Genomic DNA, 44438 nt, shown 5'->3' with positions numbered 1-44438 from the left:
GGCGATCGCCGCCGCGCCGCCGCTCGTGATCGCCGACGAACCCACCACCGCGCTCGACGTGACCGTGCAGGCGCAGGTGCTGGCCGTGCTCGCGGAACGGCTGCGCGCCGGCATCGGCTTGCTGCTGATCAGCCACGATCTGGCCGTGGTGGAGGGGATTGCCGACCGCGTGCTCGTCATGCATCGCGGCGAGGTGGTCGACAGCGGCCCGACGCGCAGCGTGCTGGCGTGGCCCGCGCATCGCTACACGCGGCAGTTGCTGGCCGCGCAGCCGGACGGCCGTTCGCGCGGGCATCGGCTCGCCACCGCGCGGCTGGCCGACTCGGTCGAATCGGCCGATTCGGTTGAGTCGGGCGACGATCAGGGGGCCGCCGAAGACGCGCGCGGCGCATTGCAGATCGTGCGGGAGCCGTTGCCCGAGCGGCGTTCGCCCGGCCCGGACGGCGACGTGGTGCTGCGCGTGAACGGCATCGGCAAGGCTTATCCGCAACGCGGCGGCGCGCCGTTCGTCGCGCTCGACGATGTGTCGTTCTCGGTGCGGCGCGGCGAGGTGCTCGGCATCGTCGGCGAATCGGGCTCGGGCAAGAGCACCACCGCGAACATCGTGCTCGGTCTGCTCGAACCGAGCGCCGGCGATGTCGAATTCCTCGGCCGGCGCTGGAACGGCGCGGGCGCCCGCGAGCGCGACCGGCGCGACGCGCGGCCCCGGCTGCGCTATATCCCGCAGGATCCGCTCGGCTCGTTCGATCCGCGTCACACCGTGCGCGAGCTGCTCGACGACGGCCTGTACGCCGCGCGGCTGCCGAAGGCCGAGCACGCGGCGCGCGCGGTCGCGCTGCTGGAGCGCGTGGGACTCGACGGCAGCTATCTCGAGCGGCGGCCCGCATCGCTGTCGGGCGGGCAGCGGCAGCGCATCGCGATCGCGCGCGCGGTGGCGGCCGAACCGGCGCTGATCGTGTGCGACGAGCCGGTGTCCGCGCTCGACGTCTACGTGCAGGCGCAAGTGCTCGATCTGCTCGGCGAATTGCAGGCGTCGCTCGGCGTGTCGCTGATCTTCATCTCGCACGATCTCGACGTGATCCGCCATGTCAGCGATCGCGTGCTCGTGATGAAGGATGGGAAGGTGGTCGAGGCGGGCGAGGCCCAGGCCGTGCTCGACGCGCCCCGCGCCGATTACACGCGGCAGTTGCTGGCCGCGTCGCCGGGGCGGCGGCGCAGGCAGGGCGCGGATCGGGAGGCGTTGGCGGCGGCTTGAGTGCGCCGCCTGCTGTTTGATTGCTGTTTGAGTTCGTCGGCCGCCGCCGCGCGCGGCGGCCGCGGATCAGAGCTCGCGCGTGCGCAGGATGGTCACGGCCTGGCCGTGCAGCGTGCCGTCCGCATCGATCAACTGCCACAGCGTGGCTTCCTCGATCATGAAGCGCTGGCCCGATTTCGTGATCCGCACGCCCCGGTAACCGGCTTCGTAGCCGAGCCGTTGCACGCGTTCGAGAAAGCGCTGCCGCTCCTCGCGGTTCGGCGCCTCGGCCGACAGCCGCGACGGCAGCCGGGTGATTTCATCCCAGTCGTAGCCGAAGCGCTGCTGCGCGGCCTTGTTGCCGTAGATGAACACGGGATCGGCGGCGGTGTTGTGCGCGAGCACGGCGAACGGCGCGTGTTCGTAGAGCCATGCGGCGGCCTCGGCAGGCGAGAGGCTGTCGCCGTGCGGCACGAGCGGTTTGCCGAGCAGGCGGGCGTGGCTGTCGGCGAGGAGGCGGTAGAACTCGGGGGCGCTGTGGAGCGGGAGCATGGGCGTGACGGCGGACTCGGGCCTTGGAGCATACCCGAAGCGCATGGGCGGCGCGGCTCGGCGATGTCGCGGCGAGTGCGTGTTCCGGCGAGATCAAGGCGATCTGTAATAAATAAAATGCTTTGGATATATTTCAGTCGGTAATCTGTAATTGATTTAATCGCGTGCCATTTTAGATTCCCAGTTACTTCGAATAGCGATATTCTCTTCGCCGTCTGACCCGAGCGCTTTATCAAAATATCGGGTCATCGAGAGAAAAATCGGGGTGTGGGCTTCATGGGCATGGAAAGACCAGGCGCGAAACCTGACGAACAGGCCGTCACGCAATCTCAACGCAGTGTCGTCGTGCCGAAGTCCATTGCCGCCACCGCGGTTGCCGCCGCGCTGATCGCGGGCGCCGTGTTCTATACGTCGGGCAGCACGCTGCTTGCGGCACATGCGGGCGACAGCGTCAGCACGGCAGACCGTCAGGCCCGCATCGAAGCATTCGAATCGCGCGGGGCGCTGCCGCTGGCTGGCGTGACGCCCGACGACATTCCGGCCGCCATCGATTCGATGCATCTGGCCGCCAACGATCGCGACGCCCTGTTCGCACGCCTTCATGTCGCGCCGCCTGCCGCCGCGCCCCATGCGGCGGCACCCGCGCAGAACGCCGGCCGGCCGAACGCCGCCGCAGTGCCTGCTCCCGCTCCTGTTCCTGCTCCGGTGGCGCGTCCCGCACCGGCCGCCGCGCGGCAGTCGCATCCGCAACTGGTGTGGATCCGCCTTTGGGACACCGATGTCGAGGACGGCGACGCGGTGCGCATCGAAAGCGGGGGCTATGCGCGGACGGTGTCGTTGACCAAGCAGGGCATCACCTTCGCCGTGCCGGTGCCGGCCGACGGCCAGCTCCGCATGACCGGCGTGCGCGACGGCGACGGCGGCGGGATCACGGTGGGCCTCGCATCGGGCGCGACGCAAGCCGTGCTGCCGGTCATGAGCGAAGGCCAGGTATTGAATCTCAACGTCAGGACACCGTAATGCGCTGGCTTAATACCATGGCGGCCCGTTATGCGCCGCTTGCCGTCGTCCTGCTTGTCGCGATTTCGCTGATTCAGTTTCTTTTATTGCACAGCCCGAATGGCGGCGGCCTGAGCCGTTTTGAAAACAAGGCGGCCGATATTCTGCATGCGCAGGCATGGTGGGTATTCGCACTCGCCGTGCTGTTCTGGTTGGTTGTGTTCGCGGGATGGTTTCACGACCGGTCTCGACGCGGGAATTCCCATCGAAAGGTAAACGGGTGGCTCATGGATGCGCTTGATCGGTTGACGAATCGCCGGGTATTGGAAGACAAACTGGCCCAGGAGCCCGAACCGCAAGTGATCGATGCGGAGCGGCTCGCCCTGTCGCTCAAGAGCCGGGTGATCGGACAGGACGCCGTGTGCGACGACATCGCCGCGCAGATTCGCCGCCGTCTTGCACTGCGGCAGCGCAACAAGCCGATCGGCGTGTTCATGCTCGCGGGCCCGCCCGGCACCGGCAAAACCTATCTGGCCAAGTGTCTGGCCGAAGACCTGGGGCGCCGCCTGCTGCATTTCGACATGACGCAGTTCTCGGGCGGCGCGCATGCGGCCACGCAACTGTTCGGGGCGGCCAAGGGGTATGTCGGCTCGAACACGTACGGCAAGCTGACCGCCGCGCTGCGCGACACGCCCGATGCCGTCGTGCTGCTCGACGAGATCGAGAAGGCGCATCCCGAGGTTCACAAGAATTTCCTGACCGCCTGGAACGACGGCTTCGTGACCGAGGCGTCCGACGGCCGGCAGATTTCCACCACGCGCGCGATTTTCGTCCTGACCACCAATGCGGCGACCGACGATCTGCAGGCCTTGAGCACCAGTCTGGCCGACGATCCCGACGGCTTGCGCCGCGCCTCGACGAACGCGCTGCGCGAGGCGGGCTTCGCGCCGGAAGTCCTGAACCGGATCGACCGGATCTTCGTGTTTCGCGCGCTGTCCGGTCTCGATATCGCACGGGTGGCGGCACTCGAAATCGAGGCGATGATCAAGGGATACGGGCTCGACGTCGCGGAGCAGGGCATCGATCCCGAGATCCTGGTGGACATGATGCGACGCCAGCAACGCCTGGGGCTCGGCGCCTCGTCGCGGGATTTGCTGCGGGCCGTCGAGGAATCGCTGGCGGATACGCTGATCGACGCGAAACAGCAGGGCCATACGAAAGTGGCGCTTGAATTGTCGGCGGGAACCGTGGTTGCGAGGCCGGAGCGATGAACACGCCATGGCAGGACGCGCCGGCTGGCGATGCATCGCTTTGGTCTCGCGCGCCTCTGTGGCGGCTGAGCGTGTGCGCGGCGGCGTTGCTGACGCTGGGTGTGGTCGGGTTTCCGCCGCATTGGCGCACGACGCCGGTTACGGCCGCGCCGCCTTTGCCCGAAGCGATCAGCTATCGTGCGCCATCGTCCAATCCCGATCCTCAAGCCGCGCCGGTTGCGCCCGCCGTGGCTCAGGTCGCCGCGCCCGCGGCCAGCGCCGTGAAGCCAGCGGCGTCGCAGGCCACGCTGGCCAGCGTGGCGGGAAAACCGCGTGCGGATGGCCGGAAGACGAAATCGGCCGATCCCGATGCTTCGGGCGCCTCCGCATCGCACGGCGCGATACAGACGGCAGGCGGCGCTGCCAACGCACTGACACCGGCACCGGCGCCGGTTGCCGCACAGATCGCCATGGCGGGCGGGACGCAGGATCCGTCCGGCCTCAATCCCGCGTTCGTCGGGCGAACCTATCGTCAATCGATCCGCATCGACGGATACGACCTGCCGTTGCCGGCGGGCGAATGGGCCGTGCTGGCGCGCGGCGGCGTGCATTCGAAAGGCTATGTCGGTTCCGCGTATTTCATGGGGCGCATCGAGCACAAGCGGCTGGTGGGCGCCATCCGGATTGCCGCGGTGCACGCCGACCCGACGCAGAGTGCGCCAGCCATCCGCTCGCTGAACGGCTGCATGGAGGGCAATCCGAACACGAACTACGTGTTCGTCGATTCGTCCGATGCGCCGGGCCTGGGATGCTGGTTGATCAATAATTACTACACGCCGCCCTGGAACGCATGGGCGGACCGGGCCATGAGGATCGACGGACTCGACCGCCGTGCCGCCGGCGATCTCGCGGCAAAGGGCGTGGATTACCCGCAGGATCTGATGTTCGTGCGCTTCAGCCGGCTGGAAAGCTGGGGCTTGCTGGAAGTGTCGTACATGTTTTCGCCGGAACTGGACGGCATCAAATCGGGTTCGGTGTTGTCGGCAGGGGAATCGGACTGGCACGCGACGCACATCGGACGTTTTCCCGAGAAGCTCGCCTATGTCGACAAGCTTCGCGCGTGGGGGCAGGGCTTCTGGCCCAAATTCAAGCAAGCGTTCGATTCCGGCAAACCGGCCACGCCGGCTGCGTCGGCCGCATCGGCTGCAGCGTCTTGAGGCGGCGGGCGCGAAATGCGCCCGGGCTTGCCGGTGCAATCGGGCGAAATGCGGGGTTGGTCAATTCGATCGATGGATCTCGGAAATCCCAGACATCCCAGACGACGGGCACGGCCACCAGCGGCGGCAGCGTCGATGCGGTGGTGTCGAACGCGCTCGGCACGCAGGTCGGCCAGACCGCCGGGCAGATCGGCGTCAGGCTGGCCGCGCAACTGAGCGCGGCAGCGCGTACGTCACGCTCAGCTATCTGACCAACCTCGGCGGCGAACACCCGCGCACCGTCACGGGCAACGCCGGGGTGCGCTGGGGGTGGTGAACGGTGACAGCCTGAGCCGCCGTCAATGACGCAGCCGCCCGAAGCGGTGATAGCGATCCATCAACGGCGTGGCCGACACGCCATGCACGATCACCGACAGCGCGATCACGCCGAGCACCGCGGGCGCGAGCGGCCGGGCCACGTTCGGCGCGTGTTCGATCGCGAACAGCAAGTAGTAGAACGAGCCGATCCCGCGAATCCCGAACCAGCCGATCAGGCGGCGCTGCGTGGCGCTCGCGGGCGAGCCGGCCAGCGACAGCATCGCGGCCAGCGGCCGGATCGCCAGCATCAGCGCCGCGGCGAGCGCGGCCATCGGCCACGAGAATTGCGTCGCCACCAGCGCGGGGAGCAGGCTGCCGATCATCGTCATGATCACCACTTCCGCAATCCGCTCGAGTTCGATCGTGAAGCCGAGCACCGATTCGGCCATGTAGGCGTGGGCGCGCTGCGGATCGCGTTCGGTCGCGCCGATGTCGTTCGAATCGATCGTGCCGATCACCTCGGTCGGCGCGCTCGGGCCGCTCGCGCGATGCTCTGCGCGCCGCATCGCCACGCCGGCCGCGAACGCGGACAGGAAGCCGAACGTGTCGGCCAGTTGCGCGAGGCCGAACGCGATCACGATCAGGCCGAGCGCGAAGAAGCCTTCCAGCCCGAGCGCCTGCGCGTGCTGCGTGCGCAGCCGCGTGATGCCGTGGGTGGTGATCCAGCCCAGGCCCGCGCCGATCGCGAGCGCGCCGGCGATGCCCCATGTGATGTGCAGCAGGAACGGCAGCGAGGCGGGCGCGGCGCCGTGCGTCACGTCGAGCTGGCCGCACAGCGCGAGGCCGGCCAGCACGAGCGGCAGCGAGATGCCGTCGTTCAGGCCGCCCTCGCCGGACAGCGCGAAGCGCACCAGATCGACGTCGCCGGGGTTGCGCACCTGCACGTCGTGGGCGAGCACCGGATCGGTCGGCGCGAGCATCGCCGCCAGCAGCAGCGCCGGCCCCCAGTCCAGGCCGAGCAGCCCGGCCGCCGCCGCGGCCAGCAGCGGCACCGTGACGATCATCGCGATGAAGCCGAGCCGCACCGGCAGCAGCCAGCGCCGGTCGAGCGCGGCCACGCGCAGGCGCAGCCCGATCGCGAACAGCGACACCAGCAGCGCGACTTCGGCGATCCGCCGCAGCAGCGTCGCGTCGCGTTCGAGATCGAGATGCATCATGCCGAGCCCGGCCGGCCCGAGCGCCGCGCCGACGGCCAGATAGATCATCGCCGTGCTGCACGGCAAACGATGGAGCGCGGAACTCGTCGCGCCCACCACGATCAGCACGCCGCCGACCATCAGATACCACAGGGTTTCGTGAAGCATCGGGATTCCTCCGTCGCGGATGGCGCGGAAGGTTGCGCGCGCCACCATTTCGGAGGGCGAGCAAGGATCGCGCCGCGCGCCGGCCATGACGCGGAACGCGCCTTGCGTGCTCCGGCGGTTCCTCAACCCGCAACCGGTGATTCCAAGGAGCCGACCATGCAACTCGTGAAACCGACCCTCTTGCAACTTCTCCGCGCCGCCGCCGGCGCATCGCTGGCCGCCGTGCTGGCCGCGTCTCCGGGCGCGCATGCGCAGACTGCCGTGCAATCCGCGCCGGCCGGCAGCATGCAGGCCTCCACCAACACGCCGCAGGGCGCGCGGGGCGAGACGCCGCATTACCCGGCCTCGGGCGTGGCCGGCCAGGGCGCGACGCCGATACAGGGCGCCAGCCCCGGCGGCAACGGCATGAAGCCGCACACGCGCAAGCCGAAGGGGGCGCGCGGCGAAAACCCGCATTACCCGGCGCCGGGCATGCCGGGCCAGGGCGGCAGCGCCGCGCAGGGGCAGTGACGAAGCGGGCCGGCCAGGCAGAATCTACAAAGCCTGTGGCAAAAACGGGCTGACGCGCGCGGCCGCCTCGCCCGGTATGGCGGGCGGCACGCGCATTGCGTACCCGTCGGGCAACCCGCGCCCGATGCCGATGGCCGGGCCGGCCCGATCCCGACAGGAGAAACGATGAACACGATGCCCATTGCGGCGAACCGCCGGTTCGCGATGTCCGCCTCTCATATTCCGCCGATGCCCGATCCCGATCCGGCCGATCCGCCGGGCCAGGACGATGTGCCCGGCGTGCCGCCGGAGCCGGTGCGCGATCCGGAGCGCGTGCCGCCGTTGCCGGTCAGTGCGCGAGGGGAGCGGGCGCGGTTCGACGAGCCGAGCCCGAACGACGAGCGCGGTTGAGTGGCCCATGCGGGCCGGTTGTTTCCCTCACGTGCTCGCCCGCGCGCAAATCTCGAACCCCAGATCCACCACCCGCTCGGCATGGCCGCCGCGCTCCAGCTTGTCGAGCAGCGCCTGCGCGGCGGTCGCGCCGATCATCGCCGGATCGATGCGCACCGTCGAGAGGCTCGGCTCGATGTCGGCGGCGGACGTCATGTCGCCGAAGCCCATCACCGCCAGTTGGCCCGGCACCGCGCAGCCGCGATGGATCGCCTCGACGATCGCGCCGTGCGCGGTCGAATCCGATGAGCAGACCACCGCGTCGGGCTGGAAATCCGTCTCCAGCAACTCGCTGAGCCCGGCGCGGCCCGAGCGCAGCGTGGTGGGCGGCAGCACGTGGATGGTGTGGTGGCGCGCGTCGGGATGTGCGCGCAGTTCGGCGATCAGGCCTTTCTCGCGCAATTGCGCGCGTTCCTCGGTGGTGGTCAGCAGCCCGAAACGGCGATAGCCCTTCGACAGCAGGAAGCGCGCGGTGGCGCGGCCGATTTCCTCGTGCGAGAAGCCGATCAGCATGTCGATCGGCGAGCGCGTCAGATCCCAGGTTTCCACCACCGGAATGCCCGAGCCGAGCAGCCAGCTGCGGCTCTGCGCGGTGTGCGTGACGCCGGTCAGGAATACCGCGTCGGGGCGGCGGCGCAGGATGGTCTGGAGCAATTGCTCCTCGCGGTGGATGTCGTAGTTCGTCACGCCGAGGATCACCTCGTAGCCGTGCTCGCGCAGCCGCGCCTCGAAGCTCTCGATCATGCGCGCGAACATCAGCGTGCTGATGCTCGGCACCAGCGCCGCCACCAGGTGGCTGCGCCGCGTGACGAGGCTGCCGGCCGCCAGGTTCGGCAGGTAGCCGAGCCGGTGCACGGCCTCCATCACGCGCTCGCGCGTGTGCTCCGACACGATGTTCGGCTGGTTCAGCGCGCGCGAGACGGTGATCGGCGAGACGCCGCTCAGGCGCGCGACATCGGCCAGCGTCACGCCGCCGGCCGCGGCATCCGCCGGCCCGGCGGCGTCCGCGTTTGTCTCGTGCGGCTTCGATGTCGGCCTTCCCATGTTCCGTGTCCTTGTTGTCGCCATGCCTGTCGGGACGAGCATTGTGCCTTTTCGCCCCGGGTTGCGGCGGCGGGGCGCGCCAGGCACATTGCCGATCCACGAATGATAGGGCTGTCATTGATGGATGTGAAGCGCTGTTTCGAGTTCATCTACATGTTTAAAAGACAAAAATACGCGTTTACGCGGATAGGTAAACGTTTCTTCGACTCAATATGATAGCGCTGTCATTTCGCAATCGCGACCATCCTTTCCTTATCGAGGTCATGCATGTCATATCAGGCCGACCCCATCCGGCACGTCGAACTGTCGCTCGTTCAGGTGCCGTTGCAGCACCCCGTCAGCGACGCCAAGGTCCTGACCGGCCGCCAGCCGCCGCTCTCGCACGTCGCGCTGCTGACGGCCGGCATCGAGACGGCGCAGGGCGAGCGCGGTTTCGGCTTCAGCTACACGCTGCGCGCCGGCAGCGCGGCGATCTTCGCGCACGCGCAGGAGTTGGCGCCGTTCCTGATCGGCGAGGATCCGAACGACATCGGCCGCTTGTGGGAGAAGCTCGCGTGGCAGGGCGCCTCGATCGGGCGCGGCGGCCTGGCCGTGCAGGCGATCGCCGCGTTCGATACCGCGCTGTGGGATCTGAAGGCGAAGCGGGCAGGGCTGCCGATCGGCAGGCTGCTCGGCGCGTATCGCACCGAGATCCCGTGCTACAACACCTCGGGCGGGTATCTGAACGCGACGCTCGACGACGTGCTGCGCAACGTCGATCGCTCGCTCGAGCGCGGCCTCGGCGGCATCAAGCTGAAGGTCGGCCAGCCCGATTTGCGCAAGGACATCGAGCGCGTGCGCGCGGTGCGCCGCCATGTGGGCGACGCGGTGCCGATCATGGCCGATGCGAACCAGCAGTGGGATTACACGACGGCGCTGCGCGCCGGCCTCGCGCTCGACGAATTCGATCTGGTGTGGCTGGAGGAGCCGCTGAGCGCCTACGACTACGTCGGCCACGCGCGGCTCGCGGACAAGCTGCGCACGCCGATCGCCACCGGCGAGATGCTGAGCAGCGTGGCCGAGGTGCAGCAACTGATCGCGCATCGCTCGGCGGCGTTCCTGCAGCCCGACGTGCCGCGCGTGGGCGGCTTCACGCCGTTCCTGAAGATCATGGCGGCGGCCGAGCAGCAGCGCCTGAAGCTCGCGCCGCATTTCGTGATGGAGCAGCACGCGCACGTGGCCGCGGCGTTTTCGGGCGAAACCTGGGTCGAGCATATCGAGTGGCTTGAGCCCGCGTTCAACGAACGCCTCGCGATCCAGGATGGCCGGATGCAGCTGCCCGACCGGCCGGGCTTCGGCTTCAGCCTGTCCGAGCAGGCGCTGCACTGGCGCGCCGCGCACGCGCGGATCTGATCGCTTCGCTGCGCGCCTTGCGATGACGGGCGCGGCGCGAGCGTTGGGTGTTGAACGCCGAGCGTCGAACGTTGCCGGCGGGCGATGCGGTTGCATTCGGGCGAGGACGCGATATGCTGGTCGGCTTCCGAGCGCATCCCCGCGTCGAGCACGCGGCGGGGGCGAGAAAAACCATGCGACGCCGATCGCGCACCACACCGAAAATATGACATCGACTCTGCCGGTCCTGAGCGACCATCCCATCGATCCCGATGTGCGCGAGTGCATCATGGCCGAATTGGCGGCGATCGAAAGCACGCACGACGTCAAGATCCTGTATGCCTGCGAGTCGGGCAGCCGCGGCTGGGGTTTCGCCTCGCCCGATAGCGACTACGACGTGCGGTTTCTCTACGTGCACAAGCTCGAGTGGTATCTGCGCGTGGAGCCGCAACGCGACGTGATCGAAAAGCCGATCGACGACGAGCTCGATGTCAGCGGATGGGAAATCCGCAAGGCGCTGCAATTGCTGCATCGTTCCAATCCGACGCTGCTCGAATGGCTCGATTCCCCGGTGGTGTATCTGCAGGATCCCGCTTATACGAGCGAACTCAAGGCGTTGGCGCGGGCGTTCTTTGCGCCGATGCGCGGGCGGTATCACTACCTGTCGATGGCCAAGAAGAACTTTCGCGGCTACCTGCAGGGCGACGACGTTCGCTACAAGAAATACCTTTACGTGCTGCGCCCGTTGCTGGCCGTGCGCTGGATCGATGCGGGGAAGGGCATGCCGCCGATGCGTTTCGCCGATCTGGTTGCCGGCACCGTGACGGACGCCGCCTTGCTCGGCGAGATCAACGCGTTGCTCGCCATCAAGATGCGCGCCGGCGAGGCCGAGATCGGCCCGCGCCGGCCGGCCATCCACGCATTCATCGAGACGATGCTGCGCGAGGCGGAGATCGAGGCCGACTACAAGCGCGCGGAAGGCGAAATCGCCATGCTCGATGGGTTCCTGAGGCGTGTCACGCAGGGGTAAACGCGCGGCGCACGAAACGCCGGGCCGTCTACCATGTCGAATCCGCCGGCTGGGGCATCCCGTCCCGGCCGCAACCGCTCGAAAGGCTCGCCCATGACCACCGTAACCTTGCTTGCCGACGACGAACTGTCGCCCGCCGCGAAAGCCGTCTTCGACGATATTCGCGCGACGCGCAATTCCGATTTCGTGAACAACTTCTGGCGCGCGCTCGCGCACGATCCCAAGACGCTCAAGCGCACCTGGGAAAGCATCAAGGAAGTGATGGCGCCGGGCGCGCTCGATCCGAAGACGAAGGAAATGCTGTACGTGGCCGTGTCGATCGCGCACGGCTGCGCCTATTGCATCCACTCGCACACGGCCGGCGCGCGGGCCAAGGGCATGACCGACGAGGAATACGCGGAAATGCTGGCGATCGTGGGGATGGCGTCGGAAACCAACCGGCTGGTGACCGCGCTCGGCGTGCCGACCGACGAGGCGTTCATGGTGGGCTCGGGCGGGGCGTAAGCGCGTTTCGACCACTTCGTGAATCGACGATGACATACAACTTGCTTCTGTGGCGCTGGTCCGACGATTACGACACGCCAGCCAAGCGCAAAAAGTCGGGTGTCAAATTCGGCGACATCACGTCGGCGTTCGCGCGCACCGGTACGCACGCCGCGATCGGTCGTGCCGATATCGACGGATTTGGTCATGCAGTGGGCGAGGCGCTGGGGCATGACGCGGAGCATCGTCCGTTCGTGCTGACGTTATACGAACACTGTGCGGTGGCGAATTACACGCATGAGGTCAGGCTGGAACTGGTGCCGAAGATAGCCGCCATTGGACGGCGCTTCGGGTTGAATGCTTCGGAGTTTTGATCGCAATGGCAAACAATTTTGCGCAAAACAAAAAACGAAAAGCCTGTATCTGATTGAATTTAATGCCGCATCAAAATTCATTTTGTGCGGCACTAAATATCGATTTTCTTGAAAAATAATATTTGCTGCGATGTGGTCGAAATTTTAAACAAATGCAATCACAAAGTGACCACTGGCGAAGCCGTGAACGCCTTGTGGTGATGCTTGGAAAGGGGGGATCCCGCTCAACTGACCGGAAACGCCGGCGAATTTTCCGACGATCTCCGAGAAGTTGCCTACGAATATCGTGCATGAGTTGGCTTGCGGGCCGGGGTGGCCTGAAACGGTACAGGTCAACCCCATACTGAAGACGCGCGCTTCACCCTGCGCCGAATAGTTGAATACGCCGGTAACGGTGGATCCGAACGGGCTTGCCGTCACCGCGCCTGCAGCAGAGGTTTCCTCCGGATCAAAGCCATCGGGGAATTGAATTTCGTAAATCATGGGAAAAGGCACGCCGTCGATATGCTGAATAACGTGCCCCGAGGTATATTTTGCCATTTCTGTCACTCGATTCTTATAAACCCTACTCTTTTGGCTTTTCGGGAAACGCCCCGCAAGTAGGTTTGAACTCGCAGGCGACAATCAAAGCTCTTTATATTTTCGGCGTCTACTGCTGAAATTGACAGGTGTTAAATTGTTATTCTCAATAGCCTTTCATAACAAAATTAATGTGGCGCCGAGCGGGGCGCGCTTCTCGATGAATTTGGTTTCTTTAAATTGAATGTTTATGTCGCCGAGGTGACTCGACAGAGATCATCAGGCTCTCCGGTGAGGTTGGTGAGAAACTTGCTGTTTGCATTTCATGCTACCCATCTTCGCTGTTTGCGCGACGGACTGGCGGGATCGGTGAAGGCGAGCGGTGGGGTAGAACGCGCATGCCGCGCGGCGTACACCACATCGGGGCGCGGTCTTGACTAGATTAAGGCCCGAATGGGGCGAGGCTCGCGAAGCGCGAAAGCCATGCCCGAAGCGACGCGCAGGGAAACGCTTGGCGTGTCATGTTGAATGAAAGGCGGATCGGCTAGAATTCGGCGGCCACGGACCACAAGAGTTCGGGGCTAGAACCTGAGATGAGGAAAACAAAATGAGTTTGTCGCCACTCGGCGGCAGCTCGACCAGTTTCGCCAGTTCGCTGGGCTCGCCCGCCGGACTTGGTGGCCTGGCGGGCTCGCTCGCCTCCGGCATTGCCAGCCAGGTCGGCCCGCTGGCGGGCCTGACCGGAAAGATCGACACCCTGCAGCGTGCAACGCAGTTGGCGCAGACGGGCTTCTCCCTGCTCCAGCAGCAGCCGGGCGCCATCGCCAACTCCATCAACCAGGTCGCCGGCAGCTCGGCCACACTCACGCAGCTCAACCGCTACGTCACGATCGACACGCCGCTCGGCGCCGACGTGCTGCTGGTCAACGTGGCGGTCGTCGACGAGCACGTCAACCGCCTGCCGGAAATCCACCTCGATCTGCTTTCCCACCGCAACGATCTGAAGGCGGCCGACCTCATCGGTCAGCAGGTCAAGTTGAAATTCGATCAGCAGTCGAGCGCCGCGCTGTTGGCCGCCGCCACAGCCAGCAGCGGCGACGACGCGCGGCATTTCGACGGCTATGTGGCTTCATTTGACCGGGTTGGCCATCCCGGCGCTGTTACGCGCTACCAGATGTCCGTGGTGCCGTGGTTCTGGTTCCTTACGCGCACCACGGATTGTCGAATTTTTCAGAACCAGACCGCCCAGGACATCCTGGCCGCCGTATTCGCCGAGCACGGCTTCAGCGACTACGCATTCGACATTCAAGGCACCCAGAAGCCGATCGAGTACATCGTGATGTACCAGGAGTCCTATTTCAATTTCTGTGCCCGTTTGATGGAACAGGAAGGCCTCGTATGGACGCACCGGTATGAGGAAGGCAAGCACACGCTCGCGATCGGCGATAGCAACAACGTGTTCAGGGCCATTGATAGGCTCTCGAGCGTGCCGTACTCGGACAGCGCGTCGAGCGAATACAACGGCATCGACCAACTGAACCGCGGCAGCCACTTTGCAGTCGGCAAAGTGACGTTCCGCGACTTCAACTACCACGCACCATCGTCGCCGCTCATGCTGGTGGAGTCGTCCACCACATTGAACTACGCGCGGCTGCACTCGACCGAACGCTTCGAACATCAGTCGCTCTACGACTTGAGCGCAGACGGCGATCGCTACGCACGCTACGCGATCGAGGCGGAGGAAGCGCTGGCGCAACTTTATACCGGGCAGGGCTACGCGTGGCGCATGACCACGGCCGGCCACGTCGCGGTGGCCGGGCATCCCGTGGCGGCCGACAACCAGGATTACGCGATCCTGCAGGTTCGTCACGAGGCCGTGAACGACTACAGCAAACACGCAACCGATCTGCCATATCGCAACAGCTTCACCCTGCTGCCGTTGAAAGTGCCGTACCGGCCGCAGCGCCTCACCACGAAACCGCTCATCCAGGGGACCCAGTCGGCGATCGTGGTGGGGCCGAAGGGCGAGGAAATTTACACGAACGGCAGTTGCGTGAAGCTGCACTTCTTGTGGGACCGCCGCGGCAAGCAGGACGGCACCGATTCGATGTGGGTGCGCGTGTCCCAGCCCTGGGCTGGAGCCGGCTGGGGCGCGGCCGCGATTCCGCGGATCGGCCAGGAAATGCTGGTGGCGTTCAATCAAGGCGATCCGGACAACCCGGTGATCGTGGGGCGCGTGTACAACGGCGAGCAAGGCAATCCCTACGATGGCGCAGCGGGCCAGACGATGGGCATCAAGAGCCAGACCCACAAGGGGCAGGGCGCGAACGAGATCCGCATGACCGACACGAACGGGGCGCAGGAGTTGTTCGTCCATGCGCAGAAGGACATGAACACGGTGATCCTCGACAGCGAGACGCATCAGGTCGTGGGCGGCTCGCGGACGATCAGCGTCGATGCGGGCGATGAGACGAAGCAGATCGCCAAAGGCAACCTGACCGAAACCATCGCGCTGCAGCGGAGCACCACCGCCACGACCGTCGAAGTGATCACGCCGGCCAAAGATGGCGGCGGCGGCACACAGATCTACGACGCTGAGCGGGGCATCTTGCTGAAGGTGCAGGACAGCTCGATCTCGCTTGCTCCCGAAGGCATCCGTCTTGAGCACAAGGGGTCGGTGATCCTGATGACCGACGACGGCGTGATGGTCAACGGCCAGCGCATCGACCTCAACAAATGACCCGGGTACCACCGACCATGCAATACGCCATCCACGAAGGCACATTCGAGCTGCCCGACGCCGCGCTCGATCGAACCGTCAACATTGTCGCGATGAACGTCGGCCCCGGCGGCCTCAACCTCGTCGTGGCGCGTGGCCGGTTTCGCGACGGTGAGGATCTCGAAGCGTTCGTCGCGCGGGAGTGGGACGTTGCATCGCGCGACGCGAAGCTGCTGAACGAGCAGTCGCGCCGCGCCGTCATAGTGGGCGGCCGCACCGGCCTGGAGATCACCGCCACGCTTGAGCAGGACGACCGGATCTGGCATCAGCTTCAGACCATCTTCCCCTCGGATGACGCCGGCCGCGTACTGGTGATGACGCTAACCAGCGCCGCGCCGCTCAACGCGGAGCAGCAGGCGATCGCCGAACGGATCTTCGCGAGCTTCCGGCCGGCCTCGGGCCGGCCCGGCCCGCTGAGCGGCGGAGACGCCCAGTGAGCGCCGAGCCGACCGCAGCCGCGCGCAAGGAGGATCCGATCTCGCACACCTCGTTGATGGGTGAGCTGGTCGGGACGCTGGGATCGGTGGTGGGCGGTGCGTTGATCGGTGGTCTAGTGGCCGATCTTATGGAAGGGGCGGTGTTTGCCGGTCTGGCCGCGCTCGAAATTGGCACGGCCGGGCTCGCGACGCCGCTCGTGGTCGCGATTGGTGTGGGTGTTGCCGTTGGCTCCGGCGCGCTGATGGAAGCGAGCGGGATGAACGACGCGATCGACGAAGGTGCCAAGTCGCTCGCCAACGCCATCGCGCCTCCGCAGATCAAAGGAAAGGTCGCTAGCGGCTCAGGCAACGTCTACGTGAACGACAGGCCAGCTGCGCGTGCCGCGCAGCCCAGCGACCTGGACACCGTTCAGTGCCAGGATCACTCTGGGCCGCAGATGGTGGCGGAGGGTTCGGGCAACGTCTATATCAACAACCAGCCGGCCGCGCGCGTGGGCGACAAGTCGACCTGCGACGGGACTATCGCCGAAGGCTCGGACAACGTGTTCATCGGCGGCGGAACTCAGCGCGTGCGGGAGGTGAAGTCCGCGAGCCGCCTGGGCTGGCTCGGTGCTGCGCTGGGCATCGCGCTGGCGCTGTGCGGCCGGGGCAAGGGGAGCTGGAGTGAACTGAAAAGTGCAGTGCCATGCCTCGCGGTGAACTTCGCGGCCGGCGCGTTCGGAACCTGGCTGGGCAGCCTCGTGAAGCCCTCGGCGGGCCATCCCGTGAATGTGATCACCGGCGGGAAGATCCTCGACGGGGCCGACGACACCGACTTCGTACTGCCCGGGCCGCTGCCGATCGAATGGCGCCGCTTCTACAGCAGCCACGACGATCGCGCGGACAGCCTGTTCGGGCCGGGCTGGAGCGTCCCGATCAGCGTCGAGTTGCGGCTCGAGCGGATCGATGGCCAACTGATGTCGGTCACCTACTGGGACGAGCAGGGCCGGGACATCATGTTTCCGGCTGTACGGCCTGGCGAGAGCCACTACAGCCTGCCGGAAGGGATGCATTTGATCTGTACCGAAGGCGGACATTACGTGGTCGAGTCCGCCGAAGGCTTATTCCGCGATTTCGGCCGTGCAAGCGGCGATGCGGATGTCGAACCGCTGAAGCTGCGGCGGCTCGAGGATCGCAACGGCAACTGGATCGAAGTCGAATCCGAGGTTGGCGGCGATCTGGTTCGCCCCGGCCGGTTGCTCGACAGCGCCGGCCGCGTGTTGACGCTCGTCTACGACGCGAAGCATCCGCAGCGTGTCGCCGAAATCGAGTTGACGCGTGGTGTGGATGGCGAGCAGCCGGAAACGCTCGTTCGCTACGCATACAGCGACGCCGGCGAGCTCGCCACCGTCACCGACCGCGCCGGCCACGTTGCGCGACGCTTTGGCTACGAGCACGGCCTGATGACGCGCCACACGTTGCCAGGCGGCCTGCGGAGCTTCTACGCGTGGAGCGGAACCGGGCGCGACGCACGGGTTGTTCGGCACTGGACCGACGACGGTGAGGCCTATACATTCGACGCAGACCTTGACGACCGCATGGTGTCCATCACCGACCAGTTGGGTCGCGTCACTCGCTGGACCTGGAACGAAGACCGGCAACCAACGAGCCACACCGATGCGGAAGGCCATGTTTGGCGCATGGAGTGGAATAACCGCCGGCAGCTTCTGAGCACGACCGACCCGGCCGGCAACACGACGCGCTTCGAGTATGACGAGAAGGGGCGCCAGACACTGCGCATCGACGCCTTGGGACGCATCGAGCGCACTGAATGGAATGGCTTCTATGACCTACCGGTGGCCGAAACCGATCCCGCAAACGCACGCTGGATCTATCGCTACGACGATCGCGGGAATCTGATCAAGGAGCGTGACCCGACTGGCGCCGCGACCGACTACTATCGCGACGAACGCGGGCTCGTGCATACGATTCGCGATGCACGGGGTGGTTACAAATACCTCGAATGGAATGCCCGGGCGCAGATCACTGCGTACACCGACTGCTCGGGTAAAAGAACGCGCTTTGCCTACGACGCTCGCGGCGCGCTCGCGCGCGTGGTCAACGCCGCGGGCGACGCCACTGAGTACGAGGCGGACGCGATGGGGCGGATCACCTTGATCGTCCAGTCAGACGGCGCGCAGCAGACGTTCCGCTACGACGGCGCGGGCCGGCTTCTGCAGGTCACCGATCCGATGCAACGCAGCACGCGCTACGAGTGGAACGCGCGTGGCCTGCTGCTCGCGCGTGTCGACGCTGCGGGCCGCGTCGTGCGGTTCGGGCACGACGAAGCGTTCCGCTTGGCCAGCCTCACGAACGAGAATCGCGAGACCTATCACTTCCGCTACGACCGCCGCGACCAGCTGATCGAGGAGATCGGACTCGATGGACGGGCACGGCGCTACGAATACGACGCACGCGCGCTCGGCGTGGCGCTGCAGGACGGCGCGCTGCGCACCACGTTCGAGCGCGACGCGATCGGCCGCGTGACGGCTAAGGAAGTCGGCCAGGCGCGGCGCCGCTATCTGTACGACAAGGCCGGCCGGCTCGCCGCGGCCGAGCTGTATGCGCTCACCGCGCGCGGCCCTTCGCTCGCGAACCGCGTCAACCTGAAGTACGACGGGCGCGGCCAGGTTCTCGAGGAGTACACGCCAACGGGCTGGCTGACCCACGCCTACGACGAGCTCGGCAACCGCACTACCACCACGATCTCAGGCGAGCAGGCGATCGACTGGCTGCACTACGGCTCGGGCCACGTGCACCAGGTGCGCGTCGACGGCGCGGTCATCGCCGATTTCGAGCGCGACGACCTGCATCGCGAGATCGTGCGCACGCAGGGCCAGCTGACCAGCCGATTCCGATACGACAGCGTCGGCCGACGCACGTCGGTGGCCACCGCGCCTCACGCCGGCGCCGACGCGCTGCTGGCCAAACAATGGCAGTTCGACCTGGCTGGCGACGTCCTGCAGAAGCACGACCAGCGCCGCGGCACCACCAGCTATCGCTACGACCGGACGGGCCGTATCGAGCTGTCGACGGCACCGGACATCCCGGCCGAAGTTTTCCGCTGGGACGCCGCGGCGAACTTGGTGTCGAGCGATCATCCGGGCGGCTATGTCGAGCACAACCAGTTGAAGGTGTTTGAGGACAAGCGCTTCGAATACGACGAGTACGGGCGGCTCGCGCGCAAACTGCGTGGACGCGGTACCGGCCACGAGCAGACGTTCGAGTACGACGACTGGCATCAGTTGAAGAGGGTGGTGACGAAGGATCCGAATGGCGTGTCGATCTCTCACTTCGAGTACGACGCCCTCGGCCGGCGGATCCGGAAGCTGAACGGTAGCTACACCAGGACGGATTTCCTCTGGGACGGCATGCGCCTGGCGCAGGAAAGTTTCCATGGGCGGCGCGGCCCTGAGACGTTGACATTTCTCTACGAGCCCGACAGCTATGTACCGTTGGCTCGTATTGATCGACGCACGCCGGCGGCCAACGATGACCGTGGAGGGGGTAGCGATCCGGTCTACTACTTCCACACTGATGTGTCGGGAATGCCCGAGGAGCTAACGGATGCGGTCGGCGAGATCGTCTGGCAGGCGCGCTACAAGGTCTGGGGGAATGCGGTCGAAGAGCAGTGGATCGCGCGTCCGGCTGAGCCGGCGCCGGCGGCCTGGAGCGCTGAAGCTCCTCGAGCTGCCACGCCGGTTTTCGAGCCTCGGCCGCAGAACCTGCGCTTTCAGGGGCAATACCTCGATCGCGAGACTGGCTTGCACTACAACACGTTCCGGTTCTACGATCCCGACATTGGGCGGTTTATCCATCCGGATCCGATAGGGCTGGCGGGGGGAGCGAACCTCTATCAATATGCGCCGAACCCGATCTCGTGGATCGATCCGTGGGGTCTTGCCAAGTTCGGTTCAGGCAAGGGCACCCATTATGCGAACGTGACGGTCACCGACGCTTCAGGGAACGTCCTGCATACGGAAGGGTTGCAAAGCGGAAACATGACACCCGAGGAGAAGGCCCTCGGTTTCCCCAGAGCGTCTCTTGCGACGCATACCGAGGCCCGGGCTGTCCGTCAGATTCCACTTGAGCCCGGCCAGGTGATGACGATCGACGGTCAATACCCCCCCTGTAAATCCTGCCAGGGCAAGATGAGGATGGCTGCTGAGCAGAGTGGCGCTACCATTCACTACACTTGGGAAGAAAACGGCTCCCCGCAAAAGAAAACTTGGCGAGGCAGCGGATGTTAATTCGGAGCATCACATGAAATTCCAATTCACCGCAGAGAACGTAGTGTCGTATGTGGAGGACGACGTCGTCGTGGTCAGCTTCGCTGACTCGATGAGCGACGAACCGCAACGCTACCTGATCCTCTCCCAAGCTCTGTTTGACAGCGGGGATGATGACGGACAGATCAGTGTCGAGTATGGGGCTGACGGAGATAGCGTCAACACCGATGTGCTGTCCGCGCGGCTTAATTCTGAGGGTTTTGAACTAAAGCTCGATCCGGCCGCCGCCGGCGTCTCTGAGTTCCAGATCGATCTGGTGGCTCCCCTCACCGACGAACATCGTGCGCATCTCGCGCAGGTATTCCATAAGTCCAAGGGGAATTTTTCGATCGAGTGAGGCTTTTCCTCGCAGAGAAGCTCCTCATCAGATCTGGCCTATGCTGATACGGGAACAAGGACAATCCATCACGCTGCTGCGCTCGGCGGCCCGCCCAGCCGGGACGTCGTTCCAAGCCGAGATGTTCCGGTAGCGATTCCAAGTTCGATTGGGAGCGCGCGAGCCTAGATGGAGCCAACGTCTCCAGTCCCCCGGGGGCCGGAAACTGGCCCCAATCCGACGTACTACAGCAAGCTCGGATCGAAACGGCGCGGCGTCGAGTGTCCTGTTTTATTTTCGCCGCGTCTTCTTACGGCCCTTCGCTTCTGCCTGGGCCAACTCTCGTGCATCCAGCACATAGTCCGGAGAGTCGGCTAGCCGCTCCACCGTTAAGTCGATGAAAGCCCGGACGCGTGACGGCTGTGCCGCACGGCTTCCGTAATAAACGTAGACGCTCATGTGATCGGCGGCGTGGTTCGTGAGCAGCGGAACGAGTTGTCCCGAGCGGATTGGCGCCGCGGCCGACAGGCCTGAAAGCAAGCCGATCACATGACCCGACAGCACCGCCCTAGCCTCTAGTTCGGCATCGTTGCTCGCAAACGTAGGCGGCAAGTCCATGGAGATCACTTCGCCACCAACCTTGAGAAGCCAAGGTAGAACGCGGCCAGTATCAGGTTGGCGGAACACGCTGCATCGATGCGTGGTCAGTTGCTCGATGGAGTTCGGGGCGCCGTGTGCCGCGATGTAGGAGGGTGCCGCACAGACGATCAACTGCATCGCGAAAAGGCGACGAACGGCGAGGCCGTCTTCTGGCTGTCGTCCAATACGAAAGCCCACATCGGCGCGCTCTTGCACCCAGTTGCTAATGCGATCGTCGGGTTCTACGTGCAATCTGCCGCGGTCTTCATCGACATTCGTGGTAGCTCTTCGCTGCCGCAATGGCATACTCGTCCCGTGCTTGGGAAGATTTATCGTGCGTATATCTCGGAATGCATCGCGGTGCTAAACCGCTACGCGTGCTGCAAGGAAATCTACGTCAATGGTGACTGCGTATGCGGCTTCTTCGACACGACATCGGGAATTGGAGTGCGCGAAGCATTTAACGCAGCGTGTGCGCTCAATGCGTTGATCCAGCACCTAAACTATCGATTTGAACAGAAACCGTACGCACCGCTCCGTTGTGGGATCGGAGTCGCTCATGGACGCGCCCTGATGATCAAATCGGGCTACAGCGGCTCCGGAATCAACGAAGTGGTTTGGATGGGCGACGTCGCCAATGAGGCGTCGAACCTTTGTCATCAGGGCAACCGCGATGGCCGCGCCGCGATTCAGGTGTTGGCGGAGGTTTATCGCAGGCTGGGGCCGCGCGACCGGTCTCTATTGCACTGTGTCTTCGCAACGGATTGGAGCGTCGATCACTACGAGGGGGAGGTCGTAAACGTGTCGATGGCGAGTTGGCTGTCCGAGCAGCGCGATCGCGATCGCGACCGACGGCGGACTGTGGTGGGTAACGCGCTGCTGAATCTACCGACGTTGCCACAATCGCAGTACTTCGGCTTGGGGCTCGGTTTCGTTCCGGCTCCGCTGCCGCCGAGCACGCCCATGATACCCGTCCCGCCGCCTGTCTCCAATGCGCTACTCGACGCGCTTCTAGGAAAAACACCTACCTTTACCCTCGCCGATCTGGCGAAATCCCAAACGCCGTATCCCAGCGGCCTACTCGACGGGCTAACGGACTCCATCCCACTTGCCGATCTGCTGAGCAGCACGTACACGACGCGAAAATAAGCCTAAGCGGGCCATAGTTTGCGTTGGTATGTGGCACGCGGGCGGCTGCGTCGGCCTCGGTGGGGCTGATACACAACAAGGTTCGCTGACGGTAGAAAATCGAACCTTGTCTTGGCCAAGTTTCATCGCAAGGCCAAGCGGTGGCGGCATTGACTGTCGTCGTCTTTTTGCTGACTGATATACCTGCTTTCACGGAGCCAAAGGGTCTAAATCCACCTAAAACCTTCGATCTACTGTCCTGTAAGTCGGATCTGCGAGCGCAATTGAATCGGCGCCAAGGCACGATACTTTTGCATCACTGACTGATAGATTGCTTCACCTCTTTCGCTCGCAATGGTCGCGATGAGCACATATGGTAACGAAAGCGTCTCGCTGTTTTTGACCGGTAAGCCATGTTCGCGAGCCCCATGATCTACGTCAAAATACGCATCAAGCAATTCTTCAGCAGCGAAGCTGCAGTCCCGGTGCAGGACCGTTTCCCATTTGAAGGCGCCGCGCCGCAGATCCTGCTCATTGCCATAGCCTGTGCTAGTGAAGAAGGGCGCTGTCGACTCGGGGCCTCTCGGCCTGAAAGTTACGGTTAAACCATGTTTTGTGTAGTTCACCGGATCAGCAGCGTCTACAGGCGAGGTGAAGCAAAACGTTGCCCTGATCCGAAACCGGACTCCAATAGGAACGGAGGGTATCGGCAACTGGATCCTCATAGTGTGGCCTGCGGCAATGCTCCCGTGGTAGAGAACGCTGGCCTCAGAGTCTCCACATGTGAGGAGATCTTCCGGCGCATCAGGGAACCGTCCCCAGCCAACCTCCAAGGAGTTGGCACCTTCAGCGCGTTCGGCTCTGTGAATTAGTAGCGCACGTAGTGCAGTTGCAGATAGTTGTGTCTCGGACATCGCACGTGCAGCTGCTGCCGTGCGAAGCGCGAGTGGAGAGGCAAAGCTCGTACCCTGAACGCCGGTCAATCCACCGGAAAGTGGATTCAATAGAACGAGGGGTTCAGCGGCTGTTCCGCCAAAAGCCAGCCCATCCGGCTTGACGATTCCAGGCGACCGACCGGGTCCAATCGAGCTATACGGAGCGCGACTCCAAAAAAATTCGGATGAGCTTGCCGAGCCGACGGATAACGCATTGACCGCATCTGCTGGCGCCTGAATTCGGCTCATCGGGCCTGATATCTCACCGTCATTTCCAACGGCCACAGACATCAGCGTTTTGCCGTCTGCCAAGCAGTTATCTAGCATCACGGTCCAAGCGTGTGGATGCCCATCATCTATTGGATACCGAGGCCCCAAGGACAGGTTCGCGAAATCGATGTCGCCCTTATCAAGCAAATTTTTCACTCGATGCATGCAGTCATACAGGTCGGGATCTGCCTCATCCTCCTGGCCAATGACCCTGTGATGCACAACATTGAAGAATGGGCGAGGTAGCGTCGGCGTGCCAGAGGATACCGCCCCGAACAACAATGCTGACGTGACTTCAGTGCCGTGGGAAAGATAGTCGGCGTGCGTGTCAGCCAAATCACTGGGCACATGTTCGATACACCAGCGGGAAAAATCTTTTGCTCCGAGGCCTCCATCGAAGACGGCGACGTGAAGCGCCTGATCCAATGCATCAGCATCCGGGACTTCGGGCGCCTGAACCGTGAGACGTTGCCGTACAACCGGGCGGTTCAGACGAAGCTTCGGCAACCTCCGAATGGCACGCAGCGCCGTGAACTGCGCAAAACGGTCCAACATATTCCGCGGCACCAAACCGGGCATGAATACCAATCCGGGCACAGCTAACTGCTTGGCTGGATAAATTATCGACTGGCATTCCTTGGCATACGACTCCAAGTCGTCGAGCAGTTCGGTGTCAGAGCCATTTGCATGGATGATGAGCTCTATCGGCACGCTAGTCTCATCCCCCGTAATGCGGAGCAATCGTTCATCCTGGCCAAGAAAACGAATCGCCTCGAGCTTGCGGTAGTCCTGCTGAATACCTTTTCCCGTAGCATCCGACAACAACATATCGAGAAAAGCTTGAAAGGCATCGACCGTGCCGGAAGCATAGATTTCAACGGTCGGTTGTTCTCCTACAGGCGCGTGTACGCGAGGATCGTTATCTGGCAGGACGGTCGCCGGCTTGCTACCAACGGTTCGCAAGCCCGTCTTGCTAAATACCTTAGATGGCATATTCCATTTGGACTGGAAGGCCGGATGGACAGTAATGATGCTCGCCACTTCACCGCGTGGTTTCGCATTCATTGGAACGGTTTGTGCCGTCTTAATGATCTCTTCAATTTTTGGCCGCAAGCGTGTCCGCGCGTCCAGGATGCTGTAGGGATAAGCCTTCTTGCTGCTTCCACCTGGAGTTGGCTCCATTTGACTAGTTAATACGCTCCCGTTCCCGATCAGCAAATTAGGCCCGGCCATCATCATCTCCCTTGAAGCGCTTCAACGAGCGAACTACGGTGGTGTGAGAGGTATGCAGGGTGTCAGCAATCTCTCGGGTCGTCATCTGCCGGCTGTGATAGATAAACGCGAGCAGATCGCGGTGGTCTCGTTTGGCGTGGCTAGCGGTCTTTTCCGTTGCGGAGGGCAATGACACCGCCCACGCGACGAGCGCCTCATCAAATGGTCGCTCATCGAGAACTGTTTGCTTGCGGGCGCTATCTAGCGCACGGGAAATGGCCGAGAAAGTTTGACCATCGGTTACCGTAGCGATCGCCTGAGCGAGTTCCGGGGGAACTTGATGTGCCAAGAGCAAAGCCGAACGCTGCTCGTGATCGGGCAGATTAAGAGTAACGGTGGCATCAAATCGCCGCCATACTGCGGGATCAAGCAATTCCCCATGGTTCGTAGCTGCAACCAATAGGGAACTCGAGGACCAATCATCAATTGTTTGGAGGATCACGGTAACGAGGCGTTTAAGTTCGCCGACATCGCTGTCATCGTTACGGCGTTTAGCAATAGAGTCGAACTCGTCCAACAGCAAAACACATGGGTGTTCTTGGGCATAGTTCAAGACGGCACGTACATTTGCGCCGGTCTTGCCAAGATAGCTGCTCATCACACTGGCCAAATCCAAGGTCAGTAAAGGCAGCGCTAACTGCTGAGCCAGCCAGCTAGCAGTCATCGTTTTTCCCACGCCCGGAGGCCCGCTCATTAACACTGAGCGCACAGGCATCAAATCGGCTGCTAACAATTTATCTACAGCCCGGCGCTCCTGAATCACCCGCTCGATAACTTGACGCACCATTGGGTTGAGAACAGGCTCTTCGCGTGGTCGATCTACCTCTTCGACTCGAACAAGCGGAAGTTTGGTATCAGCATCGACCGGTAGCGCCTGAGGTCCGCCGTCACGACGCAAGGAGCGGCTAGCGCCGGACAGAAGGGCACCCACCGATTTTCCTAACTCTTCGTCAGTTGTTCGCACAAAGCTGGCAAACCGGCGAACGCGCATCTCGATAGATGCCCCGCCCACTCGCATGGCATCTTGGAACAACTGAATCAACTCCTCTTGTGCCCTACGTTCCACTGCGAACTCCGCCCAGTAAATTCTTAATCATCTCTGGAACGAATTCTATCACGGAAGATTTTGAAAATGTTCCAAGTGTGCCTGGAAAACTCAAAAACGAGAGGTATGTTATTGATTGGTAAAGGTTAATTTTCTATGTCGGTTTGTTTTTGTGGAACATTTTTTATTGGCGGGGCCCGGGGCCGAGCTGCGGCAGGTGTCTCGGTTGGCAGGACTGGCTGAGGGTTACTTGAGCAGTACTAGACGTACCGGACAGACGCGAAGTCGTATCGCTTTATCCGTTCATTGTCGGTGACTGGCAATATGCGTTCTGCCGCCGCCTAGACGACAAGTAGCCGGCCAAATGGATCCCTATGTAACAGCGGAAGGGCCGGCATGCGTCGATCTGAAAATCGTCACGTCCCGGTGCGCTCTTGATCACGATCTCCTGCAGGCTCGCAACGCTGGCCGAACAGGAGAGCCTCGGTTCACAGCGGCGGCGGCGCGCCGTCTACGCGCACGCTGGCAACGGATCGGGCGAACGGACGCAATGATGTGTTGTCGGGGCGCGACTCCCACGCGCGACGCAATCGTGTGATGCAGAAGCGAAATCGGCCGGTTTGTCTTTTCCAGCCAATGATTGTGTCCAGTTACGACATAGATTTGCGTCCTCTTAGCGGGACGTTTGTCTGGCACGGGCGGTGGCCAGGGCGCGCCTGGCCGGCTCGTCATCGATGTACTGGTTGAGCGTACGCAAATCTGCGTGTCCCATGTTCTCGATTGCATCGCGCGCGTCCAGCCCGCGACTCATCGCGGCGGCCAATCCTTTCGCATATGTGTGGCGCAGCCAGTGCGTGGACGCCGCCTCAAAGCGTACAGCGTCGACGGTGCGCCGGTGAGCGCGCGCGTACGCCAGTGTTTCGGCGCACAGGCCGGTCAGCAGCTTCCAGACGGCCGAGCGGTCGCGCAGGCCCTTCCACTCGCCGAACCGCGTGCGCCGTACCGACAGCAGTAGGGGCAGACGCTCATCGGGCGCCGGTACCGGCGTCAGGCCGTACGCGAGGCGGTACGCCTGCAGCGGAACTGCAAGCTCATCGCAGGGCACCCAGCGGGCCTTGCCGCCCTTGCCATGCTCCACGCGCAGTAACCACTGGAAGGGCGACGCGTCTGGAAACTCCCGGCGCAGGGTCTCCGCGACCGGCTCGATCCGAACATGGCCCATGTGACAGTGCACGGCCTCGCTGGTGCGCAGGCCCGTCAGTTCGAACAGTTGCACCGTAAAGAGGTCGCGGGCCCGCGCGAGACGCGCCTCGCGCGTCGCCTCGGGGCGAGCAGCGATCGCCTCGCGCATGAGCGCGGTGTCGGCCGGGGCGAGAAAGCGCGCCTGCTTTTCCCGGGCGCGCCGCCCGACCGTTGGCAGGCCGGTGGCGGGATTGAGCTGCAGGTGGCCGACGTCACGCAGCCAGTCGAACAGGGCGGTGACGATCTTCTGCGACTGGCCAGCCGAGGCGTCCGAGAGGGGGCCCAGAAACGGCCGCCACGGCGCACGCCGCGCGCACGCACGGCCCAAGGCGCCGGCGCCTGCAGGAAGGCGACGTATCGGGAAAACTCATCCAGTGCCGACTCCGGCGTACGTGGGCCGCATCACGAAGGTCGAACACCGCGCGGACGGCTATTACCTGCACTTCGAGCGGGATCACCGCGTCGACCCGATTCCGCAGGATAAGCTGCTCGCGATGGCCGCCGCGCTGGACATCCGAACGCCCACCCGCAGCTTCGGTGACCTGGGCAGCAGTCACTGGTCGGTCAAGCACGTGGACCTGTATCGCGTGCTCGAGCGGCACGGCCTTTTCCGGTCGGCCGCACTCCCTCGGGAAGCGCTGCTGACCGGTGGCGTCGGCGAAGCGGCTGGATTTCCGGACCGGGAGCCGCAGTATTTCACCGCCGCGACGGTCCGGCCGGGCGAAGACGCGGCGACGCAGCAGATCACCGGTGGTGGCATGCTAGCCATGCCCGCCGCGCAGCCGTCGGCGGGTGCGATCGCCGCGAAGCAGCCATCTTCACTGGCTGGGGCCGCTGCCCGTGACATGGTTGTTCGACTGGCAGCGAGCCCAGATGCTCTGCCGCAGCCGCCGGGGGGCTTTATCCGCACCGCCGCGCAGGCGGCGGCCGCCCGCGCGGACGCGGCGCCAGTTGTGCCACCGCCCGCCACCGCAGCGGCCCGGACGCGCGTGTTCATCGTGCATGGTCACAATGTTGCCGTCCGCGAGGAAGTAGCGCGTTTCGTCCAGGGACTCGGTCTCGAAGCAGTCATCCTGCACGAGCAGCCCAACCAGGGGCGTACGATTCTTGCCAAGTTTCAAGACGAGGCGGCGAGGGCGGCCTTCGCCATCGTGCTGCTCACCGGTGACGATCGGGGCGGGATCGAGGCAGGCGATCGGGCGCAGTATCAGTTGCGGGCGCGCCAGAATGTGGTGTTCGAGTTCGGGTTCTTTGCCGGCAGTCTCGGCCTGCCCCACGTCTGCGCCCTGGTCGACGGCCCGCTTGAGAAGCCTTCTGATATCGACGGGCTGGTGTACATCTCGCGCGCGGGGGACTGGAAGCTGCAGTTGGTGAAGGAAATGCACACCTCGGGGCTTCCGGTCGACGTCACCAGCCTGTTGCGCTGAGCGCATGGTCATGGCCAACCGCTTCGCACTCGTGACGCTCACGCTGCCTGCGGACCTTGCGCCCGAGTCGCTGCCAGCCGCAGCGATCCACCCTGATCGCCGCGTGCTGACGAGGCATGAGCCACACGCAGCTGCTCGACCGCGCCCGACGGCTGGGCCAGCGCGTCTCGCTGCGCCGGCTACCGGTTGTTGTCGCCGGCGGACTGGGTCGCGTGACGGTGCGGCTCACGTCGCGCGGGTCGAGCTCGTCGCGCCCGTGCGTTGCAGTGCCATGGCGACACGCCAACGCGCGAAGCCGTCCCTGCCGCCGGCGCGTGATGTGCGCCAGGGCTGTCTTTTCTGAAAACGCGCAGGAGGAACGATCATGGGCCGACCCCGCCACACCTGGCGCGACGACCAATTGCGAGCGATCCTCGCGATCCTGCCCGCACTGGAACGCGACTTCCCGCAGGACAACGCTGCATTTCTTGATGCACTGATCGCCGAGATCCGTCTCATCACCGGGCGGGTGTTCGGCGCCGGCGTGTATGACGCACTCCTGAAGAATGTGGGGCCGCAAACGGGCGTGACCCGGCGCCCTAGTTCCGCCACCGTGCAGGCGGCGGTCGGGCGGGCGCACGCGGCCGCGCCGGCCGGCCGCGCTCAGTCCGACGTTGGGGGTACCTCGCTCAACCAGCCCGCACAGCTTCGCGACATACTTGCCCCTGTGGTACGCGACGCGCTCGCACCCCTGCACGCGCTTTTCGCAACCCACGCGGGCGCGGCAGACGTCAGTGCACCGGCTGCCGGTGCGGAACTAACGCTCACGCGCGCCGCGCTCAAGGATGCACATGCGCGCATCCGACAGCTCGAGGCCGGCCAAGCGCAGCTGCGCCAGTTGCTGGGAGCGGCCGAAGCCTCGCGCGACCTAGCCGGCGCGCAGGTCAAAAGCATGCTGTCCGGGTTGCTCGAGGCAATCCACGACGCCGGCACCGGCGCCACCGAACTCGCCACCACGGCGCAGCGGCTCGCCGGCACCGAGCAGTTCCTTAAACTCCAGCAGGACGCCGTGCGGCAGCAGGCCAACGTGGAGGCCGACGCCTTGCGTCTGCAGGTCAGCCAGCTGCGCGATCAGGTCGGCCGCCTCCAGATCGAGAACGATCACTATCGGAGGGCGCTTTCCGCTCACCGAAGTCAGTCTGGACCGCGTTGACGATCCCTCGCCCCGAAGTCCCAACCCTGACATCGGGAATTACTAGGGCTAATGTTCACAAACATCATTAGCGCGTCGTATGGCCCTTACGTGGCAGCGTGGACCGCCGATGCGCGTATTCGTTAAGTGCGGCGATGCGGCAGCGACGCTGCTGACGAAAAATATTGCTCGGGCCGGCCCTGTCAATAGGCTGCCCTTTACCGATAACCGAGTGTCGTGGGCTGTCCACGACCGGTGGCAGGACGCTGCGAACGCCGGGTTCGGGGGCTTTACGGCTTTAACCTCGTTTTGGCCTGGATGCGCTTACCGCACTAGCGATCTGGAGACGTTAAGCGGTTGGCTGCCCAATTACATCGCCCCGCAAGCCAGTCTCGCTGAAAGTGCAGAGCGGTGCCGGAAGTGCAAGAAGACGACGGCGGTCTACTGCCTGGCTTCTCGTCGCGCTCATTTGAAGAGCGAGTTCAGCGATCATGAAGACGATGCTGAACCAACAGATTGATTGGCTGTTTCTGCCTGCCCGAACACCCCAGCAATCATGGTCCGGCCCCCTTGTGTATCCCCTTTGGGACATAGAGCACATTGGAGGACGCGGAGAACGATGAGCACGCGAGCACCACAAAAAATCTGCAAATCATTGATTTTTATAGGTCAACGTTGATTTGCGTGCGTGGTTCCGCACATCTCAATGTGGCCAGTCGCATGCTCTGGCTGCATTCAGCTTCTTGAATTCCAGTTTGATGAGGCTGAATCGTGCGGTCGGTTGCGCGCCACGACTCATTGCCAAGGTCCATGCACGAGAAGAAACTACGTTCTGACAAAACGGCAGAGCGAGGAACCCATGCTACTAAACGTCAAACAAACAGCTGCGAAGCGCCTAAATATGGCCGACCGGGCGCAGCAGCAGATGGATGTGCACTTTCCTGGTGTTCCGGCGCAATGGCTTTGGCGACGCAAGAGCAATCACGGGTTCAGCACGATTCCGCGCACGTTGCCCATTGCCATGCAAATTATCGACGCACAAGCAAAAGGTCATCCAGCCGGACATACGCTCTTTTGTCTATGGGCGCGCTCTCCAGATCACCCGGTAGTCGCTATTGAGAACCCGGCGACATTCGCAAGTGAGGCGGGGTTTACGGGGGAGCGAGCGGTCGATACATGGAGGCGACGGATGAAGAGGCTGCGAGAGCTCCAATTTATCGCTACCAAACCTGGATCTTCTGGCGAGTTTCACTACGTCTTGCTTCTCAATCCGAACGCTGCGATCGAATGGATGCGAAGCAACAAGATGGTTCAGGACGGACTCTACGCCCGCTTCCTCGAACGAGCAGCCGACATCGGCGCGTTCACGGATGTCGAGGCAATCCGCAAATATTGGACGGAACAGGCGGCGGCCGCGCAGGCACAAGCTGCGATCCAAGAGGCTGCGAAACCCCCATCGGCGTCTGAGCCGACGCCAAATATATGACGAGACGAAAAGGAGGCAGAAATGTGTAAAAGATTAGTTGCTGGCATCCAGTGTTGCGTGCCCACTGGATGCCGCGTCGGGAAGCTCACAAACCAGTCTGATTCCTAGGCCGGGCTGGCGTGTGTGCGTGGCAAGCACTCTGGATGCACTGGACATCGGCGGCGCTGTTGTCCAGTGCGGCACTAGCGCGGTGTCGCGTGGCAGAAGCATAAATCCAAAAATCGGTAGGGTAAAGATCGCGCGTTTCCTTTCCTGCCCGGCCGGGTAGGGCACACGAATGGCGTATCGGCTTTGCGAACTCTAAATCGATTCCCGTGCGTCGTTACACGATGATAGGAAAACGGGTCCGCTAGGGTAGCGGCGACGACTGAGCCGGGCAACGTCGAGCGGAACCGCCTCGAGGCGCAGTAGCGGCGATGCTAGCAGGCGATCCGGAGACCGAGTTGTCGCAGCATCGTTCCGTGAAAAGCCAAGCCCCCGGCTGGGGCCGTTTTGCTGTTCTCGTTGATGTCGATCTTTCGTTGCCTCAAATGACCGAACGCAGGTAGCTTTTCCCGCAAAAAACAGAACGGACAGGCACGCGCCCCCAATGGTCGGCAACGCTCGCGGCCCGGCCAGCAAGCCATATGAGTGTGGCCAGACCTTCGAGACGTTGAACTGCTTGACGCCACCTTGATGCGTTGAGCGTACAAAAGGAAGTAATGCAATCCGCAAAGTATGAAGTCAGGGGAATTTCTCTTTACGGATGCGATTACGTAGCCTTACATGAGAACTTTACGTACGAGCACTCAGTGTGGCTGCGAGATCAATAGTTGCACGCACGAAAAATTTTACATAATGCGAATTAACGACATTTTGGTTTGTAGTGGCTAGATTGAAATGCCCGGTTTGAACCAGTTAGACATATCCAGCTCAGGCCCACCACAGGCACACACTCCAGCCGCCACACCCAACGGCCGAAACCCGCCAGCCCAAACAACAACGGTCATCAGCTCCGGTGATCACCGAATCAAAAAAGACTATTGGCGCGGCGCCCGATCAGCGGCTCAAGATACCTGCGACAGAACACCGGCCACGCTGCATCGATGGCCGCCCAACCGACGCCGTTCGAGCGACGGTGGCGCGGCAGGCCGGCACCCGCATTCCCGGAGCAACCCGCAGCACAAGCGGGCCGATGTCCCGCCGCGCGTCGCGCGAACGGGTTGAGGAACGGAAGCAGGAGACAGGAGACAAGCATGGATCACACTTCCCCGCCGCCCGCGCGGCACGAGGCAGGCTCCGGCATGCCGGGCGCCGCCCTTGAACGCCGCGGCGTCGACCCGAAGCAGCTCAAGCGCGCGGTCTGGACCTGCTCGCTCGGCAGCGCGCTCGAATACTACGATTTCGCCTTGTACACGCTGGCCTCGGCACTGGTGTTCGGTCCGCTGTTCTTTCCCGGACAGACCACCGAGATGCGCCTGATCGCGAGTTTCGGTACCTACTTCGTCGGTTTCGCGGTTCGTCCGCTGGGCGGCGTCGTGTTCGGCGTGCTCGGCGACCGGATCGGCCGCAAGTTCGTGCTGACCGCCACGGTTCTGCTGATGGGCGTCGCGAGCACGCTGATCGGCCTGCTGCCGACCTTCGCGACGGCCGGTTACTGGGCGCCCGCGCTGCTGGTGGCGCTGCGTATCCTGCAAGGGCTGGGCGCGGGCGCGGAGCAAGCCGGCGCCGCGGTGCTGATGACCGAATACGCGCCCGCCGGCAAGCGCGGCATCTATGCCTCGCTGCCGTTTCTCGGCATTCAGCTCGGCACGGTCCTCGCCGCGGCCGTGTATTTCGTGATGCTCGCCAATCTGGCCCACGTCACCGACGGCTGGGCCTGGCGTGTCCCGTTCCTGTTCAGCGCGGTGATCGTCGCGGTCGGCCTCTACATGCGCCTGCGCCTGCACGAATCGCCCACCTTCGTGCGGCTCGAGAAGCGCGCGCAACTGGCGACGAATCCGCTGAAGAGCGCGATGCAGCACTCCCGGCCGACGCTGCTGGTCGGCATCGGCCTGCGGATGGCAGAGAACGGCGGGTCGTCGATCTACCAGGCGCTGGCCGTCAGCTATCTGGCGGGCGTGATCGGATTGAAAGGGCCGATCGGCGCGCTGGCGCTGGTCTGCGCGGCAACCGTCGGCGCCTGCACGGTGCCGCTGGCGGGGCGACTGAGCGACCGATTCGGCCGCGTGCGCGTGTATCGCACGTTCGCATGGCTGCAACTCGCGCTCGCGTTCCCGGTGTGGTGGATCTTCAGCCAGGGCAACGTGGTGGCGAGCCTGATCGCGATCTCGATCGCACAGGGCTTCGCGAACTGGGGCATGCTCGGCGCGCAGGCCGCACTGCTCCCGGAACTGTTCGGCGCCCGTCATCGCTACATGGGCGTGTCGTTCTCGCGTGAAGTGTCGGCGTTGCTCGCGGGGGGAATCGCGCCGCTGGTCGGGGCGATGATCATCGCGGCCGTCATCGTGATGCACGGCGGCGACCGTGCGGCCGGGGTGCTCGCCTGGGTGCCGATCGCCGCGTACCTGGCGCTGCTGACGCTGATCACCCTGTTCGCCACCTCGCGGATGCCCGAAACGCTGAATCGCGATCTCGACGATCCGCTCGACGCGATGCAGGCGCAGCCGGCGCCGGCGGCCGACCCGCTCGCGCGGCAAGCCTGAGCGAGCCGGGCGACCGATGCGCCCGGCTTCTTTCCCGTTTCATTTCACTTCCACAGGAGCCAGCGCAGATGGCGCACGATTCGACCCGACGGCCCGCACTGCTGATGACGGGCCCCTACCAGCCGTGGGACGACGCCTGGCTGTCCAGCGCCTACGAGGTGCATCGGCTCTGGGAGGCCCCGGATCGCGCGGCGTTCCTCGCCGAGCGCGCCGCCGACGTGCGCGCGATCGCGACGCGCGGCGACCTCGGTGCCGATGCCGCGCTGATCGCCGCGCTGCCGAAGCTTGAAATCATCGCCTGTTATGGCGTCGGCACCGATGCGATCGATCTTGCCGCCGCGCGCGAGCGCGGTATCCGCGTGACCAACACGCCCGACGTGCTGACCGGCGACGTCGCCGATCTCGGCGTCGGGCTGGCCCTCGCCATGATGCGCCGCATCGGCGCCGGCGACGCGCATGTCCGCTCGGGCGCCTGGCAGGACGGCAACATGCCGCTCGTCACGCGCCTGTACGGCAAGCGCGTCGGCATCGTCGGCTTTGGCCGGATCGGCTCGACGCTGGCGCGCCGGCTGTCCGGCTTCGACGTGGAACTGGGCTATTTCAATACGACGCCGCGCGCGGACAGTCCGTATCGCTGCTTCGACAAGCTGACCGAGCTGGCCGAATGGTGCGAGCTGCTGATCGTCACGCTCGCGGGCGGCCCGGGCACGCGCCACCTGATCGATGCGGAGGTGCTCGAGGCGCTGGGCCCGCAGGGTTATCTCGTCAACGTGTCGCGAGGCACGACCGTCGACGAAGCCGCGCTGCTTGGCGCGCTGGAGCGCCGCGAGATCGCCGGCGCCGCGCTCGACGTGTTCTGGAACGAACCGCGCATCGATCCGCGTTTCCTCGCGCTGTCGAACGTGCTGCTGCAGCCGCACCATGCCAGCGGCACCGTCGAGACGCGCGAGGCGATGGGCCGCCTGGTGCGCGACAACCTCGCCGCGCATTTTGCCGGTGAACCGCCGCCCACGCCGGTGGTTTGAGCGCGCGCGGGCCCGCCGGTGCGGGCCTCGCAGCGCCGTTGCAGGTGGACAGCGCCGCTCGGCCGAAACGTGACGGATTCGGCCGGGCGACGCGCTTCCTTCGTCGGCACTACGGCGCGCGCCGGTTTTCAAGGCCGCCAGCGGCCCTTCCCCATACCTGCTGGATTGCCGTCTCGCCCCTCCCTCCTTTTCAGCGTGATCCCCATGACCATGACGGAACCCCGCGTTGCGCCGTCCACCCGCTTCCCCGTGGAACGCCTGGCCTCGTTCGCCAAGGACAATGACGGCGGCAACCCCGCCGGCGTCGTGATTTGCGATGCGCTGCCGGATGCCGCCACCATGCAGGCGATCGCGGCGGAGGTCGGGTATTCGGAAACGGCATTTGCCGCCCCGCTGGGCGACGCCTGGCGGGTACGGTATTTCGCGCCCGAAATCGAGGTGCCGTTCTGCGGGCACGCCACCATCGCGCTCGGGGCGGCACTGGCCCGGCGGGAAGGACATGGCGTGTTCCGCCTGCGTCTGAACCAGGCCGAAATCACGGTCGAGGGAGCACGCGACGGCACGGCATGGGTTGCGGCCCTGCAGTCGCCGCCGACGCGCAGCGAGCCCGCGCCGCCCGAATGGGTCGATGCCGCGCTCGCGCTGTTCGGCTATAGGCGGGCGGATCTCGATGCGCGTCTGCCGCCGGCGATCGCGGAAGGCGGTGCGAAGCACCTCGTGCTGGCGCTGGCCACGCGTGAGCGCCTGTCCGAGATGCGCTACGACCTCGATGCCGGCCGCGAACTGATGCTGGCGCATGGCTTTGCCACGATCGCATTGGTGCACGCGGAGCAGCAGCGGCGGTTTCACGCCCGCAATCCGTTCGCCGCGGGCGGCGTGTACGAAGATCCGGCCACGGGCGCCGCGGCGGCCGCGCTGGCGGGTTATCTCCGCGATGCCGGGTGGCTGACGGACGGTGCCGTCGAGATCGTCCAGGGCGAAGACATGGGCATGCCGAGCCGTATCAACGTGGCGATTTCGCCCGAAACGGGCGCCAGCATCCGGGTGTCGGGCCAGGTTCGGGCGCTGGATTGACGCGGCTCGCGGCCGGTGCCGGGGCAGCGCGCCTCGGTCTCGCCGCGAGGCATGGCGGATAGCGCAGTCCTCGCCGCCGGTTGCCGCTGCCGTGCGTTCACCGTCCGGCAACCGGCGGGCCGCCTCCCCGCCACCCCGCCCCCTGCACAGCCGGGCGCCTGCCGTGGAACACGCTATGATCGGAACCTTCCATCTTCTTTACACAGGCCTACCATGTCCGATCCCGCCGACGACCGCCCCGCCTGGAACGTCACCACCATCATCGTCATGCTGATCGGCGCCGTCGTTCTCGCGGTGTGCGCGGTACAGGCCTGGAACACGGCGGCGTTTCTCTCGACGGCCACGCGCGCCGACGGCGTCGTGATCAGCTCGAGCGGGCATCCGACCATTCGTTTCACCAGCGCCGGCGGGGAAAGCGTCGAGTTCGTGCAGAACGGCGGCCTGAGCCGCGATGTCGGCGCGCACGTGCCGGTGGTCTACGATCCGGCGGCGCCGGCCCACACGGCCTGCGCGGACACCTTCTTCGCGTTGTGGAGCGGCGCGCTGTGGGGGCTGCCGGCCGGCTTCGGCTTCCTCGTCCTGCCGCTGTTCGGCGTGCGCTTCGAGCGCTCGGGCGCCTATGGCGCCTCGTTGAAGCGCTGATCCGGGCGTACCGGCCGGCGGGCGCGCCCTACTCGCTCCCGCCGCGATTGCGCAGGAAGCGCTGCGGCGTCTCCCCCATCGCGCGCCGGAACATCGTGATGAATGCACTCGAGTTGCGGTAGCCCAGCTCGGTGGCGATGGCCGACACCGGCATGCCCTTGGCCAGCCGCGAGATCGACTCCACCAGCCGCAGGCGCTGGCGCCACTGGCCGAACGTCAGGCCCGTCTCGTCCTTGAATGCGCGCTCGAGCGTGCTCTCGCTGGCCCCCACGCGCATGCCCCAGTCGTTGAGCGGCGAATTGTCGGCGGGCGTGTCCATCAGTTGCCCGCAGATCTGCTGCAGGCGCCGATCCTTCGGCAGCGGCAGCAACCCTTCGGACGCCAGTTGTGCCTCGTGCATTTCCTGCAGCAACAACGGATCGATCAACGAGGAGCGGCGCGCCGGGTCGCCGTTCTGCTGATCGAGCACGAGCGCGCCGACCAGCGCGTGCAACAGCGTCGAAATCATCAGCACGTGGCAACTGCCCGCTTCGCGCGGCGCGATATCGACTTCGAAATAGACGGTGTACATCTCCACCGGGCTGACCGCCTGCAGCTCGTGCGCGACGAGCGGCGCGATCCACAGGCCGCGGTACGGGCCGAGCGTCCAGGCGCCGTCGGGCGTGATGACGCGCAGCACGCCGCGCGTCGTGTAGACGAACTGCGGCTGCGTGTGCGAATGCCAGCTCTCGCTGTCGCCGGCCGCGAAGTCGCACCGCTTGGCGATGACGGGGCGCTTGAGCTTTCGCTGCTGCGTGCCGGTCATGCGTTGCCAGATGTCGCTCATTGGTGAATTTGTCAGAGAAATGCCGAAAAACCGTCAAATTTCGCCGGTTTTGCGCAGCAAATTGACAGGACGTCGATAAAACATCGGCCGTATTCTATCCCCCGTTCGACAGATTACAAACGCAAATAGAAATGAGTCGTGTTTGCATCAATGAAGGTGGTGACATTTTGAACGGGGCATGCGGGATGAACGGGAGCGGGAGCAGGAAGGCAATGCGCGGCACGGATCGCGGAGATCGCCGCGCGCGGCGCGCGACGCTGCGCACCATGACGGCGGTGGTCGCACTGGCGTGCGCGAAGATGGCCAGTGCGCAGACGGCGGCGCCGGTGGCGGCGTCGGACGCCGCGGCACAAGCGGAGCACCAGCTCCCATCGGTGGCCGTATCGGGCGCGCGCGAGGCGGAAACGGCCACGGGGCCGGTGATCGGCTACGTGGCGAAACGCAGCGAGGCCGGATCGAAATCGGACACGCCGATCATCAAGGTGCCGCAGGCGATCTCGGTGGTCACGCGCGACCAGATGGACGTGCAAGGGGTGCAGAGCGTCGCGCAGGCGCTGCGCTACACCTCGGGCATCAACCCCGAGCAGCGCGGCACCAACACCGATTCGCTCGAATATCTCTACGCCCGCGGCTTCCTGGTGGACGAATACTGGAACGGGCTGCGCACGCCGGGCCCGAACGGCGGCTTCGGGTACAACGTGACGAGCTTCGATCCGTATCTGTTCGAGCGCATCGAGCTGCTGCACGGCCCGGCCTCGGTGCTGTACGGCCAGGGCTCGCCGGGCGGCACGGTCAACCTCGTGAGCAAGCTGCCGACCGCCACGCCGTATCACGAGATCGGCCTGCAAACCGGCAGCTACGGCCGCATCGAGGGCTTCCTCGACCTGAGCGGCCCGGTGGATCAGGACGGCAAGGTGCGCTATCGCCTGACGGCCGACGGCTTCAACACCGGCACCCAGACCGATTTCGTGAACCAGCAGCGCTTCTCGATCGCGCCGACGCTGCAGTTCCGCCCCACCCGCGACACCACGTTCACGCTGTTCGCGAACTACCAGGCGGATCCGGAAGCCGGCATCTACAACTCGGTGCCGTCTACCTGGACGAGCCGCGGCGAATACCCGGGCGAATCGACCTGGGACAGCTTCCGCAAGACTCAGGAATCGATCGGCTATCAGCTCGAGCACCGCTTCAACGACGTCTGGTCGTTCAAGCAGAGCTACCGCTTCATGCGCAACACGCAAACCGTTCAGTACGTGGGCAACGATGGCTTCAAGGCGGGCACCGACACGCTCGCCCGCACCGCCTATCTGAACTTCGGCAGCGTGAATTCGAATACGGTCGACAACCAGCTGCGCGCGACATTCGACACGGGCGCGGTCAAGCACAACGTCACGCTCGGCGTCGATTACCAGAACCTGCAGTTCGACCATTATTTCTACGGCAATCTGACCTCGACGCCGGGCCTGACCGAGAGCAGCCCGCTCTATGGCCAGACGATCCCTTATCCGAACTTCATGTTCGCCACCTCAAACGCGACATCGATCAAGCAGCTGGGCGCCTATGCGCAGGATCAGTTCGACATCGGCAAATGGTCGTTCCTGCTCGGCCTGCGCGAGGACTGGGCCAACGAGGACGTGACGTCCTACAAGACGGGCGCCACCACCACGCAGTTCAACCGCGCGTTCACCTGGCGCGCGGGCGGCACCTACCAGTTCGACGGCGGCATCGCGCCGTACTTCAACTACTCGCGCTCGTTCCAGCCGCAGGTGGGCACGACGTACGGCGGGCAGGCGTTCGCGCCGATGACGTCCGAGCAGTACGAAATGGGCGTGAAGCTGCAGCCGAAGGGCTATAACGCGTTCGTCACGGTATCGGCGTTCCATATCACCGAAAACAACGTCGCCACGACCGACCCGCTGCACAACGGCTTCAGTGTCCTGACGGGCCAGGTGCGATCGCAGGGTTTCGAGGTCGAGGGCCACGCCAGCCTCGCGAACAACCTGCAGCTGATCGCCAGCTACACCTACACGAACCTGCTCAACACCAAGAGCAATTCGGGCACGCAGGGCAAGGCGCCGGTGGGGATTCCGCGCAACACGGCATCGCTGTGGGCCGATTACACGGTGCCGGCGGGGCCGCTCGCCGGGCTGCTGTTCGGCGGCGGCGTGCGCTATATCGGCGGCTCGTACGGCGACACGGCGAATTCGTTCACGACCTCGTCGGCGACGCTCGTCGACCTGTCGCTGCGCTACGACCTCGGCCGGCGCTTCCGGAGCCTGACGGGCTGGACGACCTGGCTGAATCTGTCGAACCTGCTCGACCGCAAGTACTTCGCGTCGTGCACCGGCGCGAACTACTGCTACTGGGGGCAAGGCCGCCTGCTGACGGCGGGCGCGAAGTATCAGTGGTGACGCGGCGCCGTGCGCCGGCCGGCGTGCGGCGATGAACCGCCGGGCCTGGCGCGTCGCCCTGCTCCTCACGCATCGGGCGCGCCGGGCGCCGCGCGCCGCTCTCTCAATACACGAGCTGCGTGCGCAGATCGCGCTTGACGGTCACGGTGGCGCCGCTGGCCCGGTAGCTGGCTGAATCCGTGTCGAACGTCGAGCTGATGGTGTCGAAGCTTCCCGGCCGCACCGGAAAAATTCCAATCTCATTCGTTTCGCAAAGAAGACCGCACACCAAGGATCTGGTTCAACCACGATAGACATGTGCTATTAACATAGTCCCGGGCGCCCCTAAAGGCATCAATTTGGCTACAGTCGGTGATTCGCGAAGCTGCGACATTGGGCAGCGTAACCTTTGATGTCGGTGCTGACCAATGCGTCATCGGCCGCCGCAAGCAGTTCTTCGACGGGAAAGTTTCGACGCTCGAATCCGAGGTCATGCCCCAAACTACCAACGAGGTGGTTGCATACGTTTCCATAAGCGACCAGGCGGAGCCAGAACAATGGTTTCGTGCGAGCGGAGAAATTGCCAAGAATATCTGGAAGCGGATGAAGCGCTTCTTTGCCGCTCGAAGACTTCAATAGTTCTTCAAATTCGGTGAATCGCATACACCGTTCGCGCCCGTCTTCACGGACAATCAGTGAATCAGCAATTTTCGAAAGTACGTCGTGAAATATATGCTGAGTTTGTTCTTCCCAGTTTGCATCGCCGCGATCTTTAATGACAGATTTTCCGGCCAAAATAGATTTGGCCGCGCGGCTGAACTGTAGAAGTGTGCGTCCGTCTGAGTCTACAGAAAAGTCGGCGACTGACATTTGACGTTCTACCAACTCGCAAATGACAAGCGGACGCAAGCAGCGGTAAAGAAAGCTCCGAGCGTAATACCGATCGAGCGACATCTCGTAAGACTGTCGTTTGTCATGCCGCTCAATCCGTGACGCGAGATCTCTGCATGCGAGCAGCAACTGAAATCTAAGCGGTCCGACTGCTTCATAGAGGCGCTTGCGTGCTTCCCAATCGTACTGACGTTTTGCAGCGTGATCGGCGAGAAATGTTTCGATCCGCTGACGCGTCTCGCCCTCCCAGGTTATTCGATGCTTGTCAAGTTGATGTTTCAACATGAACTTGCCAATGGCGATGCAGAGAGGCACGGTCGTCACTATCGATGCTAGGACACTCTCTAATATGTTTGTCACCGTTTCTCCCTTCGTCTGAAACTTTGTGCTGAAAGATGCTTGGTTTGCAAAAACCGATAGTAAATGAAGTCGACATACAAGGCATCATTCAGAAATCCTGCAGCACTGTCAGACCAGCCGCATCCGCCCCAAACTGACCCACGCCGCCGCCCACACCACCAGCGCCAACGCCCAGGCGCACGCGAACGCGCCGCCGTACCCCAGCGCCGAGACGGCCGCGCCGATCAGCCCGGTCGCCACGACGTTGCCGAGGTTCTCGCAGCACTGCATGGTGGTGAAATCCGCGCCGGGCCGCTCGGGCGAGGCCCAGTTCATCAGCGTGGCCCACACCGCCACATACATCGCGCCCTCGAACAGCGATTGCACGGCGAAGGCGACGTAGCACGCCGGCAGCGAAAACCGCTGCTGCGCGTCGAGCACCCAGGCCGTGCCCGCCAGCGCGCCGGCCAGGGCGATGCCCGTCAGCACGGCGCGGCGGCACCCGAAACGGCGCACCATCGGCACGCCGATCGCGACGGCGCCGAGCGCGACGAACGCGAGATTGCTCATCTGCAGCCGCCCGATCGCCTCGATCGACACGCCGCGATCGAGCAGCCACGGCTGCACGAGCGTCGACACGCCGGTGCTGGCGAGCTTGAAGCTGCCGGCCAGCAGCACGGCCCAGCCGAAATCGCGGCGGCGGAACACGTCGCGCAAGCGCACGCGCGGCGCGGCCGGCGCTTGCGCCCGGCCCGCGAAACCGCCCGGCACGAAACCGAGCGGCAAGTAGATCAACGCCATCGCGGCCGCGAGCGCCGTCATCGCGCCGCGCCACCCCACATGGGCGCTCAATACCAGCAGCCCGCCGCCGCCCACCAGCATGCCGGCGATGAAGCCGGCCACCTGGATCGCATTGGCCGCCCCCGCCGCGCGGCCTTGCAGCCGGCGCACGGCATAGGCGTTGGTGACGATGTCCTGGGTCGCGCACAGCGCGTTCATCAGCACCACCAGCGTCAGCACGGCCGCCAGCGAGCCGGGGTGCGCGATGTCGGGCGGCACCGGCACGAGCGCCGCGCAGGTCGCGACGATGCCGAGCTGGGTGATCCATAGCACGCGCCGCATGCCGTGCCGCGCGCAGGCGTTGTCGACCGCGGGCGCCCAGAGAAACTTCAGCGCCCACGGCACGAATGCCAGCCCCGTATAGCCGACCATCGCCGCGTCGTAGCCGCCCGCGCGAATCAGCACGGCCAGCGCGTTGTAGGCCAGGCCGATCGGCAGCCCCTGCGCGACGTACATCAGCGTGAGCGCCAGATAGTCGCCGCGCCGGCCGGCGCGCGGCGCGGCGCCGGATGGGCGGTGTTCGGCCGCCTCGCCGTCGAAGTGCGCGCGCATCTCAGAAGTCCATCCCGACCCGCACGCCCACCACGCGCGGGTTGCCGGCCACCACGATCCCGCTCGACAGCGCGCGCGTGTAGTAATGCGCGTTGCCGAGGTTCTGGCCGTACAGCCCGATGCTGTAGCGGCGCACGCGATAGGTGGCGTGCGCGTCGACGAGCACGTACGGATCGTTGGCGAGCGTGCTGGTCGGCGCGAGCCCGGTCGCGCCCTGCCGCACCACGTTCACGCCCACGTCCCAGTGCGCGTCGGGCCGCCAGGTCACGCCGAAGCCGAAGCTCTGGCGCGGCGTGCTGGCGAACTGCTGCCCCGCGTAATCCACGCCGCCGAGGTTGTACTCGTCGTATTTCGCGTCGACGAGGCCGACGAACGCGCTGAACTCGTACTGCCGCGCCGGCCGCCAGCGCGCCGACAGCTCCGCGCCGCGCGTATGCGAGCGCGGTGCGTTGGTGGTGACGGTCTGGCCGTTCACGCTGGCGGTGATCTGCTGGTCGTGCATCCAGGCGTCGAACAGCGTCGCGCCGAGCTCCCAGGCATCGTCGGCGCCGCGCAGCCGGTAGCCCAGTTCGAGATAGGTGGAGGTGGCCGCGCCGTACGGCTGGCCGGCCTGATCGGCCGAGGTCGCATAGGTGTTGAAGCCCGGCGAGAGATAGCCGCGCGCCAGCGTGAGCCAGCCGAAATGCTGTGCGTTCGGCTGGAATTCGAGCGTCAGGCGCGGCAGCGCGGCCACGTGGCTGACGCTTGCGCCGTTCACGCCGGACACGCTGCTGAACGCCGTGTCGGGGATGCCGTCGCCGTCCGAGTCGTACATGCCGCCCTGGGTGCTCTGCCAGTCGAGCGTCTGCCGGTCGTATTGCAGGCGCATCCCGGCGGCGATCCGCCACGCGGGCGCGATGCGCCAGCCGGCCTCGCCGTAGGTCGACACGCTGTTGCCGCGCAGCGCGGCGGTGGTGCTGCTCGAATAGGCCGGCCCCATGTCGAACAGATAGGGCGCGTCGCGCCGCGTGTACTGGTCTGACAGCCCGATCATCCAGTCGAAGCGGCCCTGCTTGCCGCTCAGCTTCGCGTCGGCGCTCAGTTGACGCGACACCATGTCGTAGCCGTTGCGCGCGCCGAACAGCGAGGTCGGCAGCCAGTAATCCCATTGCATGCGGCTCGCGCCGAGCGTGACGGCCAACTGCGTGCCGTGGCCGAGATCGCGCTCGTAGCCCGCCGACAGCAGCACGTATTCGACGTCGTTGGTGCCGGTGTCGGCGGCGTCCGATTGCCGGCGGTCGGCCAGCGTCGGCGTGGCGAAATAGTCGTTGCCGCCGCGCGATTTCGAGGTGTAGAGGCCGAAACGCCAGACCCCGCCCGCCTCGTCGCGGTGCAACAGCTTCAGGTGCGCGAACGTGCTGTTCCAGCCGGCCGTGTTGTCGCGGTTCAGCGTGGTGTTCTCGGTGTAGCCGTTGCCGTGTTCGGTGCCCGCCGCGATCCGCAGCGCGGTGCGATCGCCGAGCGGCACGTCGCCGCTCACGGTGGCGCGGGCCCGGCCATACGAGCCGTAATCGAGCATCACGCTGGCCGCCGGCTTGTTGCCGGGGTCGCGCGAGCGCATCGACACCAGCCCGCCGAACGCGTTCTGCGCATACAGCGACTGCGGCCCGCGCAGCACCTGCACCTGTTCCAGATCGAACAGTTGCCCCACTGCCAGGCCGAACAGCGGCACGCCGTCCACCAGCACCGGAATCGCGGTGCTGTCCGATTCGTCGGCATCCACGCCGAGGCCGCGGATCGTCACGATCGGCGTGGTCTGCGTGTAGCTCGTCATGTAGACGTTCGGCAGCCGCTCGGCCATCTGGCCCAGCGTGTCGAGGTGGTTCGCCTCGAGCGTCTCGCCGTCGAGCGTGGACACGCTGGCCGGCTGCGTGAAGCGCCGCTGCTCGGCGGCGCTCCGGCCGCCGCCGCCAACCTTGACGGCCGGCAGCGCAACCGCCGCGGCACCGGATGCCGGCTGGCCGGCGTCTGGCTTGACGGTCTCGCCC

At 64.6% G+C, this 44438-nt stretch carries 36 protein-coding genes; 24 read left to right on the top strand and 12 right to left on the bottom strand.

Translation table 11 applies throughout. The features are described 5' to 3' along the window. Window positions 1-1255: ATP-binding cassette domain-containing protein (locus tag G3N92_RS05220; RefSeq protein WP_206126387.1), on the top strand; the 1255-nt coding region annotated here is incomplete at its 5' end. A 66-nt stretch (window positions 1256-1321) separates the two neighbouring features. Here the strand turns inward: G3N92_RS05220 and G3N92_RS05215 are convergent. Further along, the gene (locus G3N92_RS05215) at window positions 1322-1786 is read right to left on the bottom strand and encodes an MEKHLA domain-containing protein (protein WP_206126386.1); all 465 of its coding nucleotides are present in this window, start codon (window positions 1784-1786) and stop codon (window positions 1322-1324) included. A gap of 267 nt (window positions 1787-2053) precedes the next feature. On the opposite strand from G3N92_RS05215, the gene G3N92_RS05210 reads away from it, so the two are divergent. From G3N92_RS05210 to G3N92_RS34870, 4 genes are read left to right on the top strand one after another with little or no spacing between them, the layout of a single operon-like run. Beyond that, complete coding sequence (locus G3N92_RS05210; RefSeq protein WP_206126385.1) at window positions 2054-2806, top strand: hypothetical protein; 753 nt, start codon at window positions 2054-2056, stop codon at window positions 2804-2806. Then, window positions 2806-4056 carry an AAA family ATPase gene (locus tag G3N92_RS05205; protein WP_206126384.1) on the top strand — a complete coding sequence of 417 codons (1251 nt, stop codon included), beginning with the start codon at window positions 2806-2808 and terminating at the stop codon, window positions 4054-4056. Before G3N92_RS05210 ends, G3N92_RS05205 begins: the two co-directional genes overlap by 1 nt. After that, window positions 4053-5252: a hypothetical protein gene (locus G3N92_RS05200; RefSeq protein WP_206126383.1), complete on the top strand. Its 1200-nt coding sequence runs from the start codon at window positions 4053-4055 to the stop codon at window positions 5250-5252. The genes G3N92_RS05205 and G3N92_RS05200 overlap by 4 nt, the downstream gene beginning before the upstream one ends. 56 nt (window positions 5253-5308) lie before the next feature. Beyond that, a complete protein-coding gene (locus tag G3N92_RS34870; protein WP_241014597.1) occupies window positions 5309-5503 on the top strand; it encodes a hypothetical protein in 195 nt (64 codons plus the stop codon). A gap of 87 nt (window positions 5504-5590) precedes the next feature. Here G3N92_RS34870 and G3N92_RS05190 read toward each other — a convergent pair whose 3' ends face one another. Next, window positions 5591-6913 (bottom strand): cation:proton antiporter, encoded by a 1323-nt coding sequence (locus tag G3N92_RS05190; protein WP_206126382.1) that lies wholly within the window; start codon window positions 6911-6913, stop codon window positions 5591-5593. Between the two features lie 156 nt (window positions 6914-7069). Here G3N92_RS05190 and G3N92_RS05185 point away from each other — a divergent pair, with 156 nt between their 5' ends. Next, a complete protein-coding gene (locus G3N92_RS05185) occupies window positions 7070-7423 on the top strand; it encodes a hypothetical protein (RefSeq protein WP_206126381.1) in 354 nt (117 codons plus the stop codon). Between the two features lie 165 nt (window positions 7424-7588). Further along, window positions 7589-7813, top strand: a complete 225-nt coding sequence (locus G3N92_RS05180; protein WP_206126380.1) for a hypothetical protein — start codon at window positions 7589-7591, stop codon at window positions 7811-7813. A gap of 27 nt (window positions 7814-7840) precedes the next feature. On the opposite strand, the gene G3N92_RS05175 is transcribed toward G3N92_RS05180, so the two are convergent. Then, entirely contained in the window at window positions 7841-8896 is a 1056-nt protein-coding gene (locus G3N92_RS05175) for a LacI family DNA-binding transcriptional regulator (RefSeq protein ID WP_206126379.1), read from the bottom strand. 267 nt (window positions 8897-9163) lie between these two features. On the opposite strand from G3N92_RS05175, the gene G3N92_RS05170 reads away from it, so the two are divergent. From G3N92_RS05170 to G3N92_RS05155, 4 genes are all read left to right on the top strand, one after another. Further along, window positions 9164-10288, top strand: coding sequence for a mandelate racemase/muconate lactonizing enzyme family protein (locus G3N92_RS05170; RefSeq protein WP_206126378.1), 1125 nt, complete (start codon window positions 9164-9166; stop codon window positions 10286-10288). A 205-nt stretch (window positions 10289-10493) separates the two neighbouring features. Beyond that, window positions 10494-11297: a nucleotidyltransferase domain-containing protein gene (locus tag G3N92_RS05165; protein ID WP_206126377.1), complete on the top strand. Its 804-nt coding sequence runs from the start codon at window positions 10494-10496 to the stop codon at window positions 11295-11297. A 93-nt stretch (window positions 11298-11390) separates the two neighbouring features. Beyond that, window positions 11391-11801 (top strand): carboxymuconolactone decarboxylase family protein, encoded by a 411-nt coding sequence (locus G3N92_RS05160; protein ID WP_206126376.1) that lies wholly within the window; start codon window positions 11391-11393, stop codon window positions 11799-11801. A 29-nt stretch (window positions 11802-11830) separates the two neighbouring features. Next, window positions 11831-12154 carry a hypothetical protein gene (locus G3N92_RS05155; protein WP_206126375.1) on the top strand — a complete coding sequence of 108 codons (324 nt, stop codon included), beginning with the start codon at window positions 11831-11833 and terminating at the stop codon, window positions 12152-12154. 144 nt (window positions 12155-12298) lie between these two features. On the opposite strand, the gene G3N92_RS05150 is transcribed toward G3N92_RS05155, so the two are convergent. Next, on the bottom strand, window positions 12299-12694 hold the full coding sequence (locus G3N92_RS05150; RefSeq protein WP_206126374.1) for a hypothetical protein: 396 nt from the start codon (window positions 12692-12694) through the stop codon (window positions 12299-12301). A 586-nt stretch (window positions 12695-13280) separates the two neighbouring features. On the opposite strand from G3N92_RS05150, the gene G3N92_RS05145 reads away from it, so the two are divergent. The 4 genes from G3N92_RS05145 to G3N92_RS05130 are packed head-to-tail and all read left to right on the top strand — an operon-like array spanning window position 13281 to window position 20554. Continuing rightward, the gene (locus G3N92_RS05145; protein ID WP_206126373.1) at window positions 13281-15413 is read left to right on the top strand and encodes a type VI secretion system Vgr family protein; all 2133 of its coding nucleotides are present in this window, start codon (window positions 13281-13283) and stop codon (window positions 15411-15413) included. A gap of 17 nt (window positions 15414-15430) precedes the next feature. Beyond that, complete coding sequence (locus G3N92_RS05140; protein ID WP_206126372.1) at window positions 15431-15889, top strand: DcrB-related protein; 459 nt, start codon at window positions 15431-15433, stop codon at window positions 15887-15889. Further along, window positions 15886-20178: an RHS repeat-associated core domain-containing protein gene (locus G3N92_RS05135; protein ID WP_339385814.1), complete on the top strand. Its 4293-nt coding sequence runs from the start codon at window positions 15886-15888 to the stop codon at window positions 20176-20178. Before G3N92_RS05140 ends, G3N92_RS05135 begins: the two co-directional genes overlap by 4 nt. Window positions 20179-20191: 13 nt before the next feature. Further along, the gene (locus G3N92_RS05130; protein WP_206126371.1) at window positions 20192-20554 is read left to right on the top strand and encodes a hypothetical protein; all 363 of its coding nucleotides are present in this window, start codon (window positions 20192-20194) and stop codon (window positions 20552-20554) included. Between the two features lie 270 nt (window positions 20555-20824). Here the strand turns inward: G3N92_RS05130 and G3N92_RS05125 are convergent, their stop codons facing one another. Beyond that, a complete protein-coding gene (locus G3N92_RS05125; protein WP_206126370.1) occupies window positions 20825-21478 on the bottom strand; it encodes a substrate binding domain-containing protein in 654 nt (217 codons plus the stop codon). A 9-nt stretch (window positions 21479-21487) separates the two neighbouring features. Here G3N92_RS05125 and G3N92_RS05120 point away from each other — a divergent pair, with 9 nt between their 5' ends. After that, complete coding sequence (locus G3N92_RS05120) at window positions 21488-22321, top strand: hypothetical protein (RefSeq protein WP_206126369.1); 834 nt, start codon at window positions 21488-21490, stop codon at window positions 22319-22321. 230 nt (window positions 22322-22551) lie between these two features. Here the strand turns inward: G3N92_RS05120 and G3N92_RS05115 are convergent, their stop codons facing one another. From G3N92_RS05115 to G3N92_RS05105, 3 genes are all read right to left on the bottom strand, one after another. Then, window positions 22552-24687: a S8 family peptidase gene (locus G3N92_RS05115; RefSeq protein ID WP_206126368.1), complete on the bottom strand. Its 2136-nt coding sequence runs from the start codon at window positions 24685-24687 to the stop codon at window positions 22552-22554. A gap of 37 nt (window positions 24688-24724) precedes the next feature. Continuing rightward, entirely contained in the window at window positions 24725-25810 is a 1086-nt protein-coding gene (locus G3N92_RS05110; RefSeq protein ID WP_241014596.1) for an AAA family ATPase, read from the bottom strand. Between the two features lie 685 nt (window positions 25811-26495). Beyond that, window positions 26496-27392 (bottom strand): site-specific integrase, encoded by an 897-nt coding sequence (locus G3N92_RS05105; RefSeq protein ID WP_206126367.1) that lies wholly within the window; start codon window positions 27390-27392, stop codon window positions 26496-26498. A gap of 64 nt (window positions 27393-27456) precedes the next feature. Between G3N92_RS05105 and G3N92_RS35460 the strand changes: the two genes are divergently transcribed. The 7 genes from G3N92_RS35460 to G3N92_RS05070 all read left to right on the top strand — a co-directional run bounded on the left by G3N92_RS35460 (window position 27457) and on the right by G3N92_RS05070 (window position 36573). Next, entirely contained in the window at window positions 27457-28491 is a 1035-nt protein-coding gene (locus G3N92_RS35460) for a nucleotide-binding protein (RefSeq protein ID WP_339385812.1), read from the top strand. A 364-nt stretch (window positions 28492-28855) separates the two neighbouring features. Then, window positions 28856-29683 carry a hypothetical protein gene (locus tag G3N92_RS05095; protein WP_206126366.1) on the top strand — a complete coding sequence of 276 codons (828 nt, stop codon included), beginning with the start codon at window positions 28856-28858 and terminating at the stop codon, window positions 29681-29683. 838 nt (window positions 29684-30521) lie between these two features. Further along, complete coding sequence (locus G3N92_RS05090) at window positions 30522-31148, top strand: hypothetical protein (protein ID WP_241014595.1); 627 nt, start codon at window positions 30522-30524, stop codon at window positions 31146-31148. Window positions 31149-32383: 1235 nt separating this feature from the next. Beyond that, window positions 32384-33832 carry an MFS transporter gene (locus G3N92_RS05085; protein ID WP_206126365.1) on the top strand — a complete coding sequence of 483 codons (1449 nt, stop codon included), beginning with the start codon at window positions 32384-32386 and terminating at the stop codon, window positions 33830-33832. A gap of 68 nt (window positions 33833-33900) precedes the next feature. Then, window positions 33901-34857 carry a 2-hydroxyacid dehydrogenase gene (locus tag G3N92_RS05080; protein WP_206126364.1) on the top strand — a complete coding sequence of 319 codons (957 nt, stop codon included), beginning with the start codon at window positions 33901-33903 and terminating at the stop codon, window positions 34855-34857. Between the two features lie 204 nt (window positions 34858-35061). Beyond that, window positions 35062-35931, top strand: coding sequence for a PhzF family phenazine biosynthesis protein (locus G3N92_RS05075; RefSeq protein ID WP_241014594.1), 870 nt, complete (start codon window positions 35062-35064; stop codon window positions 35929-35931). A gap of 213 nt (window positions 35932-36144) precedes the next feature. Continuing rightward, window positions 36145-36573, top strand: a complete 429-nt coding sequence (locus tag G3N92_RS05070; RefSeq protein WP_206126363.1) for a DUF3592 domain-containing protein — start codon at window positions 36145-36147, stop codon at window positions 36571-36573. A gap of 28 nt (window positions 36574-36601) precedes the next feature. Here G3N92_RS05070 and G3N92_RS05065 read toward each other — a convergent pair whose 3' ends face one another. Further along, window positions 36602-37399, bottom strand: a complete 798-nt coding sequence (locus G3N92_RS05065) for a helix-turn-helix transcriptional regulator (protein WP_206126362.1) — start codon at window positions 37397-37399, stop codon at window positions 36602-36604. A 212-nt stretch (window positions 37400-37611) separates the two neighbouring features. Between G3N92_RS05065 and G3N92_RS05060 the strand changes: the two genes are divergently transcribed. Next, the gene (locus G3N92_RS05060) at window positions 37612-39810 is read left to right on the top strand and encodes a TonB-dependent siderophore receptor (protein WP_206126361.1); all 2199 of its coding nucleotides are present in this window, start codon (window positions 37612-37614) and stop codon (window positions 39808-39810) included. A 342-nt stretch (window positions 39811-40152) separates the two neighbouring features. Here G3N92_RS05060 and G3N92_RS05055 read toward each other — a convergent pair whose 3' ends face one another. From G3N92_RS05055 to G3N92_RS05045, 3 genes are all read right to left on the bottom strand, one after another. Next, the gene (locus G3N92_RS05055) at window positions 40153-40965 is read right to left on the bottom strand and encodes a hypothetical protein (protein WP_206126360.1); all 813 of its coding nucleotides are present in this window, start codon (window positions 40963-40965) and stop codon (window positions 40153-40155) included. A gap of 183 nt (window positions 40966-41148) precedes the next feature. Continuing rightward, window positions 41149-42411 (bottom strand): MFS transporter, encoded by a 1263-nt coding sequence (locus G3N92_RS05050; protein WP_206126359.1) that lies wholly within the window; start codon window positions 42409-42411, stop codon window positions 41149-41151. Window position 42412: 1 nt separating this feature from the next. Next, on the bottom strand, window positions 42413-44438 hold a 2026-nt coding region (locus tag G3N92_RS05045; protein WP_206126358.1), incomplete at its 5' end, for a TonB-dependent receptor.

The sequence above is a fragment of the Burkholderia sp. Ac-20379 genome (genome assembly GCF_017104645.1).
Classification (GTDB): Bacteria; Pseudomonadota; Gammaproteobacteria; order Burkholderiales; family Burkholderiaceae; genus Burkholderia.
Note: the sequence above shows the minus strand (reverse complement) of the source record. Positions and strands in the feature narration are given on the sequence as shown.

What these genes read in the sequence shown, in the direction of transcription:
- G3N92_RS05070 (WP_206126363.1), top strand. Translation starts at nt 36,145, where the DNA reads ATGTCCGATCCCGCCGACGACCGCCCCGCCTGGAACGTCACCACCATC.
- G3N92_RS05050 (WP_206126359.1), bottom strand. Translation starts at nt 42,411, where the DNA reads ATGCGCGCGCACTTCGACGGCGAGGCGGCCGAACACCGCCCATCCGGC.
- G3N92_RS05060 (WP_206126361.1), top strand. Translation starts at nt 37,612, where the DNA reads ATGCGCGGCACGGATCGCGGAGATCGCCGCGCGCGGCGCGCGACGCTG.
- G3N92_RS05075 (WP_241014594.1), top strand. Translation starts at nt 35,062, where the DNA reads ATGACCATGACGGAACCCCGCGTTGCGCCGTCCACCCGCTTCCCCGTG.
- G3N92_RS05205 (WP_206126384.1), top strand. Translation starts at nt 2,806, where the DNA reads ATGCGCTGGCTTAATACCATGGCGGCCCGTTATGCGCCGCTTGCCGTC.
- G3N92_RS05165 (WP_206126377.1), top strand. Translation starts at nt 10,494, where the DNA reads ATGACATCGACTCTGCCGGTCCTGAGCGACCATCCCATCGATCCCGAT.
- G3N92_RS05095 (WP_206126366.1), top strand. Translation starts at nt 28,856, where the DNA reads ATGGGCCGACCCCGCCACACCTGGCGCGACGACCAATTGCGAGCGATC.
- G3N92_RS05140 (WP_206126372.1), top strand. Translation starts at nt 15,431, where the DNA reads ATGCAATACGCCATCCACGAAGGCACATTCGAGCTGCCCGACGCCGCG.
- G3N92_RS05155 (WP_206126375.1), top strand. Translation starts at nt 11,831, where the DNA reads ATGACATACAACTTGCTTCTGTGGCGCTGGTCCGACGATTACGACACG.
- G3N92_RS05085 (WP_206126365.1), top strand. Translation starts at nt 32,384, where the DNA reads ATGGATCACACTTCCCCGCCGCCCGCGCGGCACGAGGCAGGCTCCGGC.
- G3N92_RS05190 (WP_206126382.1), bottom strand. Translation starts at nt 6,913, where the DNA reads ATGCTTCACGAAACCCTGTGGTATCTGATGGTCGGCGGCGTGCTGATC.
- G3N92_RS05215 (WP_206126386.1), bottom strand. Translation starts at nt 1,786, where the DNA reads ATGCTCCCGCTCCACAGCGCCCCCGAGTTCTACCGCCTCCTCGCCGAC.
- G3N92_RS05185 (WP_206126381.1), top strand. Translation starts at nt 7,070, where the DNA reads ATGCAACTCGTGAAACCGACCCTCTTGCAACTTCTCCGCGCCGCCGCC.
- G3N92_RS05175 (WP_206126379.1), bottom strand. Translation starts at nt 8,896, where the DNA reads ATGGGAAGGCCGACATCGAAGCCGCACGAGACAAACGCGGACGCCGCC.
- G3N92_RS05115 (WP_206126368.1), bottom strand. Translation starts at nt 24,687, where the DNA reads ATGGAGCCAACTCCAGGTGGAAGCAGCAAGAAGGCTTATCCCTACAGC.
- G3N92_RS05160 (WP_206126376.1), top strand. Translation starts at nt 11,391, where the DNA reads ATGACCACCGTAACCTTGCTTGCCGACGACGAACTGTCGCCCGCCGCG.
- G3N92_RS05125 (WP_206126370.1), bottom strand. Translation starts at nt 21,478, where the DNA reads ATGCCATTGCGGCAGCGAAGAGCTACCACGAATGTCGATGAAGACCGC.
- G3N92_RS05200 (WP_206126383.1), top strand. Translation starts at nt 4,053, where the DNA reads ATGAACACGCCATGGCAGGACGCGCCGGCTGGCGATGCATCGCTTTGG.
- G3N92_RS05170 (WP_206126378.1), top strand. Translation starts at nt 9,164, where the DNA reads ATGTCATATCAGGCCGACCCCATCCGGCACGTCGAACTGTCGCTCGTT.
- G3N92_RS05180 (WP_206126380.1), top strand. Translation starts at nt 7,589, where the DNA reads ATGAACACGATGCCCATTGCGGCGAACCGCCGGTTCGCGATGTCCGCC.
- G3N92_RS05150 (WP_206126374.1), bottom strand. Translation starts at nt 12,694, where the DNA reads ATGGCAAAATATACCTCGGGGCACGTTATTCAGCATATCGACGGCGTG.
- G3N92_RS05130 (WP_206126371.1), top strand. Translation starts at nt 20,192, where the DNA reads ATGAAATTCCAATTCACCGCAGAGAACGTAGTGTCGTATGTGGAGGAC.
- G3N92_RS05065 (WP_206126362.1), bottom strand. Translation starts at nt 37,399, where the DNA reads ATGAGCGACATCTGGCAACGCATGACCGGCACGCAGCAGCGAAAGCTC.
- G3N92_RS05055 (WP_206126360.1), bottom strand. Translation starts at nt 40,965, where the DNA reads ATGTTGAAACATCAACTTGACAAGCATCGAATAACCTGGGAGGGCGAG.
- G3N92_RS05090 (WP_241014595.1), top strand. Translation starts at nt 30,522, where the DNA reads ATGCTACTAAACGTCAAACAAACAGCTGCGAAGCGCCTAAATATGGCC.
- G3N92_RS05145 (WP_206126373.1), top strand. Translation starts at nt 13,281, where the DNA reads ATGAGTTTGTCGCCACTCGGCGGCAGCTCGACCAGTTTCGCCAGTTCG.
- G3N92_RS05080 (WP_206126364.1), top strand. Translation starts at nt 33,901, where the DNA reads ATGGCGCACGATTCGACCCGACGGCCCGCACTGCTGATGACGGGCCCC.